Annotated in this window: 39 protein-coding genes, 2 pseudogenes and 1 riboswitch; of the genes and pseudogenes, 18 read left to right on the top strand and 23 right to left on the bottom strand. The window is 70.5% G+C overall.

What is annotated here, in order from left to right; translation table 11 throughout:
* Positions 1 to 15: 15 nt before the first annotated feature.
* Both ABZS54_RS23060 and ABZS54_RS23055 read right to left on the bottom strand, forming a co-directional pair.
* Positions 16 to 1,083 carry a CNNM domain-containing protein gene (locus ABZS54_RS23060; protein WP_355539085.1) on the bottom strand — a complete coding sequence of 356 codons (1,068 nt, stop codon included), beginning with the start codon at positions 1,081 to 1,083 and terminating at the stop codon, positions 16 to 18.
* Positions 1,080 to 2,507: a hemolysin family protein gene (locus ABZS54_RS23055; protein ID WP_355539082.1), complete on the bottom strand. Its 1,428-nt coding sequence runs from the start codon at positions 2,505 to 2,507 to the stop codon at positions 1,080 to 1,082. The genes ABZS54_RS23060 and ABZS54_RS23055 overlap by 4 nt, the downstream gene beginning before the upstream one ends.
* A 556-nt stretch (positions 2,508 to 3,063) precedes the next feature.
* On the opposite strand from ABZS54_RS23055, the gene ABZS54_RS23050 reads away from it, so the two are divergent.
* Complete coding sequence (locus ABZS54_RS23050) at positions 3,064 to 3,267, top strand: hypothetical protein (RefSeq protein WP_158695784.1); 204 nt, start codon at positions 3,064 to 3,066, stop codon at positions 3,265 to 3,267.
* 129 nt (positions 3,268 to 3,396) lie between these two features.
* Here the strand turns inward: ABZS54_RS23050 and ABZS54_RS23045 are convergent, their stop codons facing one another.
* The 6 genes from ABZS54_RS23045 to ABZS54_RS23020 form a co-directional block, all read right to left on the bottom strand.
* On the bottom strand, positions 3,397 to 4,047 hold the full coding sequence (locus tag ABZS54_RS23045) for a response regulator transcription factor (protein ID WP_355539079.1): 651 nt from the start codon (positions 4,045 to 4,047) through the stop codon (positions 3,397 to 3,399).
* The gene (locus ABZS54_RS23040; protein WP_355539077.1) at positions 4,011 to 5,324 is read right to left on the bottom strand and encodes a sensor domain-containing protein; all 1,314 of its coding nucleotides are present in this window, start codon (positions 5,322 to 5,324) and stop codon (positions 4,011 to 4,013) included. Before ABZS54_RS23040 ends, ABZS54_RS23045 begins: the two co-directional genes overlap by 37 nt.
* 144 nt (positions 5,325 to 5,468) lie before the next feature.
* Entirely contained in the window at positions 5,469 to 6,209 is a 741-nt protein-coding gene (locus ABZS54_RS23035; protein WP_355539074.1) for an alpha/beta hydrolase, read from the bottom strand.
* A gap of 103 nt (positions 6,210 to 6,312) precedes the next feature.
* Positions 6,313 to 7,452, bottom strand: coding sequence for a magnesium and cobalt transport protein CorA (locus tag ABZS54_RS23030; protein WP_355539071.1), 1,140 nt, complete (start codon positions 7,450 to 7,452; stop codon positions 6,313 to 6,315).
* 237 nt (positions 7,453 to 7,689) lie between these two features.
* A complete protein-coding gene (locus ABZS54_RS23025) occupies positions 7,690 to 8,604 on the bottom strand; it encodes an SDR family oxidoreductase (protein ID WP_355539068.1) in 915 nt (304 codons plus the stop codon).
* A gap of 5 nt (positions 8,605 to 8,609) precedes the next feature.
* Positions 8,610 to 9,389 carry an enoyl-CoA hydratase/isomerase family protein gene (locus tag ABZS54_RS23020; protein WP_355539066.1) on the bottom strand — a complete coding sequence of 260 codons (780 nt, stop codon included), beginning with the start codon at positions 9,387 to 9,389 and terminating at the stop codon, positions 8,610 to 8,612.
* A 533-nt stretch (positions 9,390 to 9,922) separates the two neighbouring features.
* Here ABZS54_RS23020 and ABZS54_RS23015 point away from each other — a divergent pair.
* The 3 genes from ABZS54_RS23015 (at position 9,923) to ABZS54_RS23005 (ending at position 12,039) form a co-directional block, all read left to right on the top strand.
* Entirely contained in the window at positions 9,923 to 10,237 is a 315-nt protein-coding gene (locus ABZS54_RS23015) for a hypothetical protein (protein ID WP_355539063.1), read from the top strand.
* A 381-nt stretch (positions 10,238 to 10,618) separates the two neighbouring features.
* The gene (locus ABZS54_RS23010; RefSeq protein WP_355539060.1) at positions 10,619 to 11,587 is read left to right on the top strand and encodes a helix-turn-helix domain-containing protein; all 969 of its coding nucleotides are present in this window, start codon (positions 10,619 to 10,621) and stop codon (positions 11,585 to 11,587) included.
* Complete coding sequence (locus ABZS54_RS23005; protein WP_355539057.1) at positions 11,584 to 12,039, top strand: GNAT family N-acetyltransferase; 456 nt, start codon at positions 11,584 to 11,586, stop codon at positions 12,037 to 12,039. The genes ABZS54_RS23010 and ABZS54_RS23005 overlap by 4 nt, the downstream gene beginning before the upstream one ends.
* Positions 12,040 to 12,176: 137 nt before the next feature.
* Here the strand turns inward: ABZS54_RS23005 and ABZS54_RS23000 are convergent, their stop codons facing one another.
* A complete protein-coding gene (locus ABZS54_RS23000) occupies positions 12,177 to 12,431 on the bottom strand; it encodes a hypothetical protein (protein WP_158695782.1) in 255 nt (84 codons plus the stop codon).
* A 49-nt stretch (positions 12,432 to 12,480) separates the two neighbouring features.
* Positions 12,481 to 13,722 carry an MFS transporter gene (locus tag ABZS54_RS22995; RefSeq protein WP_355539053.1) on the bottom strand — a complete coding sequence of 414 codons (1,242 nt, stop codon included), beginning with the start codon at positions 13,720 to 13,722 and terminating at the stop codon, positions 12,481 to 12,483.
* A 57-nt stretch (positions 13,723 to 13,779) separates the two neighbouring features.
* On the opposite strand from ABZS54_RS22995, the gene ABZS54_RS22990 reads away from it, so the two are divergent.
* Together ABZS54_RS22990 and ABZS54_RS22985 are read left to right on the top strand one after the other, a co-directional pair.
* Complete coding sequence (locus tag ABZS54_RS22990) at positions 13,780 to 14,655, top strand: acyl-CoA thioesterase domain-containing protein (RefSeq protein WP_355539050.1); 876 nt, start codon at positions 13,780 to 13,782, stop codon at positions 14,653 to 14,655.
* A 39-nt stretch (positions 14,656 to 14,694) separates the two neighbouring features.
* Complete coding sequence (locus ABZS54_RS22985; protein WP_355539047.1) at positions 14,695 to 15,069, top strand: VOC family protein; 375 nt, start codon at positions 14,695 to 14,697, stop codon at positions 15,067 to 15,069.
* Positions 15,070 to 15,182: 113 nt separating this feature from the next.
* Here ABZS54_RS22985 and hpnH read toward each other — a convergent pair whose 3' ends face one another.
* The gene (gene hpnH, locus ABZS54_RS22980; protein ID WP_355539044.1) at positions 15,183 to 16,187 is read right to left on the bottom strand and encodes an adenosyl-hopene transferase HpnH; all 1,005 of its coding nucleotides are present in this window, start codon (positions 16,185 to 16,187) and stop codon (positions 15,183 to 15,185) included.
* 140 nt (positions 16,188 to 16,327) lie between these two features.
* On the opposite strand from hpnH, the gene ABZS54_RS22975 reads away from it, so the two are divergent.
* Positions 16,328 to 16,936: a TetR/AcrR family transcriptional regulator gene (locus tag ABZS54_RS22975; protein ID WP_355539041.1), complete on the top strand. Its 609-nt coding sequence runs from the start codon at positions 16,328 to 16,330 to the stop codon at positions 16,934 to 16,936.
* Positions 16,937 to 16,979: 43 nt separating this feature from the next.
* Here the strand turns inward: ABZS54_RS22975 and ABZS54_RS22970 are convergent, their stop codons facing one another.
* From ABZS54_RS22970 to ABZS54_RS22955, 4 genes are read right to left on the bottom strand one after another with little or no spacing between them, the layout of a single operon-like run.
* Positions 16,980 to 18,452, bottom strand: coding sequence for a penicillin-binding transpeptidase domain-containing protein (locus tag ABZS54_RS22970; protein WP_355539038.1), 1,473 nt, complete (start codon positions 18,450 to 18,452; stop codon positions 16,980 to 16,982).
* Positions 18,449 to 19,825 carry an FtsW/RodA/SpoVE family cell cycle protein gene (locus ABZS54_RS22965; RefSeq protein WP_355539035.1) on the bottom strand — a complete coding sequence of 459 codons (1,377 nt, stop codon included), beginning with the start codon at positions 19,823 to 19,825 and terminating at the stop codon, positions 18,449 to 18,451. Before ABZS54_RS22965 ends, ABZS54_RS22970 begins: the two co-directional genes overlap by 4 nt.
* A gap of 53 nt (positions 19,826 to 19,878) precedes the next feature.
* Complete coding sequence (locus tag ABZS54_RS22960) at positions 19,879 to 20,661, bottom strand: ABC transporter permease (RefSeq protein WP_355539032.1); 783 nt, start codon at positions 20,659 to 20,661, stop codon at positions 19,879 to 19,881.
* Entirely contained in the window at positions 20,658 to 21,383 is a 726-nt protein-coding gene (locus tag ABZS54_RS22955; RefSeq protein WP_355539029.1) for an ABC transporter ATP-binding protein, read from the bottom strand. The genes ABZS54_RS22960 and ABZS54_RS22955 overlap by 4 nt, the downstream gene beginning before the upstream one ends.
* A gap of 159 nt (positions 21,384 to 21,542) precedes the next feature.
* Here ABZS54_RS22955 and ABZS54_RS22950 point away from each other — a divergent pair, with 159 nt between their 5' ends.
* The 7 genes and pseudogenes from ABZS54_RS22950 to ABZS54_RS22920 all read left to right on the top strand — a co-directional run bounded on the left by ABZS54_RS22950 (position 21,543) and on the right by ABZS54_RS22920 (position 27,184).
* Positions 21,543 to 22,796 (top strand): histidine kinase, encoded by a 1,254-nt coding sequence (locus ABZS54_RS22950; RefSeq protein WP_355539026.1) that lies wholly within the window; start codon positions 21,543 to 21,545, stop codon positions 22,794 to 22,796.
* Positions 22,793 to 23,443, top strand: coding sequence for a response regulator transcription factor (locus ABZS54_RS22945; RefSeq protein WP_355539023.1), 651 nt, complete (start codon positions 22,793 to 22,795; stop codon positions 23,441 to 23,443). The genes ABZS54_RS22950 and ABZS54_RS22945 overlap by 4 nt, the downstream gene beginning before the upstream one ends.
* A 281-nt stretch (positions 23,444 to 23,724) precedes the next feature.
* Entirely contained in the window at positions 23,725 to 23,982 is a 258-nt protein-coding gene (locus ABZS54_RS22940) for a hypothetical protein (protein WP_355539020.1), read from the top strand.
* A 52-nt stretch (positions 23,983 to 24,034) separates the two neighbouring features.
* A complete protein-coding gene (locus ABZS54_RS22935) occupies positions 24,035 to 24,958 on the top strand; it encodes an SPFH domain-containing protein (RefSeq protein ID WP_355539017.1) in 924 nt (307 codons plus the stop codon).
* 9 nt (positions 24,959 to 24,967) lie between these two features.
* Positions 24,968 to 25,156: pseudogene (locus ABZS54_RS22930) on the top strand (hypothetical protein); the annotation flags it as partial.
* 314 nt (positions 25,157 to 25,470) lie between these two features.
* Positions 25,471 to 26,118, top strand: a complete 648-nt coding sequence (locus ABZS54_RS22925; RefSeq protein ID WP_355539014.1) for a GPP34 family phosphoprotein — start codon at positions 25,471 to 25,473, stop codon at positions 26,116 to 26,118.
* 31 nt (positions 26,119 to 26,149) lie between these two features.
* Complete coding sequence (locus ABZS54_RS22920) at positions 26,150 to 27,184, top strand: DMT family transporter (RefSeq protein ID WP_355539011.1); 1,035 nt, start codon at positions 26,150 to 26,152, stop codon at positions 27,182 to 27,184.
* A 19-nt stretch (positions 27,185 to 27,203) separates the two neighbouring features.
* Here ABZS54_RS22920 and ABZS54_RS22915 read toward each other — a convergent pair.
* The 3 genes and pseudogenes from ABZS54_RS22915 to ABZS54_RS22905 all read right to left on the bottom strand — a co-directional run.
* Positions 27,204 to 27,602 (bottom strand): annotated as a pseudogene (locus tag ABZS54_RS22915) (class I SAM-dependent methyltransferase); the annotation flags it as partial.
* Positions 27,603 to 27,614: 12 nt separating this feature from the next.
* The gene (locus ABZS54_RS22910; protein WP_355539009.1) at positions 27,615 to 28,883 is read right to left on the bottom strand and encodes a YihY/virulence factor BrkB family protein; all 1,269 of its coding nucleotides are present in this window, start codon (positions 28,881 to 28,883) and stop codon (positions 27,615 to 27,617) included.
* Between the two features lie 90 nt (positions 28,884 to 28,973).
* Positions 28,974 to 29,306 carry a YnfA family protein gene (locus ABZS54_RS22905; protein WP_355539006.1) on the bottom strand — a complete coding sequence of 111 codons (333 nt, stop codon included), beginning with the start codon at positions 29,304 to 29,306 and terminating at the stop codon, positions 28,974 to 28,976.
* 141 nt (positions 29,307 to 29,447) lie between these two features.
* Here ABZS54_RS22905 and purB point away from each other — a divergent pair, with 141 nt between their 5' ends.
* Both purB and ABZS54_RS22895 read left to right on the top strand, forming a co-directional pair.
* The gene (purB, locus tag ABZS54_RS22900; protein WP_355538999.1) at positions 29,448 to 30,890 is read left to right on the top strand and encodes an adenylosuccinate lyase; all 1,443 of its coding nucleotides are present in this window, start codon (positions 29,448 to 29,450) and stop codon (positions 30,888 to 30,890) included.
* A 609-nt stretch (positions 30,891 to 31,499) separates the two neighbouring features.
* Complete coding sequence (locus tag ABZS54_RS22895; RefSeq protein WP_355539094.1) at positions 31,500 to 33,041, top strand: ATP-dependent DNA ligase; 1,542 nt, start codon at positions 31,500 to 31,502, stop codon at positions 33,039 to 33,041.
* Positions 33,042 to 33,109: 68 nt separating this feature from the next.
* Here ABZS54_RS22895 and ABZS54_RS22890 read toward each other — a convergent pair whose 3' ends face one another.
* Positions 33,110 to 33,889 carry an amidohydrolase family protein gene (locus ABZS54_RS22890; protein ID WP_355538996.1) on the bottom strand — a complete coding sequence of 260 codons (780 nt, stop codon included), beginning with the start codon at positions 33,887 to 33,889 and terminating at the stop codon, positions 33,110 to 33,112.
* A 283-nt stretch (positions 33,890 to 34,172) separates the two neighbouring features.
* On the opposite strand from ABZS54_RS22890, the gene ABZS54_RS22885 reads away from it, so the two are divergent.
* Entirely contained in the window at positions 34,173 to 35,885 is a 1,713-nt protein-coding gene (locus tag ABZS54_RS22885) for an alkaline phosphatase D family protein (RefSeq protein ID WP_355538993.1), read from the top strand.
* Between the two features lie 78 nt (positions 35,886 to 35,963).
* Here ABZS54_RS22885 and ABZS54_RS22880 read toward each other — a convergent pair whose 3' ends face one another.
* The gene (locus tag ABZS54_RS22880) at positions 35,964 to 36,977 is read right to left on the bottom strand and encodes an NAD(P)-dependent alcohol dehydrogenase (RefSeq protein WP_355538990.1); all 1,014 of its coding nucleotides are present in this window, start codon (positions 36,975 to 36,977) and stop codon (positions 35,964 to 35,966) included.
* 132 nt (positions 36,978 to 37,109) lie between these two features.
* Between ABZS54_RS22880 and ABZS54_RS22875 the strand changes: the two genes are divergently transcribed.
* On the top strand, positions 37,110 to 37,919 hold the full coding sequence (locus ABZS54_RS22875; protein WP_355538987.1) for a helix-turn-helix transcriptional regulator: 810 nt from the start codon (positions 37,110 to 37,112) through the stop codon (positions 37,917 to 37,919).
* A 111-nt stretch (positions 37,920 to 38,030) separates the two neighbouring features.
* Here ABZS54_RS22875 and ABZS54_RS22870 read toward each other — a convergent pair whose 3' ends face one another.
* The 3 genes from ABZS54_RS22870 to ABZS54_RS22860 form a co-directional block, all read right to left on the bottom strand.
* On the bottom strand, positions 38,031 to 39,008 hold the full coding sequence (locus tag ABZS54_RS22870) for a ribonucleotide-diphosphate reductase subunit beta (RefSeq protein ID WP_355539091.1): 978 nt from the start codon (positions 39,006 to 39,008) through the stop codon (positions 38,031 to 38,033).
* 17 nt (positions 39,009 to 39,025) lie between these two features.
* Positions 39,026 to 41,359 (bottom strand): ribonucleoside-diphosphate reductase subunit alpha, encoded by a 2,334-nt coding sequence (locus ABZS54_RS22865; RefSeq protein WP_355539088.1) that lies wholly within the window; start codon positions 41,357 to 41,359, stop codon positions 39,026 to 39,028.
* Between the two features lie 76 nt (positions 41,360 to 41,435).
* A riboswitch (cobalamin riboswitch) is annotated at positions 41,436 to 41,687 on the bottom strand.
* Positions 41,688 to 41,811: 124 nt separating this feature from the next.
* Entirely contained in the window at positions 41,812 to 42,000 is a 189-nt protein-coding gene (locus ABZS54_RS22860; RefSeq protein WP_355538984.1) for a hypothetical protein, read from the bottom strand.
* Between the last annotated feature and the right edge of the window lie 232 nt (positions 42,001 to 42,232).

Raw genomic sequence — 42,232 nt, 5'->3', positions numbered from 1 at the left:
CTCGCGCCTCATGCGTTACGCCGCACTCGCGCCCAGGACGCTGCCGAGGAGGTCGTCGAGGCCGACCAGCCCCAGCAGGCTGCCGTCGGCGGCGTGCACCAGGGCCAGCGACGCGCGGCGTTCCTGGAGGGCGGCCACGGCGCGCTGGATCGGGGTGTCCACACCCAGGGTGAGTACCGAGGTGGCCAGCTCGCCGGCGGTGTTGCCGGAGCTCTGGGTGCGCGACGTAAGCACCTTGCGGATGTGCACGACGCCGAACAGCGTGCCGTCCTCGCTCCGCACCAGCAGCCGGTTGCGGCCGTTGCGCCGGGACATCGCGACGATCTCGTCCGGCCCCGCGTCGGCCGGCACCGAGTCGATCTCGGCGGTCGGCACGACCAGTCGGGCCAGCGCTTCGGTGTGCGTGCGCAGCGTGCCGGAGAGCACGTCGTGCGACGAGCCGTCGATCAGGCCGAGCCGGCGGGACTCACCGACCAGGCGGCGCAACCCCTCGGCGTCCTTGGGGTGGGACAACTCGTCCTTGGGGTCGACCCCGGCCAGTCGCAGGATCGCGTTGCTGACCCCGTTCATCGCCAGCAGCAGCGGCCGCACCACCCGGGTGTAGCCGCGGAAGGACGGCGCGAGCACGAGCGCGACCTTCTCGGGGCCGGCGATCGCCCACGACTTGGGCGCCATCTCGCCCAGCACCATGTGCAGGATCACCACGACCACCAGCGCGATCGTGAACGCCACCGCGTGCCCCGCCGCGGCCGGCATGCCGACCGCGTCGAACAGCGGGTTGAGCATGGTCGCGATGGCCGGCTCGGAGACGATGCCCAGGCCCAGCGAACACATGGTGATGCCGAGTTGGGCACCGGCCAGCATCAGCGACAGCTCACGCACGCCGGCCAGTGCCGACTTCGCGCCACGCTTGCGCTCGGCGACCAGCGCCTCCAGGCGGTGGCGGCGCGCGGCCACCATCGCGAACTCGGCGGCGACGAAGAACGCGTTGCCCACGAGCAGCGCGATCGTGACGGCCAGCGCCGGCCACAGGCCGAGGTCCAGCGAGCCCAGGCCACCACCGGAGGCCAGGGACGGGGTCATGCGGTCACCTCTGTGTTGCGTTTGGAGCGCCCCTCGGCACTCCATTCGGAAGCGTTCCGGGGGAACGCGGGAGCCGAGGTCAGCACCCGGATCCGGACCAGCGCCGGCACGTGCCGCTCGACCTCGAGCACCTCGATCTCGGTGTAGCGGATCGGCTCGTCGTCCTCGTCGGCCGCGCGCCCGGCACGCACCTCGTCGGGGTCGGGCACCCTGATCCGGTCGCCCACCTCGGGCAGTCGGCCCAGGTGCGCGATGACCAGGCCACCGAGCGTGTCGTACGGGCCGTCCGGCAGCTCCGCGCCGACGATCCGCTCGGTCTCGTCCACGCGCAGCCCCGCGTCCAGCCGCCACCAGCCGTCCTCGGGCTCGGTGTCGACGGGGTCCTCGTCGTCGCTCTCGTCGGCGATCTCGCCGACCAGCTCCTCGGCCACGTCCTCGTAGGTGACGATTCCAGCCAGGCCGCCGTGCTCGTCCAGCACGACCGCGAACTCCTCGTGGGCGGCCCGCAGCTGTTCGAGCAGCGAGGCCAGCCCGGCGGTGTCCGGGACGAGCAGCGCCGGGCGCGCGATCGACCCGGCGGTCACGTGCGCGGCGTCCTCGGGCGCCACCTCCAAGAGGCAGGCCACGCCGACCACGCCCAGCACGTCGTCCACCCGCTCACCGACCACCGGATAGTGCGAGTGGCCGCACTCGGCGACCAACTCGATCAACTCGGCGGCGGTGGTCTCGGCCCGCACCCGGACCACGTCCGGGCGCGGAACCATCACCTGGTCCACGGTCAGGTCGCCGAAGGCGATCGCGCGGCGCAGGATCCCGGACAGGGCGGGGTCGAGGTCGCCGTCCCGGCCGGCCTCGTCGACGATGTGCGCGAGTTCCTCGGTGGTGGCTCCGCCGTGCAGCTCCTCGACCGGCTCGATGCCGATCGCTCGCACGATGCGGTTGGCCAGCGTGTCGAAGAGGCGGATCAGCGGGCCGGCGACCTTGAGGTAGACCAGCGTGGGTCGGCCGAGCAGGATCGCCACCCGCTCGGGTTCGGCGATGCCCCAGTTCTTGGGGACCAGCTCTCCGAGCACCATCTGGATCGCGGTGGCGACCGCGAAGCCGAGGATCAGCGAGATCACCGGGACCACGCCGTCGGGGACGGCGATCAGGTCCAGGAGGGGGGAGATCACCGCCGCGAGCGCGGGTTCGGCGATGAAGCCGACCAGCAGGGCCGTCACGGTGATGCCCAGCTGGGCGCCGGACAGCATGAACGAAAGTCGCCCCATCACGGTCATCGCCCGCGCAGCGGCCTTGTCGCCGGATTCGGCACGGCGGCGCAGCAGGCTCCGATCGGCCGCCACGTAGGCGAACTCCTGGGCGACGAAGAAACCGGTACCGAGGGTCAGCACGACGATCGCGGCTATGCCCAGAGCCGCGGTCATGAGACCGCCTCCCGGACGTCGCGGCTTCGATCACAGTCTCGGGAGGGACCGGTACTAGGGGGGTCCGTCTCTTGGGCGGACACGCACGCTCCTTGCTCGACTTGCTCAACGGGTAATTCAGGGTCAAAACACTTACCACGCCGAACGTATCATCGCGCGCGCTTGTTCCCCGGGCCCGGGCGCGGAAGCGTGCGAAAGGCGTCGGATTCGAACCGGTAGCAAAAGATGCTTGGCTTTGTGCCCCGCGTCATGACAATCTGTGCTTCCTCGAACACCGTGTGGTGATCAGCCTCCGTCGAGTGCGTGCGACCCGTGCGCTGCGGCGAGGGGAGTACACAAGTGCAACGCCTCCTGCGGAAGGCGTCGCGAAGTTCATCCGTACGGGGGAGCGACCCACGCCTTCCCGTCCGGAAGATTGGTACCGGGAACCTGCACCGCCGCAATGACGTTGACAACATCAGACGGGGGCAGCGTGTACGACAGCAGCCCTGATCCGGCCGACGCCGGCTCGCCCGAGGTGCCCGCATCGCACCTCCCAGCGCGCGAGAAGGAGACCATGCCTCGCACACTCGACGACTACGCCGTGTCGCTCGCCGCGTTGAAGGCCTACGACATCACCGGCGTTCGTCCACGCGACCTCCGCCGCTTCCGCGATTTCGGAGAACTGCCGGACGGCGTGCCCGAGGCCGTCGTGCTGCGCGCCCAGCGCATCGTGGAGGAGGAACGGGATCGGTTGTTGCGGCTGACCACCGGTTCGTGAGCATCCGCGCGGTGGCCCAACCCGGCCGTCCGCGGTGAGAGCGATCCCACCCGACCGCCGTGTGGTCGACGGCTTCACCCGGTCGCATTCGTCCGGAATTTCCCTGATCGAGGCTCCGTCGCCTCCGTGTCAGTTGCTCCCGTTGAGATAGGCCAGCACCGCGAGCACGCGCCGATTCGTCTCGTCCGACGTGTTGATCGACAACTTCGCGAAGATGTTCGTGGTGTGCTTGCTCACCGCACCCTCCGAGACGAACAGCCGCCCCGCGATGGCCGCGTTCGAACAACCCTCGGCCATCAACTCCAGCACCTCGCGCTCCCGCGGCGTCAGCTGCGCCAACGGTTTGTCCCGCACGTTGCGGGCGAGCAGTTTCGAGATCACCTCGGGGTCCATCGCGGTGCCCCCCGACGCGACCCGGCGGACCGCGTCCACGAACTCGTCCGTGTCGAACACCCGGTCCTTGAGCAGGTAGCCGACCGCACCGGTGCCGTCCGCGAGCAACTCGCGGGCGTACAACTGCTCCACGTACTGCGACAGCACCAGGATCGGCAGCCCCGGAACACGCCGACGGGCCTCCAGGGCGGCTTGGAGGCCCTCGTCGGTGAAGGTCGGCGGAAGCCGGACGTCGACGACCGCGACGTCCGGCTTGTGTTCCACCAGGGCCCGGAGCAATTCCGGGCCGTTGTCCACGGCGGCGACGATCTCGAAGCCGTGGGCCTGGAGCAGGCGGACGAGCCCGTCCCTCAGGAGGGCGAGGTCTTCCGCGAGGACAAGTCGCACGGCAACTCCATGATCACAGTCGTCGGGCCGCCCTCGGGGGAGTGCAGGGCGAGCGTTCCGTCGAATGTATCGAGTCGCCGTTCGATGCCGCGCAGACCGGTGCCCTTCATCAGGTCGGCACCGCCGACGCCGTCGTCGGTGACGGTGATCCGCAACTTGCCGTCCACGTAGGTCAGATCGATCTCGACGTGCTGTCCGCCGGAGTGCTTGGCCGCGTTGGTGAGCACCTCGGTGACCGCGAAGTAGGCGGCGGATTCCAGCGGGAGTTCGGGCCGGGCGGGCAGCGTGACGTTGACGTTGACGTCGAGCGGGCTCTCCAGGGCCACCGCGCGCACCGCGTCGCCCAGACCGCGGTCGGAGAGCACCGGCGGGTGGATGCCCCGGACCAGGTCGCGCAGTTCGTGCAGGGCCTTGGCGGAGGCGGCGCGGGTCTCGGCGAGCAGCGTGCGGGCCGCCTCCGGGTCGGTGCTCAGCAGCGCCTCCGCGGCGCCCAGGTTCATGCCCATCGCGACCAGGCGGGCCTGCGCGCCGTCGTGCAGGTCGCGCTCGATCCGGCGCAGTTCGGCCGCCGAGGCGTCCACGGCGTCGGTCCGGCTCTCGGTCAGGTGCTGGACCCGCAGCGCCAACTCGGCCTCCTTGGTGGGGGCGAGCAGGGATCGGTTCCACAGCGCGTTGACCCGGGCGAACCAGGGGGCCATGGCCAGGCCGGCGATCATCTGGAACAGGCCCCACGGCATCGCGAGACCGGCCCGTTGCGAGCTGTCCACCTTGATGAACGTGTACCACTGCGGGTCGACGTGTCGGTAGGCCACCTCCCACAGGAAGGGCATCAGCACGCCGTGCAGGCCGTTCATGATCAGCATCATCGGGAAGCACGCGAGCAGCAGGCTCGACGGCAGGTACAACAGTGCCCACAGCAGGTCCCGCCAGGTGGCCCCCTCGGTGACGGTCTGCCGGGTGCGCTGCCACAACCCGGTTATGCCCTTGCCCTGCGGCAGCCGCCGGTAGGGGATCGCGATCGGGACGCCGGACCACGAGTCCATCGCGGTGCGGGTCAGGTTGGCGGTGGCGCGCAGCAGCAGTACCAGCGGAAAGAAGAACAGCAGGCCGACGCCGAGCGGTACGAGTGCCATGAACACGATGCAGGTGATGAACAGCGCGAGGGTCGGTACGGAGAGGAAGACCAGCACGAAGCCACGCCAGGCGGACAACAGCGCCCGACCGAACCGCCAACCCCTCGCCGGCGGATCGGCGCTTTGCGGCGTGAGCGTGCTCATAGGGGTCCTCCCGTGGATGTGCCGTGCACTGCTGGTGGCACCAGTGTGTCGGGCAGCGACCGAGCAGGTCACTGGGGAGGCACCCCACGCGGGGGTGGGGCTGGGCCCACCCCCGCATACCGGTCGGCCGGCTTCGCGTATGAATCAAGCAGCGATGTCCGACAACAACCGGGCCAGTTCCTCGGGGCGGGAGAACATCGGCCAGTGGCCGGTCGGCAGGCCGTGCACGCTCCTGTCCTCGGCCAGCGCGAACTCGGCCATGAACGGGTGTTTCTGCGCGATCATGGCCTCGACCTGCTCGGCCGGGAACAGGCACGTGATCATGTGCGCGGGCACCTTGAGCCGGGCCGGGTCGCCGACCTGCTCGCCACTGGCCGCCACCGCGTACGGCTGCGCCACCGCGCGGGTGCGCAGCGTCTCGAGATCGGCGGGGGTGAGTCCGTCGAGCATCTCGGCCGCCAGTGTCGGATCCCACGGGTAGGTGTATCGGCCGTCGCCGCGCTCGGCCACCTCGGCCTCGATCCGGGCCCGCTCGGCGGGCTCGGTCAGGTCCAGGAGCGAGACCCCCTCGGACACCGGGCCGGAGTCCACATAGACGATCCGGGCGATTCGGTCCGGGATCCGACCCAGTGCCTCGTAGGCGGTGAACGCGCCGCCGGAGTGGGCGGCCAGGACCACGTCGGTGAGGCCGCGCGAGGTGATCTCCTCGACCAGGGCGTCGGTCTGCGCCGCGAGGTCGATTCCGGTGACGTCGGCGGCCTCGTCCGCCAGGCCCGGCAGCGTCACCGCGAGCACGTCGTGGCCGGCGGCCCGCAGCGGTTCGGCGACCCGGTCCCACGCCCATGCGCCGAGCCAATAGCCGGGAATGAGAACAATGTGCGCCATGGTGGTGCTCCTCCGGTGCTGATTCGGGTGCGTCTTCCTGCGAAAACGATCCTGGACCGGATACCTGACAGAACACGACAGGTACCTGGCTCCGGCGTTTTGCTCAGAGCCAGTTCCGGCGTTTGAAGATGAGATAGAGGACCACGCAGACCAAAACCATCAGGCCGACCGCGAAGGGGTAGCCGAGTGTCCAGTGCAGTTCGGGCATGTCGTCGAAATTCATCCCGTACACGGTGCCGATCAGGGTCGGTGCGAACAGGATGGCGGCGTACGCGGAGATCTTCTTGACCTCCTCGTTCTGCGCGTTGCTGGCGGCGGTGAGCTGCTTCATCTCCTCGTTCTGGGCCTGGGTCACCACGATCGCGTTGACGCGCATGATGCCTTCGAGCAATTGTCGGAAGCCGGCCACGCGTTCCACGGCGATCGTCGCGTGGTCTTGGACGTCGCGCAGGTAGCGGCGCAGCTCCTGGTCCACGTGGTACTTGTCGAAGCCGGTGGACAGGTCGGTGAGCATGAGCAGGAGCGGCCGGGTCGCGCGCTGGAACTCGATGACTTCGCGGGAAAGTTCGTAGATCCGCCGGGACACGTTCGGGGCGCCGAGGAATGCCTCCGCCTCGATCTCGTCGATGTCGTTCTGCAGGCCGCCGACGACCGGGGCGTAGGCGTCCACGACGCTGTCCAGGATCGCGTACAGCACCGCTTCCGGACCCTGGCGCAGGAGTTCGGGCCGGTCCTCGGCCCAGCGGCGGACGGCGCGCAGGTCGGGCGACTCGGAGTGGCGGACGGTGACCACGAAGTTGGCGCCGAGGAAGACGTGCAGCTCGCCGAAGTCGACCTCCTCGAGGTCGTCGAGGTAGCGGGCCGCGCGCAGCACCACGAACAACGTCTCCCCGTAGCGTTCGAGCTTGGGCCGCTGGTGGGCCACGATCGCGTCCTCGATGGCGAGCGCGTGCAGGTCGAACTCCTCGGCGGCGGAAAGGAGTTGGCTCTCGGATGGGCGGTAGAGCCCGATCCAGGCCATCGCGCCGGGTCGGGCGTGCAGTTCGCGGTAGGTCTCGGCGAGCGTGCTCGGCGAGGCGACCCGTGCCCCGTCCACGTAGATTGCCGCGTCGATCAGGCTGTGCTCGACCGGCGGCGGTTCCGGGGAGTCCGCCGCACGCGGGTCCATCGAGCGCTCGGGCGGCTCGGGCGGTTCGCTCACACCGTGTCTGCGGGCGCGGAAGGGCAGACGCCGATCGGACATGCGGGGCTCCGAGACACTGGGCGGCGAAGAGCACGGACGTGACATCGGGCCGGACGCGTCAGGAAATCGCGACCGACCCGACCGTCGTATTGCCCCTTTTTTCGCACAGATATTACGGATTTATGCCATATGGCGATTTGCCTGCCGGAAGCGCCGGAAGCGCCGGAAGCGCCGGAAGCGCCGGAAGCGCCGGAAGCCGGAGCGCCGGGGTTTGCCCGCGCGCCGACCAGGGCGGGCCTACGGCAGCTCGAACGGGCCCTTGCCCATTTGCTGCCGCACGGTGACCACCGGCGGGTTGACCAGGCCGCGGCGCTGCCAGTTGGCGCCGTCCACGACCAGGGTGTGGCCGGAGATGAAACGCGCATAGGGCGAGGCCAGGAAGGTCGCGGCCCAACCCAGTTCGCGCGGTCGGCCGACGCGCATCGCGGGCTGGCAGGGGTCCTTGTCGTGGATGCCGGCCGGGTTGTCCTTGCCGGCCAGGTTTTCTTTGATGGCGGCGGTCATGTCCTCGTGCGGGAACAGACCCGGGACCAGGCCGTTGACCTGGATCCCGTACGGGCCCCACTCGACGGCCAGGGTCTCGACCATGTTCTTCACGCCCGCCTTGGCCGCCGCGCTGTGGGCGAAGCCGGGGCCGCCGGTCCAGGCGTAGGACGCGCCGATGTTGACGATCGAACCGGGCGTGCCGGCCGCCAGGTGTCGGCGGGCGAACTCGCGCGCGCAGAAATAGGTGCCGTTGAGGGTGATGTCCACGACGGTGCGCCACGCGTTGGGGGACATCTCCTCGGCCGGCACCGGGAAGTTGGCCGCCGCGTTGTTGATCAGCACGTCCGGGAGCCCGAACGCGTCGACGGCCGCGTCGAAGGCCGCCGCGATCTCGGCGGGCTCGCGGATGTCGCAGGCCACGGTGAACACCTTCGCGCCCACCTCGGTCAGCGCTTCGCGGGCCGCGTCCAGGTGGTCCTCCTTGCGGCTGGCCACCACCAGGTTCGCGCCCAGTCGGGCGAACTCGGTCGCGATCGCCTTGCCCAGGCCGGTGCCGCCGCCGGTGACGAACACCGTACGGTCCGCGTAGGTCCCGGCCGGCAGCGCGCCGGCGCCCAGGGCGGGCGGTTCGGGCAGGCCGATGATGCCGTCGGATGCCTCGGTCATGGGGGTCAGCTCCCGGTGTAGTGGGCGGGCCGCTGTTCGGCGCGGGCGGCGCGGAACTCGGCGTAGTCGTCCGACTTGTTGACGAAGGTCTGGGCGATCAGTTCCTCGGCCATCGAGGTGCGCACGGCGGGTTCGGCGAGGTGGCCGAGTACACGCCGGGCCATCTTGACGGTCACCGCCGGCGCGGCGGCGATCCGCTCGGCCATCTCGCGCACCGTGGCGTCCAGTTCGGCGGTGGGCACCACGCGCGAGACGATGCCGTGCGCGTACGCCTCGGCGGCGTGCATCGGGCGGCCGGTGAGCACCATGTCGGCGGCCACCCCGGGCCCGCAGATCTGGTACAGCCGAGCCACGCCGCCGGTGTCCGGGATCACCCCGTGCGTGGTCTCCGGCAACATGAACCGAGCGCCCTCGGCGGCTACCCGAATGTCGCACAACAGCGCGCGCTGGAAGGACGCGCCGATCGACCAGCCCTGGCAGGCCACCAGCACCGGCGCGTCCAACTCGAACAACTGCTGGACACCGCGATGCCCGCGCGTCATCAACTGATGGTGCGTCAGCTCGATCCGGTGGCCCCCGATCGAGGACACGTCACGCCCGGAGGAGAAGGACTTGCCCTCCGCACGCCAGATCACCGCCCGAACCTCGGGCCGCTGCCGCAACTCGCCAAGGATCTGCCACAGCAGCTGATCCATGTCGTCGTCGAACGCGTTGTGCTTGTCCGGGTTGTTGTTGGTGATCGTCGCGATGGGTCCGTCGTAGTCGAGAAGCACCTTGTCTGCCATGACACCCTGGGATATCCCAACGCCGCACAGGAATCGAGGCCCACGACGGCCGTAACGACGCCAAGCGGGCAAGATCACAACCGGGGCGGGTCCTGCGGTTTACGGCACGGCGGCCCACCCGACGCGCGGCCGGACGCGGGTGCGTCGAAGGGGCCCGGATGGTGACGGCAAACGTGCACGGAGCCTTCTCGGCGCGCTTGGGGGCAGCCGAGGGCCGGCAAGCGGGAGCGGCTACTCGGGGCGCAACGATTGGGAAGCCCGGTCACCCCTCACCGGCAACCGGGCTGCCACAACCTGATGAATCGTCAGCGTACCGGAATGGTCGTTGACACGTGTCGCATGGGTCGGCTCGGTACCAAATCTTGACCGTTTCCGGCGCGTGGTCCCTGGCGTGTCGGGTAGATTCGCGCGCCTATTGGCCCACCACGGGGCCATGGCGATACCGCGAGGCGTGCGTTCCGCGGGTTGAAATGGGGGCTTGTCAGATGGTTCATCGTCTTCTCCGGCGTCTCGCCGGTCCGATCCTGCTCGCGGTGTTCGCGGCCGTGCTGACCGCTGTGCCCGCGCAGGCCGCGTCCGCGCCGGCTCAGGCGCAGGTGCGCCAGGTCTCGTCCGCTGCGGGGTCGACCGCGCTCACCTCGACCGGCGTGCAGACGGTCGCGGACACCTCGGCTCAAACCGCGTCGCACCGGGCCGCGGCGCAGCAGAGCCACCCGACCAAGAAGGCCAAGAAAAAGAAGAAGGGCTTCTTCAAGAAGGCCGGCAAGTTCATATTCGGGATCATCGGCATCATCGTCGTCGCGATCATCATCTTCTTCGTCTGGCGGGCACTCAAGCGCCGCAACTGATCGAGCGCTCCGCCCGATCGCCGCTCCGCGAAAGAGCGCTCCGCCCGTTCCGCACTCCCGTGCGATCCGGAACACACCGCGCGCCCGGCCCATGTCCCTGGGTCGGGCGCGCGGTCGTTCACCCGAAGCGTGCTCTGCCCCAAGCGCCTTCGGGCCTGCGTGCCGGTCAGTGGTGCCACGACCGGGTCTTGTTCCGATCGCGCGTGTCGGTCGATCGGCCCAGGGCCGACAGGCCACCGAGAATCATCGTGATCACCAGGAAAACCGCCAGAACTGTCATGCCTCAAGACTGCCAAATGCTTGCGCATACATCGAGTGGCAGGACTGCCTGATGTGCGCAATATCCTGCCATCTCGGCCGGCCTGCCGGCATGCTGGACGCATGCTGCGCAATGTGGTCGTGATCGTTCAGGACGGGGTCGCGCCTTTCGAACTCGGGGTGCTGTGCGAGGTGTTCGGCATCGACCGGAGCGAGGAGGGTTGCCCGGTCTACGACTTCGCCGTGTGCGCGGTCACCCCCGGCCGGGTCCGCGCCAAGGCCGGCTACGACCTGTACGCAGAGCACGGCCTCGACCGGGTCGCGCACGCGGACCTGGTCGCGATTCCCGCGTCCGCCGAGCACGACGAGAACGTGGCGCCCGATCCGCTGCTGCTGGACGCGCTGCGGGCGGCCGAGGCCAGGGGCGCGTGGATCATGAGCGTGTGCACGGGCGCCTTCACGCTGGCCCGGGCAGGCCTGCTCGACGGCCGGCGCTGCACGTCGCACTGGAAGTACACGGACCGCCTCGCCCGCCTGTATCCGAAGGCCGTCGTCGAACCGGACGTGCTCTACGTCGAGGACCGGCGGGTGATCACCAGCGCCGGTACCGCAGCCGGCATCGACGCGTGCCTGCACCTGGTGCGACTGGAGGACGGCACCCGGGTGGCCAACGCGATCGCCCGCCGCATGGTCGTGCCGCCGCACCGCGAGGGCGGCCAGGCGCAATACATCGCCCGGCCGCTGCCCGAGCGCTCCGGCAGCCCGCTCCGGGCCACCCTCCTGTGGATGGAGGAGCGCCTGGCCCGGGAGGTGACGGTCGATCAGATGGCCGAACACGCGCTGATGTCGCCGCGTACCTTCGCCCGCCGGTTCCAGCAGGAGACCGGCACCACACCCTACGAATGGCTCACCGCGCAGCGCGTGTTGCTCGCCCAGGAACTGCTGGAGCAGACCGACCTGCCGATCGACACCGTCGCCGAGCGCTCGGGCTTCGGTAGCGCGGCGACGCTGCGGCACCACTTCCTGCGCCGTCGCGGCACCACGCCGCAGAACTACCGTCGGACCTTCTGCCCCGGGAGTGCCACCGCATGACCGCACCGCCGATCCGCACCGCCCGTGCCGACGACTACGACGCCATCGTCGCGGTCCTGGACGCCTGGTGGGGCCGGCCGATGACCGGCAAGCTGCCCCGCCTGTTCCTCGACCACTTCCATCCGACCAGCCTGGTCGCCGAGGACGACGCCGGGCTCGGCGGCTTCCTGATCGGGCTGCTCTCGCCCGCGCACCCGGACCAGGCGTACATCCACTTCGCCGGCGTCCGGCCCGACCTGCGTCGATCCGGGACGGCGCGGGAGTTGTACGAGCGCTTCTTCGCCCTCGCACGTGCGGACGGGCGCACGCTGGTGCGCGCGATCACCGGCCCGGTCAACAGCGGTTCGATCCGCTATCACACGGCGATGGGCTTCACCGTGCACGGCCCGGTCGCGGATCTGGACGGTCCCGGCGCGGACCGCATGCGGTTCGAGCGAAGCCTGTCGGTGTGAGCACGAACACCCGACGCCGGCAGCCGAACGCGGACCGGTCCGCGGTGCCCGCGCCGGTTGTTGGTGTGGCCGCGTAACCCACGTCCTTCGATGGTCCGGTCCGACGCTCTCTTGCCCCTGTTCGGACCGGGCCGTCGTCAGGTCAGCTTGGCGGCGGCGCGCAGTGCGCGCATGATCTTGAACCGGTTAGGTCCGAGCACCATCATCGGATGCGCGTGCAGTGCGTGTATGGCGTTGCGTTCCGCTCGCACCGCCGCCGACCACTGACGGGTCAGTTCGGCGTCCAGCCGCCCGGGGTTCTCGCGCGCGAACGTCGTGACGACGTCGGCCGCGTGGTCGCGGTCCCGCTGAAGGGCAACCAGCTCAGCCGGGATTTCCGCCGGTTCATACATGCGGATCATCGTAGGTGGCAAGCCGCCTTCGACCTAGGACATGCGTGCGTCACACGTGCCGCGAATCCTGCGCACCCTGCGCCGGAGTCGGCTCCCGGTCCGGCCCGCGCTCGCCGCGACCCGCCGCGCAGTACAGCGCGACCGCGCCGCCCAGAGCCGCGGTGCCGAGCAGGATGATCCGGTAGTCGAGCACCGTCAACAGACCCGCGACGCCGAGGATGGCGAACGCTGTCGGTGCGAACATGATCGTCCCCGCGGTCGCCGCGACCCGGCCCACCAGGTGCCCAGGCGTCTCCCGCTGCAACACGGTCATCGTCGCCACGTGCACCGCCGGCAGCCCGAAGCCGATCGCCACGCTGCCGGCCACGACCACCGGCAGCCACTCGACCACCCGAAGCCCCACCCCGATCGCGAACAGCGCCAGGCCCGACACCGCGAACCCGCGCGAGCCGAGCCGGCGGATCAGGGTGCCCGCGCACAGCCCGACCGCCACGGACCCGGCGCCCTGCGCGGTGTACAGCACGCCCACGAACGCCGGCGGGCGTCCGAGTCCCTGGTCCACCACGGCGTAGATCGCACCGCCGCTGATCCCGGACACCAGCATCGCCAGGCCGCCGGAGAGCACCAGGCGGCGCAGGGGACGATGCGCCCACAGATAGCCCATGCCGGCCGTGGCCTGCCCCCACCACCCGGTCTCGGCCTTTGCCCGGACCGGCTGATCGAAGCGCATCAGCGCGAAGACACCGGCGGCGAGGACGAACGTTCCCGCGTCCAACAGCGCGACGGTGTGCCCGCCGGACCACGCGAACAGGCCCGCGCCCGCCAGGGGGGCAATCAGCTTCATTCCCTCGGCTGCGCTGAGCCGCATCCCATTCAGGTCGCCCAGGATGCCCGGCGCGACGCCGGCCGTGAGCGCGGTCGACTCGGCGGCGTCCAGGAGCACGAAGCCGATGCCGTAGCCGAACATCACCACGAACAGGATCCACACCTGATCGTCCGAGCGCACGGTCAGGGTGAGGGTCAACAGCGCGGCGAGCACCAGGTTGACGGCCAGGAGCAGTCGTTTCGCGGGCCATCGGTCCGCGGCCGCGCCGAGCAACGGGCCGAACAGGGTCGGTGCGAACACCCCGAGCGCCATCAACGCCGCCACGCTGTCCGACCCGGTCAGCGTCTTGGCCCAAACCCCGGCCACGAGAGACATCGCGCTGCTGCCGAAGCTGGAGATCACCACTCCGCTCAGATACAGCCCCGCGTTGCGATCCCTCAGCACCTTTACCGCGCCCCACGCCACGTGCCCACCGTGCCCCTCGTTGTCGATGTCGCGGCTCTCCTTGCTGTACTAGCAGTCATGAGCAGCGCCGTCACCCAATTTGTCGATGAAGTTGAGCCGACTCGACTCAAGTCCGATCTATACGAGGGGAAAAGCCCTGATCCGGACGCCTTTCGAGTCTTCGGCGGCTGGTTGGTCGCGCAGGCGCTTGCCGCCGCCGGGGCCACCGTCGACGGCGACCGGGTACCCCATTCGCTGCACGCGTCGTTCCTGCGGCCGGCCGATTCCACGCTGCCGCTGATCCACCGGGTCACCCGGACCCTTCAGGGCCGGACGCTGAGCCACCGTCAGGTCGACGTGCTCCAGGCGGACAAGGTCGTCGTACACCTGGTCGCGTCCTTCCGGGTGACCCGCGCCGAGTCGCCGTTCGACCACGCGCCGAGCGCACCCGCCGTGCCCGACCCGACGACGCTGCCCACGCTCGCGCAGCGGCTGGATGCGCTGAACGGCCCGCTGCGCCGGCCGCAGTTGGTCCGGCGCAACCCGGTGGACCTGCGCTTCGTCGAGCCGCCCACGTGGGCCGACGAGACGTCCACCGCGCGACCACCACACAACGCGCTGTGGTGCCGCGCCGACGGCGAACTGCCGGATCGCCCGCTGCTGCACGCGTGCGCCGTCGCCTACGCGACCGACCTGAGCATCCTGGACACGCTGGTATTGCCGCACGCCGCGGCCCTGGGCCGGCGCTGGATTCCCCGGGCCAGCCTGGATCACTCGATTCGGTTCCATCGCCCGTTCCGCGCGGACCGGTGGTGGCTCTACGACCAGGAGGGCACCACGCTGCACGCCGCACACGGCACGGTGCACGGCCGGATCTTCGACGCTGCGGGCACGCTGTTTGCGACGGTGAGTCAGGAGGCACTGTTCGGCGAGCCGGTCGAACACCGGTCGTGATGCCGCCGAGGGCCGGTGGCGCCTGCCGAGGGAGTGCGCATGTTGCAGGTCGGAAAGGTCTCACTGAACGTCAGCGACCAGGACGCGGCGAAGCGCTTCTGGGTCGACAAGATGGGCTTCGAGGAGGTCATGGACACGCCGATGGGCGAAGCCGGCAGCCCGCGCTGGATCGAGGTCCGCGCCCCGGGCGACAGCATCACGCTGATCCTGTTCAGTCACCGCTTCGACATGGAGAAGGTCGGCTCGCTCAACAACGTGTTGTTCACGTGCGACGACCTCCAGAGCACCTATCGGGAACTGGTCGCCAGGGGCATCGACTTCCCGGACAAGCCCGCTCAGCAGGAATGGGGCTGGTGGGCCACCTTCCGCGACAACGAGGGCAACTTCTACGGATTGACCCAGCGCAACCCGTGACCGCGTTCCGCCGACGCCACTGCGCCGTCGCGGTTTTGTCGGGCCGGTGATCCGGCTGCGGCGGGATCGGGACGTGGGGGTCGACGGAGCATCGTCCGTCGACCCCGGGGCGGTCAGCCCGCGACGACCGCGCGGAGGCTTTCCTTGAGGGAGCCCATGGTGGCCAGGACGGCGGTGGGTTCGTAGCCGCAGTGCGCCATGCAGTTGTCGCAGCGCGGGTCCTTGTCGCGCCCGTAGTTCTCCCACTCGGTGTCGGTGAGCAACTCCTGGTAGCTCTGCACGTAGCCGTCGCCCATCAGGTAGCAGGGCTGTTGCCAGCCGAGCAGCGAGTAGGACGGGATGGCCCACGGCGTGCACTCGAAGTCGCGCTTGCCCTCCAGGAAGTCGAGGAAGAGCGCGGAGTGGTTGAGCCGCCACTTCTTGCGGTTGCCGCCGGCGAAGGCGGAGGCGAACAGCTTCCGGGTCTGCTCGACGCCCAGGAACCGGCTCTGCACCGGGGCCTTTTCGTAGGCGTAGGCGGGGGAGATCTGGATCCGGTCGACCTTGAGGTCGTCGTTGAGGAAGTTGAGCACGTCGACGATGTTCTCGGGGGAGTCCGTGTTGAAGAACGTGCTGTTCGTGTAGACCTGGAATCCGGCCGCCTTGGCCATCTTGACCGCGGCCACGGCCTCGTCGAAGACGCCTTCCTTGTCCACCGCCTGGTCGTGCTTCTCGCGCAGACCGTCGATGTGCACCATCCACGCGAAGTTCTTGTTCGGCTTGAACTTGTGCAGGTGCTTGGGCAGCAGCACGGCGTTGGTGCAGATGATCACGAACTTCTTGCGCTTGAGCAGTTCCTCGACGATCCGGTCGATCTGCTTGTGCATCAACGGCTCGCCGCCGGCCAGCGACACCATCGGCGCGCCGCATTCCTCCACGGCTGCGACGGCCTGCTCGACCGACATGCGCTTGCGCAACACATCGTGCGGCTGCTGGATCTTGCCGCACCCGCCGCACTTGAGGTTGCAAGCGAAAAGCGGCTCGACCTCCACGATCATCGCGAACTTGTCGACCCGCTTGATCTTCTGCTTGACCAGGTGAGTGCCGATTTTCACAGCCAGGTTCAGCGGCAGGCCCATGACCGTCGCATCCTCTCTATCCCCGAACCCGGGGGCGTCGGCGTCCGCAGAAACTCGACTCGGCGTGGCGTCGTTGCCCGGGTGTGCCCGATGATGACAACATCTTCAAACATACAGGCTGTACGTCACGTGGGGGTTGTATGGCGGTCACGCGTCGGGCACAACATGTCGCGGACACGCGTGCGGCTCTGCTGGCCGCGGCGCGCGAGCTGTTCGCGACCCAGGGTTATGCGCAGACCGGCACCGAGGAGATCGTGGCCCGGGCCCGGGTGACCCGGGGTGCGCTGTATCACCACTTCAAGGACAAGGCCGATCTGTTTCGCGCGGTCATGCAGAACGTCGCGGCGGAGGCGGCCGAAGTGCTGGTCGCCCACGAGATGCGTCATGCCCAGGACCACCCCAGCGAACCGTGGGATCAGCTGCGGCACGGATTCCAGTCGTTTCTGGACGTGTGCACGACCGGGGACTTTCAGCGGATCGTGCTGGTGGACGGGCCGGCGGTGCTCGGGCCCGGGTCGTGGGACGCGCTCGTGGACGAGCACGGACACGGGCTGTTGGCCGCCTGGTTGCGGCAGGCGATGGACAACGGCGAGATCGACGAGTTGCCGGTGCCGCCGCTGGCCCGGCTGCTTGCTTCGCTGATCTCGGAGGCGAGCATGTACACCGCGCGTGCCGCCGACCCCGCGAACGCGCGGCGTGAGGTGGGTCAGGTCATCGACCGGGTGCTGGCCGGGCTGCGCAAGGGCTGACCGGGGCGCGCGAGCCGGCGGCGAGGCGGCCCCGGCGGGGTGCTCATCGAGTGGCCAACACCGCGGACATCACGGCCTTGGCGATCGGGGCGGCGAGGCCGCCGCCGGTGATGTCGGCGCGGTCGGCCGAGCCGTCCTCGACCACGACGGCGACCGCCACGGCAGGTTTGGCGTCGGCGCCGGCCTTCGCGTAGGCGATGAACCAGGCGTAGGGCACGGCCCGGTTGTTCTCGCCGTGCTGGGCGGTGCCGGTCTTGCCGCCGACGACGGCGCCGTCGATCCGCCCGTTGCCGCCGGTGCCGGTGGTGACCACGTCCTCCATCATCTTCTGCAATCGGCGTGCCACCGGCGGGGAGACCGCGCGGGCCAGGGTCTCGTGGTCGGTGGTGTGCACGGTGCTGCCGTCGCTGCGGGTGAGCCGCTCGACCAGGTACGGCCGCATCACCTCGCCGTCGTTGGCGACGCCTGCGGCGACCATCGCCATCTGGAGCGGGGTGGCCCGGGTGTCGAACTGGCCGATCGAGGACAGTGCGGTCTGCGGGCGATCCGGATGTCTCGGAAACACGCTCTCGGTGACCGCGATCGGGATCCGCAGCTTCGGATCGTCGAAGCCGAACGCTTTGGCCTGCCGGCGCATCACCTCGGCGCCCATGTCGACCCCGAGCTTGGCGAACACAGTGTTGCAGGACATAGCCAGCGCGTAGCGCAGCGACGCGTCGCGGCAGCCGGAGACCTCGTTGCCGAGTCGGGTGCGCGACTCGGGCAGCGGATAGGGATCGGGCGAAGCGGTCGGCTTGTCCGGATCGGCGACCATGCCCGAGGCGAGCGCCGCCGCGGCCGTGACCACCTTGAAAGTGGAGCCCGGGGGATAGGTCTCGCGCAGCGCGCGATTGAGCATCGGCCGGTCGGGGTCGGCGTCCAGCGTGGTCCATGCGGTCCGGGTCGCCTTGTTGGCACCGGCCAGCCTGCCCGGGTCGTAGGACGGCGTGCTCACCAGGGCCAGGATCGCGCCGGTGGCGGGGTCGAGCGCGGCCACCGCGCCCTTGTTGCCGGTGCTCGCGAGGCCGGCGAACGCGGCCTGTTGGGCGGCGGGCAGGATCGTGGTGGCCACGTTGCCGGCGGGACTGCGCCTGCGGGTGATCGCGGTGATTACCGGCCATGCGCCCAGCCGCGGATCGGTGCCCGCCAGGAGGTCGTCCTCGACGCCTTCGAGCAGCGAGGCGCCGTAGAGCTGGGATGCGTAGCCGGTGACCGGGGCGTAGAGCGGGCCGTCGGTGTAGCTGCGGCCGTAGGCCAGGTCGGAGGATGTGGCGGTGTGCGGCGAACCGGTGATCGGCCGGTCGGCCACCAGGATGTCGCCGCGTGCCTGCTGGTAACGCACGATCTGCGGACGGCGGTTGCCCGTCATGTGGTCGTAGGCGTCGGCCTTGTGCGCCATGAGCCAGGTGCCGTTGCCGAGCAGCGCCAAAAGCAGCAGCAGACAGAATCCGGCCGCTCGCCGGGCGGTGATGATCACGCGTGCACCTCCTCGGGCAGCGGGCTGGGTTCCTCGATCGGCGCGGGTGGTCGGCGGCCCCGGTCGCTGACCTTCATCAGCAGTGCGATCAGTGCCCAGTTGGTGACCACGGACGAGCCGCCCTGAGCGAGGAAGGGCATGGTCATGCCGGTGAGCGGGATCAGCGCGGTCACTCCGCCCGCGACCACGAACACCTGGATGGCCAGCACGGCGGAGAGGCCGTAGGCGAGCAGCGAGCCGAACGCGTCCGGCGCGGTCAAGCCGGCCCGGAAGCCGCGCGCGACCAGCAGCGCGTAGAGCACGAACAGCGCGGCGATGCCGGTCAGTCCGAGCTCCTCGCCGACGGTGGCCAGGATGAAGTCGCTCTTGGCGGCGAAGCCGACCAGGATCGAGTGCCCCAAACCGAGGCCGGCGCCGAGCAGGCCGCCGGCCGCGAAACAGAACAGGGACTGGGCCAGTTGGCCCGGGCCGAGCCCCGCGTGGATGCTCGCGAACGGATCCAGCCAGTTCTGCACGCGGCTGTGCACGTGGGGTTCGGCGGAGCCGACCACGAACGCGCCGAGTGCGATTAGGATGAGGCCGACCAGAATCCAGCTGATGCGTGCGGTTGCGACGTAGAGCATCACCACGAATGCGCCGAAGTAGAGCAGGGACGTGCCCAGATCGCGCTCCAGGATCAGGATGCCGACCGAGGCCAACCAGACCGCGACGACCGGCCCGAGGTCGCGGCCGCGCGGCAGGTTCACGCCGCAGAACCGACGGCCGATCATCATCAGCGTCTCGCGCGTGGTGGCGAGGTAGGACGCGAAGAAGACGACCAGGATGATTTTGGCGAACTCGCCGGGCTGTAGCGAGAAGGGGCCCAGTCGGATCCACACCTTGGCGCCGTTGATGGCCGGGAAGAAGACGGGGACGATCATCAGGAACAGGGCCACGGCAGCCGCGAGGTATGCGTACTTGCCCAGGGTGCGGTGATCGCGCACGGCGATCATCACCACCGCGAACAGGATCACTCCAATGGCCGACCACATCAGTTGCGAGGGCGCGGCCTGCACCTTCGGCGTTTCCAGGTCGAGTCGGTAGATCAGCACCAGCCCCAGGCCGTTGAGCAGTGCGGCGATCGGCAGCAGCACCGGGTCGGCATACGGTGCGAAGCGGCGCACCAGAATGTGGGCGATCAGCACGAGAAAGCCGAGCCCGAGTCCGTATTTTGCGGTATCCGGTGGAACCGAGCCGTCCTTGGTCAGGCCGACGTTCGCGTAGGCGAAGACGGGGACCAGGACCGCGAAGACGAGCAGCAGGAACTCGGTGTTGCGCCGGGTGGGCGGCAGGGGCTTCCCTGCCGCCGTCTCGCGCCGCCGCCATCTGGACATGCGCCCTGGAATGCCCACAAGTGACCCTGGGTAACCGGAGGATCGCGTCGGTGTCAGGCGTCGCGCCGGCGTACCACCATCAGCGCGGTGGCCGCTGCGGCGATCGCCCACACCACCATCACCGCCAGGCCCGCCCACGGATCGAGTTCGTTGGCGTTGAAGTCGTGCAGCCGCATGATGCGTTGCCCGGCCCGGTCCGGCAGGAACCTGGCCACTTTGCGCACGCCCGGTATCGCGGTGAGCGCGGTGGTGCCCAGCAGGATCAGCGGTATCAGCAGGCCCATCGAGGCCATCGGCGTGCGCAGCACGAAGGTGACGCCGGCGCAGATCACCGCCAACAGCAGCAGGTAGGCCGCTTGACCGAAGGCCGTACGCCAGGTCTCCGTGGTGGTCAGCGAGATGTCGCCGTCGGGCATGAACACCCGGGCCGACAACGTGCAGGCCAGACTCGAGACGATGCCGGTGACCAGCGCCACCGCGGTGATCACGGTCAACTTCGCGGCCGCGAACACACGGCGGTCGGGCACCGCCGCGAGCGAGGCCTGGATGGTGCCGCTGCCGTACTCGCCCGCCACGGCCAACACGGCGAAGGCCACCAGCGCTATCTGGCCGACGTTGATGCCGTAGTGCACGAGGGTGAAGGGGTCGTATTCCGCGCCGTCCTCGCGGCGTTGGCCCTCGGCGACGAACGCGTCGACCAATATGCCGACGCCCACGGTCAGCGCCACCGCGACCACCGGCAACCATCGGGTCGAGGGCACCGAGCGGAGCTTGGTCCATTCGGCATGCAGCGCCGCCGGGAACGTGCCGCGCATCTGTGTCGTTGCCGTGCTCATGCGCGGCCACCTCCCACGAACTGCTCGTGTCCGGCGGTCAGCCGGAGATAGACGTCTTCCAAGGACTCGCCCTCGCCGACGAACTCGGCCAGCGAGGTGTCGGCCAACAGGCGCCCGCCGGCGATCACCACGAGGTGGTCGGCGGTCAGCGCCATCTCGCTCATGAGATGACTGGACAGGAACACCGTGCGGCCCTCGGCGGCCAGCGACCGGATCAGGTCGCGGATCCACCGGATGCCCTCCGGATCGAGGCCGTTGACCGGTTCGTCGAAGATCAGCACTCCCGGATCGCCCAACAACGCGGCGGCGATGCCCAGACGCTGGCGCATCCCGAGCGAGTAGGTGCCGGCCCGACGACGAGCCGCGTTGGTCAGGCCGACCCGGTCGAGCACCTCGTCCACCCGGGGGTCCGGTATGCGGTTGGACCGCGCGAGGTAGAGCAGATGGTCGCGGCCCCGGCGCCGCCGGTGCACAGCCCCCGCATCCAGCAGCGCTCCCACATGACGCAGCGGCTCGTGCAGTTCGCCGTAGACCCGGCCGTCGATCGTCGCGGCCCCGGCGGTGGGCCGGTCCAGACCGAGCACCATCCGCAGGGTCGTCGACTTGCCCGCGCCGTTGGGCCCGAGGAAGCCCGTCACCGTGCCGGCGGCGACCTCGAAGTCGAGGTCGTCGACCGCGAGAACGTCGCCATAACGCTTCGTCAGGTTGCGGATGCGGATCATCTGCTGTGCTCCCTCGGCTGCTTCGGAGTGGGCGCCGCCCGGTTGCTGCGGTGCCTCAAGACTGCGATTTCGGGACCCTCCGCCGGATCCCCCAACCGTGGGGATGGTCTCCCCCGGGCGGGGGAGGTCGCGCGCACGACGACCAGGCAGGATGGCGGCATGTCCCGCATCGCGCCACTTCGCACCACGCTCACCCGCCTCACCCGGCCGCTCGTCACGGCCTCCACCTACACGCGGGCCTTCCACCTGTTCACGGCCTTGGCACTGGGCGTCGCGGTCGCTCTGGTGTACCCGGGCCTGGAGGAGGAGGGCGGGGTCGCCAACGGGATCGCGTTGTTGGTCGTACCGATTCCGATCCTGGTCGCGTTCGGGCTGCTCGCCGAGGCGCGCCGGTTTGAGGGGTTCCTGGCCCGGCTGCTGCTGCGTCCCGGCGACGAGAGCGACATCGTGGTCACCCGGTCCCAGGGGTGGGCGGACCGATGGCGTACCGCGCTGTGGCTCGTGTTGCGGGTCGACCTGGCCTGGGTCGGCCTCGCGCTCACGGGCCAGTCGGTGTTCGTGGGGATCGCGATGATCGTGTCGCCGGCCACGGATATGGGTGTGACGTTCAACGGGCTCACCTTCGCGGGCGGTGTCGGGCATTGGTGGCTGATCCCGCTGGGCGTGCTCGTCATCGTCGGGGCGCTCTACTACCTGGCCGGCGTGGGTTGGGTGCTCACCCGGCTTGGCGCCAGGCTGCTCGGGCCGTCCGCGAACGAGCGCCTCGCGATAGCCGAGCGGCGGACCGAGCAACTGCTCGAACACAATCGGCTCGCCCGCGAATTGCACGACTCGATCGGCCATGCCCTGTCGGTGACGGTGCTTCAGGCCGGCGCCGCCCGGCAATTGCTGGACACCGATCCCGCCTTCGCGGACCGGGCGCTCGAAGCGATCGAGGAGACCGGCCGGCAAGCTCTGGAAGACCTGGAACGCATGTTGCTGCTGTTGCGTGACGCCCCGGAGCCGGCCGCACCTCGCCCCGGCCTGCCCGAGCTCAAGGTGCTGGTCGATGGCACACGCGGCGCGGGGGCCTCGGTCGCACTGCGGGTGTCGGGCGCCGTCGACGCGGTGCCGGCGGTGATCTCGCGCGAGGGCTATCGGATCGTGCAGGAGTCGCTCACCAACGTGCTGCGGCACGCGGGCCCGGTGCCAGTCGATGTGACCGTGGCGGTGGACGACCACGACGTCGAGCTGACCGTGCTGAGCAGCGCGCCCGCAGCGGGAGCGGAGCGGCGGGTGGTCGGCGCCGGCAGCGGCAGCGGACTGCGGGGCATACGCGAGCGGGCCGCGCTGCTTGGCGGCGAGGCCACCGCCGGTGTGCACGACGGCTACTGGCGGGTGCACGTGCGTTTGCCTCTACGGTGGGCGTCGTGACGATCAGGATCCTGCTGGTAGACGACGACGAACTGGTCCGGGCGGGCCTGCGGGCCATCCTGGGCGCACAGCCCGACTTGGAGGTCGTGGGCGAGGCCGACGACGGCGCAGGCGTGCTCTCGCTGGTCCGCTCGCTGCGCCCGGACGTGGTCGCGATGGACGTGCGCATGCCGCGCGTGGACGGGATCCAGGCCACCCGGGACCTGCTCGCGCACCTCGATCAGCCGCCCAAGATTTTGATCATCACCACCTTCGAGAACGACGAATACGTCTACGAGGCGCTGCGGGTCGGGGCACACGGCTTCCTGCTCAAGCGAGCCCGCCCCGCCGAGATCACCGGAGCGGTGCGAGCGCTGGCCACCGGAGATTCCCTGCTGTTCCCGGCCAAGTTGCGGGCGTTGGTCGAACGCCACGGGAAGGCGGCCCACGGTGACGCGGTGGCCCGGGCCAATCTGACCGACCGCGAGGCCGACGTGCTGCGGGCGATGGCCCGAGGGCTGAACAACGCCGAGATCGCCGCCGAACTGTTCCTGGGCACCGAGACGGTCAAGAGCCATGTGAGCGCACTGCTGGGCAAGTTGGGCGCCCGCGACCGCACCCAGGCGGTGATCGCCGCCTACGAGTCGGGTTTCGCCGGAGCCGGCTGACGGTCGGATCGGGTGCTGCGGGGTCGGTGGCGCGACTCGGGGCGCGGCCCCGGCCTCGTAAGCATCAGCGATGCCGACCGCGTCCCGCTGCGCATCGTGCGCGGCGCGATGCGCCTGAACCGATCGGCGCGACGTCGGGTGCTTGCTTCCGTGGGTCTGGGTCCTGCGGCTGTTCCCACGGCCGGCGGCGCGATCGAGCAGGCGCTCGGTCGGCTGTCCGGCCCGACCCGGCCCGCGCGTTCTTCGTACTGCGCGTTCTGGAGGCCCCGGACCCGGTCGAGGTGAACGAGTTCCTGCTCGCCGCCGGGGTCGAGTACGTCCTGGCCATAGAGACCGAGGCGGATGCCGGCACGACCGTGCCCGTGCCCGCGCCCGCGCTCCGCCCGGCCGGACGTCCGGCCCGCCCGCGCCACTCGCGCCACTCGCGCCCGCGCCGCGTGTGCCCCTCGGGTCGGCCGCTCACGCGCCCGCGCCTCCCGCCGGTCGGCGCCCGGCTGGGCGGCGTGTGGGAGAGAGGGTTGTCCCTTGGCATAAAGTGATATCACTTTGCTATGATGGTGATGGCAAGCCAAATCGAGCAGGAGTGACCACATGAGCGACCTCGGTCCCGAGTCCATCGTGGAAATGCCGGCCCCTCAGGTCCGGGAAAAGGTGGTGACCGGCGTCTCCGGTCTGCCCGCACTCACGGTCGGCGTGCTCTTCGTCGCCGGCGGCGTCGGGCTCACCGTCTTCGGCGCTCTGCTGCACGACGGTCAAAAGGTCGCGGCCGTCACCGCCGGCATCGTGATCATCGTCGCGGCGCTGTTCGCGCTCTGCGGTCTGACCACGGTGGCCCCCGGTGAAGCCCGAGTGCTCCAGCTCTTCGGGCACTACAAGGGCACGCTGCGCCGCGACGGCCTGCGCTGGGTGAACCCGTTCACCGACCGCACCAAGGTTTCCACGCGCATCCGCAACCACGAGACGCAGACCGCCAAGGTCAACGACAACGACGGCAACCCGATCGAGATCGCCGCGGTCGTGGTGTGGCAGGTCGAGGACACCGCACAGGCCAAGTTCGAGGTGGACGACTTCGAGGAGTTCGTCGCGATACAGACCGAGACCGCGGTGCGGCACATCGCCAACAGCTACCCGTACGACGACCACGGCAACGGCGGCATGTCCCTGCGTGACAACGCCGACGAGATCACCGGCAAGCTCTCCGCGGAGATCGGTGCGCGGGTCGCCTCGGCCGGGGTCAGCGTGGTCGAGTCGCGGATCACCCGGCTGGCCTACGCGCCGGAGATCGCCCAGGCGATGTTGCGCCGCCAGCAGGCGGGCGCGGTGGTCGCGGCCCGGCAGCGGATCGTCGAGGGCGCGGTGGGCATGGTCGAACTCGCGTTGAACCGGCTGGAGGAGGGCGACCTGGTCGAGCTGGACGACGACCGCCGCGCGGCGATGGTCAGCAACCTGCTCGTGGTGCTGTGCAGCGACCAGGCCACCCAGCCGGTGGTCAACACCGGTTCCCTCTACGCATAGTCGGTCTTCGTGACCGAGCGCAAGAAGATCCTGCTTCGCCTGGACCCGGCGGTGCACGACGCGATCGCCAAGTGGGCCGCCGACGAACTGCGCAGCACCAACGCGCAGATCGAGTTCCTGTTGCGGCGCTCCCTGGGCGACGCGGGCCGGATGCCGGGCAACGCCGGCCGTCCGGCCCGCCGGGGCCGACCCCCCAAGGCCGCCCCCGCCCGTCAGGCGACCCCCGGAGCCGAGTCCGTGTCCGGCGGGTCCGGCGGGCCCGCGTCCGACGAGTCCCACAAGTCCGAATCCGATACCGAATCCGATACCGAATCCGATACCGATACCGAGTCCGAGTCCGAGTCCGATACCGAGTCCGATACCGAGCCCGGCGGAGGCGACGGTGGCGATCGAGACGATCCTGGCGGTGCCGGCAATCGTGGCCGCGGCCACGGCGACGCCGGCGACATCGGTACCGCGCCGTGACGACAAGCCCGAAGACGACGCGACGCCCTGGCGCCGAGGAGGTCGACGTGAACGTGTCCCTGGCCCGGCGAGTGTTTCTGCTCGCCTACAGTCCCGAGCGGCAACGACTGCTGAGCCGAAGCAACCTGGGGGCAACGCTCCAGGCCGCGGCCCTGTACGACCTGTACGAGCAGGGCCTCATCCGTGACGACGCAGGCAAGGTTACGGCGATCGCCCGTCGGGGTGTCGCCGCTCCGGACTGCGACCTGGCGGCCGAGCTGCTGGGCAGGATCACCGCGAGCGAACGGCCCCACCGATGGCGCCACTGGATCAAGAAGGGCGACCGGCAGGCCATCGGGCGGGTCGGCGCCGGGCTCGAACGCGAGCGGGTGATCAGATTCGAGTCGCACCGGTTCCTGGGCATCATCCCGGGCCGGCGGATGCTCCTGCGCCAACCGCAACTGCGCGCCGCCGCGACCAAGGCGATGTGGGACGCGGTCAAGCCGGGCCGGCCAGTCGCACGCGTCCCGGCGACGGACGCGGCGCTGGCCGCGCTGGCCTACGAGGGCGAACTGCGTGTCGTGCTCGGCGGTCGGGAACGCCGAGCCGCCAAGGGCCGTATCCGGGAGCTGGAGGCCGGCCTGGGCCCGGTGCCCGAGGCCCTGCGCAAGGTGGTCCGGGATCGCAAATCCGCGACGTCCGGGGCCGGTGTCTGAACCGGCTTGACGATGTCCGTAGTGTCGAGGAATGACCTCCCGCGCCACCCCCGATGCGACCTCGCGTGCGCTGCCCGCATTCGTCGACCGGCTGCTGCCGGGCGCACAGGGGCGCTCGGTGTTGCTGGTGTTGGCGAGCGCGTGCTCGATCCAGTTCGGCGCGGCGTTCGCGGCCCGGCTGTTCCCGTCCGTGGGACCCGCCGGCGCGGTCACGCTGCGGCTGGTGCTGGCCGCGAGCATCCTGCTCGCCTTCGCCCGGCCGCGGCTGCGCGGGCGCACCCGTGCGGACTGGCTCGTGGTGGTCGGCCTGGGCGTGATGTTCGCGGGCATGAACATGTTCTTCTACGAAGCGATAGAACGGCTGCCGCTGGGCCCGGCGGTCACGCTGGAGTTTCTCGGGCCGCTCGGTCTGGCCGTGGTGTTGTCGCGCCGGTTGCGCGACATGACATGGATCGTGCTCGCGGCCGTCGGTGTGCTGCTCCTGGGTCGCGGCGGCTTCAGCGGTCTGGACCCGGTCGGCGTCGCCTTCGTCATGGCGGCGGCGGCCTGCTGGGCGGGCTACATCGTGGTCGCCTCGAAGATCTCCAAGCGCTTCGACGGCGTCGAGGGCCTGGCCCTCGGCTTCGCGGTGGCCGCGGTGCTGGTCACCCCGTTCGGCGTGGCCACGGCCGGAAGCGCGCTCCTGGAGCCCAAGGTGCTCGGCTTGGGCGCGTGCGTCGCGCTGCTGTCCTCGGCGTTGCCGTACAGCTTCGAGATGCTCGCGATGAAGCATCTGACGCCCGCGATGTTCGGGCTGCTGGCCAGCCTCGAACCGGCCGTGGCCGCGATCGCCGGATTCCTCGTGCTGCATCAGTCGCTCGTGCCGATCCAGATCGCGGGTATCGCGCTGGTGGTGATCGCCAGCGCCGGCGTCACCGTGGCCCAGTCGCCTCGACGGGCTCGGGCGAAGTCCGATACAGCCGGGCCCGAGCCCGATCCACGACCAGTTCCCGCCGCAGGTGCCACCCCCACTCCGGCCGCAACACCGGACGCTTGTGCGGAGTCACCACCACGAACGCGGACGTGACCTCAGTCAGCGCGTAGGCCAGCGCGGGCAGTCGGGACTCGGCGAGCAGGTGCAGTGCGTACGTGCACACCACGAGCGAGTACGTGCGGCCCGCCAACGCGCCCGCCGCGATCTCCTCGAAGCGCAACGCCTCGGCGTCGGTCCCGGTCCGCTCGCGATAGGCGACGCCCGTGTACGGATCGATGCCCGAGATCTCGCGCGCACCGAGTTCACGCAGCGCGAGAGTGGCCTCGCCGCTGCCGCAGGCCAGGTCGAGCACACTGTCGAGGAGCTTCGGCTCGGCGGCCACCGGCTCCGCCAACGCCTGGGCCAGTACCGCCCGCACACGCGGCTCGTGCGGGTTGCGGTACTGCGCCCCGTGGGTGGCATAGAAGCCCTCGGCGCCCAGTTCCTCGTACGCGGGCCGGATCTTGTCCATGACCTCGATTGTCTACTCCTCGGTTGCCCGCTCCGCCTCGGGTGTGCGACCGAACCGGAACCATCGTTTCCAGGCACCCTTGGGTTTGGGTGCGTTGCGCATCCGGACGTACGGCTCCAGGGTCGGCGGGTGGCCGCCGGCGATCGCCCGGGCCCGCTCGATCTCGGCGTTGTACTCGGCGCCGAGCAGGATCGCCATGTTGGTCAACCACAGCCAGATCAGGAACACGATCACCGCGGCGAGCGTGCCGTAGGTCTTGTTGTAGGTGCCGAAGTTGGCCACGTAGTAGGCGAAAGCGGCGGAGAAGAAGGCCCACAGCAGCACCGCGAGGATGCCGCCGGGAGTGATCCAGCGAAAGCCCTGTTTGGCGTTCGGCGCGGCCCAGTACAGCAGCGCGAACAGGAAGTTGACCACCACGATCAGCACCGGCCACTTCGCGTAGTCCCACAGCAGCACGCCCGCCTCGCCCACCCCCAGCGCGTGTCCGGCCTGTTTGGCCAGCGAGCCGGTGAACACCACCGCGATCGCGCAGATCGACAGCAGGAGCAGGGTCACCACGGTGACCGCGATCCGGGTCGGCACCGTCTTCCACAGCGGCCGGCCCTCGGGCACGTCGTAGATCGTGTTGCACGCGCGCATGAAGGCGGCGACATAGCCCGAGGCCGACCACAGCGCCAGACCCAGGCCGGCCAGCGCGAGCGGGCCGGCGGTGCCCCGGCTGTGTTCGAGGTTTTGAATCGCGTTGATCACGATCTGATGCGTCTCGGTGGGCGCCACGCTCTGCACGTTCTCGGTCAGTGCGTCGGTGGCGGAGCGACCGGCCAGGCCGACCAGCGAGACCACGACCAGCAGTGCCGGGAAGATCGACAGCACGCTCTGATAGGTGAGCGCGGCGGCCCAGATGTTGAGGTCGTCCTCCTTGAACTCCCGGATCGTGCGCCACGCGGCCTTGAACCACGACGACTTGGGCAGGTCGCCGGGGCGTTCGGGGAGATTCTCGGGGGCCGGCGCCCGCTCGGCGGTGCCCTCGGCGGTGTCCTCGGTGCCGTGCTCGGGCTTGGCGAGGTCCACCGCCCCGGTGGGTGGATGCTCGGATCTCGGGCGGTCGGTCTCGCGCGGGCCCGGGACCTTACCGGTTCGCTCCTCGGCCACGTCGGGTCTACCGGGCCGCTCGGTGTCCGCTGCCGTGCGACTGCCGTCGCCGCGCAGTGCACGGGCAGTCCGCTCCTCGCGCTCGGCTCGTGCCCTGCGCGCGTTTCGTGCGTCCTGCCACCTGCCCATGTGCCCGCCCCCAACGTCGTCCCGCGATGGCCGGCGTCTACCCGGCGGCGGTCGGCACATGCGGTGCGGGACACGGGTTGTGACGCGGCGTCAACGCCGCGGCGCGTACATGATCAGGGCGACGCCGGCCAGGCAGACGGTTGCCCCGGCGAGGTCCCAGGGGTCCGGGCGGAAACCGTCCACGACCATCCCCCACGCGAGTGAACCCGCGACGAAGACACCGCCGTACGCGGCCAGGATCCGGCCGAAGTTCGCGTCCGGCTGGAGGGTGGCCACGAAGCCGTACACGCCCAGCGCGATCACCCCGAGGCCGGCCACCCACCACGGCCGATGCTCGCGTACGGACTGCCAGACCAGCCACGCGCCGCCGATCTCGGCGAGGGCGGCGAGTACGAACAGGACCAGCGAGCGCGCGACGAACATGGACGTACGTTAAGGGCCGCATCGGGGACGGGGCGAAAGCACGCTCGCGGACGGGTCCACGCCCCCGCGTGCGGGCGCCGCGAGGCGCGAACGTGGACGTACGTCGTGGGCGGCTGCCACGGCTCGGTAAACTCGCCGCTCGTGACGTCCCAGCCTGTGCGCAAGCCCCGCATTCCGAACGTTTTGGCCAACCGCTACGCCTCCCCGGCACTGGCCACGCTGTGGTCCCCCGAGCACAAGGTGGTGCTGGAGCGCCGACTGTGGCTCGCGGTCCTGCGTGCCCAGGCCGACCTGGGCATCGAGGTGCCCGAGGGTGCGGTCGCCGACTACGAGCGGGTGATCGACCAGGTCGACCTGGCCTCGATCGCCGAGCGCGAGCGGGTCACCCGGCACGACGTCAAGGCCCGGATCGAGGAGTTCAACGCCCTCGCCGGCCACGAGCACGTGCACAAGGGCATGACCTCGCGCGACCTGACCGAGAACGTCGAGCAGCTGCAGATTCGATCGTCGCTGGAACTGGTCCGCGATCGGGTGGTGGCCCTGCTGGTGCGGCTGGCCGAGCTGTCCGCGCAACACGCCGAGCTGGTCATGGCGGGCCGTTCGCACAACGTCGCCGCGCAGGCCACCACGCTGGGCAAGCGGTTCGCCTCGGCGACCGACGAGCTGCTGGTCGCCTACAGCCGCCTCGACGACCTGATCACCCGTTACCCGCTGCGCGGGATCAAGGGTCCGGTGGGCACCGCACAGGACATGCTCGACCTGCTCGGTGGCGACGAGGACAAGCTGGCCGAGCTGGAGGGGCGCGTCGCGGCGCACCTGGGCTTCGAGCACGCGTTCGTCTCGGTCGGCCAGGTCTACCCGCGCTCGCTCGACTACGACGTGGTCACCGCGCTGGTGCAGCTGGCCGGTGCGCCGTCGTCGCTGGCCAAGACGATCCGGCTGATGGCCGGGCACGAGCTGGTCACCGAGGGCTTCCAACCCGGCCAGGTCGGCTCGTCCGCGATGCCGCACAAGATGAACACACGCTCGTGCGAGCGGGTGAACGGCTTCACGGTGATCCTGCGCGGCTACGCCTCGATGGTCGGCGAGCTCGCGGGCGATCAGTGGAACGAGGGCGATGTGTCCTGCTCGGTGGTGCGTCGGGTCGCGCTGCCGGACGCGTTCTTCGCGTTCGACGGCCTGATCGAGACGTTCCTGACCGTGCTGGAGGAGTTCGGCGCGTTCCCGGCCGTGGTCGCCCGCGAGCTGGACCGTTACCTGCCGTTCCTGGCCACGACCAAGGTGCTGATGGCCGCGATCCGCGGCGGTGTGGGGCGCGAGGCCGCGCACGAGGTGATCAAGGAGCACGCGGTCGCCTCCGCGCTGGCGCTGCGCGAGGGCGTCGAGCGCAACGAACTGCTCGACCGGCTCGCCGCCGACGAGCGGCTGCCGCTGGACCGTGCGGCGCTGGACACGCTGCTCGCCGACCGGCTGTCCTTCACCGGCGCGGCGGCGGCCCAGGTGGCCGAGGTGGTCCGGCGGGTGGAGACGGTGGCCGCGAAGCATCCGGAGGCGGCGAAGTACCGCCCGGGCGCGATCCTGTAGCCGAACCGATCGCGGCTTGCCGCATCGATCGCCGTGCTGGGCCGGGACCCGGGGGCTTGCCCCGCGCCCCGGCCCATCGGCGCTTCGGAGCCGAGATCCCGAGCTCCGTCAAGACCCCGACCCACGCGAGCTGCGGCGGTATGCGCGAGTTGGGGCCCGGCAACGTGCTGTGTCCGCATGCGCGAGCTGAGGATCGGCAACGTGTTGTGGCGGCATGCGCGAGCTGCGCTTGGCAACGTGCTGCGCGTCCCGCGTGTGGGCAGCCGGGAGATCCGCCACCGGTCGCTGCCTGCCTGCCTGCCCGCGCTGCGCCGCCCCGCCCACCGCGCCGCGCTCCACCCGCGTCGCCGTGCCGTGCTCTGTTCGCTCAGTCCCGCCGTGCCCGCCGTGCCCGCCGTGTCGGCCTGCTCCGCCGGCCTCGCCGTGCCCGCCGTGCCCGCCCCGACCCGCTCTGCCCCGTTCGCCCCGTTGCTCCGGCCCCGCCCGTGTTGCCCGGTGTGCTTTTGCTTCGGGGTGGCTCGGCTGGATGGGGGTTGGGGGCATGAGTTGGGGTGGGTGGGGCGATGGTTGGGGGAGGTGTTCGGCGTGAGGAGTCGTGGCGTGGGGTCGCTGATGTTTCATGAGGTGGCTGTCGTGTCGCGGGAGATCGCGAGTGAGGATGGACGGACCGCGAAGGCGGAGTTGGTGGCCGGGTGTCTGCGGCGCGCGGATCCGGCGGAGGCGACCGTGCTGGTGGCCTATCTGGCGGGCGCGCTCACCCAGCGGCAGATCGGGGTCGGGCCCGCCGCGTTGCGCGCGTTGCCGGAGCCGGCCGGTACGCCGTCGCTGACCCTGCTGGAGGTCGACACCGCGCTGGAAGCGGTCGGCACCACCACCGGCGCCGGGTCGCAGGCTGCTCGACGGGCGCTGATCGAGGCCCTGTTCGCCCGGGCCACCGCGGTCGAGCAGCGGTTCCTGATCGGGTTGTTGGTCGGCGAGGTGCGGCAGGGCGCGCTGGACGGGGTGATGGCGGACGCCGTCGCGAGGGCCGCCGAGGTACCGGTGACGGCGGTGCGGCGGGCACTGATGTTGCGCGGCGCCGCCGGCCCGGTGGCCGCCGCGGCGCTCGCCGGCGGCGAGGCCGCGCTCGCCGCCTTCACCCTGGAGGTGGGCCACCCGGTGCGCCCGATGCTGGCCGCCTCCGCGCCGGACGTGCCCGCCGCGCTGACCAAGCTGCGGGCCAAGGACCCGGATGCCAGGGTCGCGCTGGAGTGGAAGATCGACGGCATCCGGGTGCAGATCCACCGCGACGGCGACCACGTCGCGGTGTTCACCCGCAGCCTGGACGACATCACCACGCGCGTCCCGGAGTTGGTCGAGGCGGTGCGCGTGCTACCGGTGCGCGCCGTGGTGCTCGACGGCGAGGCGATCGCGCTGCGCCCGGACGGCCGGCCGCATCCGTTCCAGATCACCGCGTCCCGGACCGGCACCCACGACGCCGCGCGGCTGCGGGCCGACACGCCGTTGACGGTGTACCTGTTCGACGCGTTGCACGTGGACGGTGCGGACCTGATCGACCGGCCGGGCGCCGAGCGCTGGGCCGCGCTCGAAGCGCTCGCACCGGCCGAACTGTTGGTGCCTCGTTTGGTCACCGGGGACGACGCGGCAGCCGACGCGTTCTTCGCCGACGCGGTCGCGCATGGGCACGAGGGTGTGGTGGTCAAGTCGTCGGACACCCCCTATACGGCGGGTCGGCGCGGCGCCGGGTGGGTCAAGGTCAAACCGCGGCACACCCTCGACCTGGTGGTGCTGGCCGCCGAGTGGGGCCACGGGCGCCGCCGCGGGACGCTGAGCAACCTGCACCTGGGCGCGCGGGATCCGGGCGGGCACGGGTTCGTGATGCTCGGCAAGACGTTCAAGGGGCTCACCGACGAGCTGCTCGCGTGGCAGACCGAGCGATTGCAGGAGTTGGCCGTTCGCCGGGACGACTGGACCGTGTGGGTGCGGCCCGAACTCGTGGTCGAGATCGCCTTCGACGGATTGCAGACCAGTACCCGCTATCCGGGCGGGCTGGCGCTGCGATTCGCCCGGGTGCTGCGCTACCGCGAGGACAAGACGGCGGCGGAGGCGGACGACATGGACACGGTCCGGGCGTTGGCCGCCGGCGACTGAGCCCGACCACGACCGAGCCCGGCGACCGATCGCACCCGACGAGCGACCGAGACGGCGGGTCGCTCGGGTCAGTCGGACGCCGGTGCCGCGTCCCGGCGCGGGCCGTACAGGGCCCGCGCGTTGTCGTGCAGTACGGCGCCGGCCAGCTCCGGGCCGGCCGCCTCGGCGATCACGTCGAGGTCGGCGTCGCGAAACGGCCTGGGCGCGCGGGTGGAGGGCAGGTCGGTGCCGGCCACGAGCGCGTGCGGGGCGACGGCGAGCACGGCCCGCAGCGCGGCGGGGACGTCCAGGTCGACTCGGCCGAAACCCGTGGCCTTGACATAGACCCCGCGCTCGACCAGTCGCAGCAGGTGCGGCAAGCCCTCCCGGGACAGACCCAGGTGATCGATGCTCAGCTTCGGGAGCGTGGCCGGCGAGGGCACCAGGTCGGGCAGGTCGCGGGCGTCGACGTACAGCTCGGCATGCCATTCGGCCAGGTCGTGTACGCGTCGGGCGAGCCGATCCCACTGCCCGATCCGCGCGGAGCCGCCTCGACGGATGTTGAACCGGACCGCGCGCACGCCCGCGGCGTCCAGCTCGAGGATCGTGCGGTCCGCGACATCGGCCGGGAGTTGGGTCACGCCGACGAAGCCCGGACCGAGCCGGCGCAGCGCGTCGAGCAGATACGTCCGGTCGAAGCCCTGGAACGAGCCGGACACCACGGCACCACCGGTCACGCCTAGGGGGGCGGTCCGGGCGAGGTAGTCGGCGACGGTGAAGGTCGGCGGCAGGTAGCCGTGGTTGGCGACGAGCGGGAAGCGCGGGTCGACGATGTGCAGGTGCGCATCGAACACCGGGCGATCGAACACCGGGCGATCGAACACCGGCCGGGCGCTCGGGTTCGGCGACGCACTGGGCGGATCGGGCACGACACGGCCTCCGGTACGGCTCGAGAACGGCTCGGCACGCCGCATACCGTAACGGCTCGGGCACGTCGCGATCCGTAACGGCTCGCGGACGCCGCGCACCGCACGGGCCGCGAAGCCGCATACGGTATCCGCGAGTCCGCAGGCGGGGCGAGTATTGGGGCCCGCGGTGCCGGGCAGGCACCTGCCACGGAGTGCGTCGACGAGGGTGGGAGGGCCGAGGAAGATGGCCGAATTGCTGCTCGGTCCCGTGCTGCGGCACGTGGATCGTACGAGTGCCACTGTGTGGGTGGAGACCGACGCGCCGTGTGTGGTGACCGTGGCGTGTGAGGACGGCGTGGCCGAGGCCGCCACCTGGAACGTGTTCGGGCATCACTACGTGCTGGTGGTGCTCGAAGGGCTCACCCCGGGCAGGTCGCGGGAGTACCGGGTGTTGTTGGACGAGCGGGTGTGCTGGCCGGAGGAACACTCGAACCGGCCGCCGAGTGTGCTGCGCACCGCCTCGGACGAGGAGGAACGAGACCTGCGCGTGGTGTTCGGGTCCTGTCGGTGGTCGAGTCCGCCGGCCACCGAGGCGGGCGAGGAGCGCCGGATGGACCCGGACGCGCTGGACACGCTCGCCCGTCGGCTGATGCGCTCGCCCGACGAACCGCTGCCGGACGCGCTGCTGTTGCTCGGCGATCAGGTGTACGCGGACGAGACCTCACGCGCGATGCAGAACCGGCTCGCCCGCCGGCGTGACCTGACCAAGGCGCCGGGTCCGCAGATCGCCGACTTCGAGGAGTACACGCTGCTCTATCACGAGTCGTGGTCCGATCCGCAGATCCGCTGGTTGTTGTCCACCGTGCCGAGCGCGATGATCTTCGACGACCACGACGTGATCGACGACTGGAACACCTCGCATGCGTGGCGTACCGAGATGGCGGCGACCGAGTGGTGGTCGGAGCGGATCGCGGGCGCGCTCGCGTCGTACTGGATCTACCAGCACGTGGGCAACCTCGACCCGGCCGCGCTGGCACGCGACGAACTGCTCGCGGCCGTCCGGGCGGCGCCGCCGGGTGAGGACGTCGGGCCGCTGCTGCACGAGTTCGCACTGCGCGCGGACGCTGAGGCGGACGGCAAGGCGACCACGCGGTGGAGTTTCCGACGTGACTTCGGCCGAACCAGACTGCTGATGATCGACTCGCGCGCCGGCCGGGTGCTGACCGGCGACGGCCGGGCGATGATCGGCGCGGACGAGTTGGCCTGGATCACCGAGCAGGCGGACGAGGGTGGATACGACCACCTGCTGATCGGTACCTCGCTGCCCTGGCTGCTGCCGCACGGCATTCACGACCTGGAGTCGTGGAACGAGGCGCTGTGCGCGGGCGCCCGGGGGCCTCGGGCCGCGGGGTGGAGCGAGTGGCTGCGGCGGGCGGGCGACTTGGAGCACTGGGCCGCGTTTCGCCACTCGTTCGAGGCGTTGTCCGCGCTGCTCGGCCGAATCGCGCTGCACGGACCCCGCGCGGGTGGGCCGGTGCCGGCGACCGTGTGCGTGTTGTCGGGCGACGTGCACCACGTGTACGCGGCCGAGGCGCATTGGCTCGTCCCGGGGGAGGGGCCGCGGGCAGGGGACGATCCGGACGAGTCGGCCCGGGTCTACCAGCTGACCTGCTCGCCGGTGCACAATTCGGTCCCGCCGGCGATCCGGATCGGCTTCCGCTTCGGCTGGGGCCGCGTCGCGACCCGACTGGGTCGCGCCCTGGCGTGGCACGCGCGGCTGAACCCGCTGCCGGTCGAGTGGACGAAACTGGGTGGTCCGTGGTTCGGCAACCACCTGATGACGCTCACGCTGCGGGGCCGCCGGGCCGAGCTGACGCTGGAGCGCGCGGAGGGAGGCCGGCGAAACCGCGCCGCGCACCTGCGCCAGGTGGGCCGAGCGGCACTGCGGGAGCAGTGAGCGCACGGCCGTCCCGGCACAGGTGGACGGGGCGACGGGTGTCCGGCCGGGTGGCTCCCGGGCGGTGCAGGTACGTGCTCAGGGGTGGCCGATCACGACATTGCCCATGAAGCCGCCCTTGCGGTAGTAGCGCAGCGCCTCCGGAACCTCGTCGAAGGAGAACTCGCGGTGGATCAGCGGGCGCAGCCGTGCGGCCTCCACCGCGCGGTTCAGCGCCTCGAACTGCGCGCGACTGCCCACCGCGAGCGGACGCAGCACGGCGCCCGCGTTGAACAGCGCCGACGCGGAGGGCGACGCGTCGGGGGCGTCCGCACCCAGCCAGTGCCCGACGAAGGCGATCTCGCCGCCGAGCGCGGTCGCCGCGAGCGACTGGGTCAGGTTGCCCGCGACGTCGACGACCCGGTCGACCCCGCGTCCGCCGGTCACGCGGCGTACCTCCTCGCCCCAGCGCGGGTGCTCGCGGTAGTCGACCACCTCGTCCGCGCCCAGCGCACGCAGCCGCGCCGCCTTGTCCGGGCTCGACGTGGTGGTGATTACCCGCGCACCGAACATCTTGGCGAACTGCACCGCGAACAGCGACACCGCACCGGTACCGAGCGTCAGCACCGTCTCGCCGGGCAGCGGCGCCCGACCCCCGGTCAGCGCGTTCCACGCCGTCACCGCGGTCAGCGGGAAAGCGGCGGCCTCCTCGTACGACAGGTGCTCGGGAATGTGTACGAGCGCCTGCTCGCCGACCACCGCGAACTCGGTCAGCACGCCGTCGCGTGAGCTGCCCAACTGCGCGGCGTAGTCCAGCGCGAACGGCCCATCGATCCAGTCCGGGAACACGGTCGCGGCCACCCGGTCGCCCGGCCGGAACCGAGTGACGTCCGCCCCGATCGCGACCACCTCGCCGACCCCGGCGCAGCCCGGGATCGTGTCGGGCAGCACCGGCAGCGGATAGCCGCCGTCCAGGACCAGTAGTTCGCGCAGACTCAGCGAGGTCGCCCGGACCCGGACCAGCACCCGACCGGCACCCGGCTCCGGCTGCTCGTGCTCACGGACCGTGATGCCGTCGATGCCGGCGCCGGGCCGCAGGTGGTAGCTCTTCATGGGATTGCCTTCCGCGACTGGTCGGCCCGTCCGTTCGGCGGGCCGTGGGAACGATCATGCGACCGGCGTCCGGGGCGGACAATTCCCGCGAGGGAATTGCCGGCGATACCCTCGATTGCCTAGAACTGCCTCATGAGCACGATGACGACCCGGACCCATGTCCCGGACTTCCCCGCCGAGTTGCGGCGCTGGCGCACCGCCCGACGGCTGAGCCAACTCGAACTCGCCGCCCGTGCGGAGACCTCCCAACGGCATCTCAGCTTCATCGAGAGCGGCCGATCCCGTCCCGGACGGACCATGATCATCCGACTCGCCGAGTCGCTCGGCCTGTCCCTGCGCGAGCGCAACGCGCTGCTGCACACCGCCGGATTCGCGCCGGTCTTCCCCGAATCGGCCCTGGACGCACCGATGTTGCGGCCGGTACACGACGCACTGCGTGCGGTGCTCGAAGGCCACCTGCCCTACCCGGCGATGGTGCTGCGCCCGTACGGGCAGATCGTCGCCGCGAACGCGGCGATCGACGTGCTGACCGAAGGAGCGTCCCCGGAACTGCTCCGGGCCCCGATGAACATGCTGCGGCTGATGCTGCATCCCGAGGGCATGGCGCCGCGCGTGCAGAACCTGAACGCGTGGGGCCACCACGTGCTGGAGAACATGCGCGCCCAGGCGCTGCGCAGCCCGGACCCGCTGCTGGATGCCTTCATCGAGGAACTGCGCGGCTACGTCCCGGACGCCGAACTCGGCCCCGACCACCTGGGCTTCGCCGTCCCGCTGCGCCTTCGCGACCCGGACGGCTCGGGCGAGCTGCGCCTGCTGACCACGCTGACGTCCTTCGCGACGGCCACCGACGTCACCCTGGCCGAACTGCACCTGGAGGCGTTCCTCCCCGCCGACGAGGCGACCGCGACGGCATTGCGCCGCCGGGCGGCCGAACGCTCGTGAGCCGATCCGCGCACCGCCGCGGATCAGGCCGCACCGCGCGAGAACGCGAAACCGCCGTGCCGTCCCGGAAAGGGGATGGCACGGCGGTTCGACGAGCGCGACGCCGCAGGCTCAGAAGTCCTCGTCGAAGGACACCGAGCCGGTGACCGCGACCTGGTAGGCGGAGACCCGCCGCTCGAAGAAGTTGGAGAGCTCCTGCACGTCCTGGAGCTCCATGAAGCCGAACGGGTTCGCCGAGCCGTAGACCGGCGCCATGCCCAGCTGGGCCAGCCGGCGGTCGGCCACGTGCTCCAGGTAGGAGCGCATGTCCGCGACCGTCATCCCGGACACGCCGCCCTGGAGCAGGTCCTCGGCGAACGCCGTCTCCGCCTCGACCGCCTCGGCCAGCATGCGCCGGACGTCCGCGGCGAGTTCGTCGTCGAACAGGTCGGGCTCCTCGGCCCGCACCGTCTCGACCACCGAGAACGCGAAGTCCATGTGCGCGGACTCGTCGCGGAAGACCCAGTTGGTTCCCGAGGCGAGGCCGTTGAGCAGACCGCGCGAGCGCAGGAAGTACACGTACGCGAAGGCGCCGTAGAAGAACAGGCCCTCGATGCACGCCGCGAAGCAGATCAGGTTGAGCAGGAACTGCCGCCGGTCGTCCCGCGATTCGAGCCGGTCCAGGCCCATCGCCGAGTCGATCCAGCGGAAGCAGAACTCCGCCTTGCGCCGGATCGAGGGGATGTGCTCGACCGCGGCGAACGCCTGCTCGCGCTCCTCGTGGTCGGGCATGTAGGTGTCGAGCAGGGTCAGGTAGAACTGCACATGGACGGCCTCTTCGAAGAGTTGCCGCGACAGGTACAACCGGCCCTCGGGCGAGTTGATGTGCCGGTACAGGTTCAGCACCAGGTTGTTCGCCACGATCGTGTCACCGGTCGCGAAGAACGCGACCAGGCGCTGCACGAGGTGGCGCTCCGCCGGGCTGAGCTTGTCCAGGTCGGCGAGGTCGCTGTGCAGGTCGACCTCTTCGACCGTCCAGGTGTTGCGGATCGCCGCGCGGTACTTCTCGTAGAAGTCCGGATACTGCATCGGGCGCAGCGTGAGGTTCATTCCGGGATCGAGCAGGCTCACGTGCACGCCTCACATGCTTCGGGGTTCTCCAGCGAGCAGGCAATGATGTCGACATCAGAGGCGGCGACGTCCGAGATCTCCTCGACCGGCGCGGCAGACGCCTGCGCGGGCACGGTCGCCTGCTGGATCCGCGTCGCGGGGCGCGAGCGCAGGTAGTACGTGGTCTTCAGGCCGGTGGACCACGCGTAGCGGTACATCGAGGACAGCTTGCCGATGGTCGGGTCGGCCATGAACAGGTTCAGTGACTGCGACTGGTCGATGTACGGCGAGCGGGCCGCCGCCAGGTCGATCAGCGCGCGCTGCGGCAGTTCCCACGCGGTGCGGTACAACTCGCGCACGTCCTCGGGGAGTTCGGCGATGCCCTGGACCGAGCCCTCGGCGCGCTTGATCCGGTCGCGGACCTGGGGGGTCCACAGGCCGCGGGCCTTGAGCTCGCGCACCAGGTACGCGTTGATCTGGAGGAACTCGCCGGACAACGTCTCGCGCTTGAACAGGTTCGACACCTGCGGCTCGATGCACTCGTAGGCGCCCGCGATCGAGGCGATGGTCGCGGTCGGCGCGATCGCCACGAGCAGCGAGTTGCGCAGGCCGTGCTCGGCCACCCGCGTGCGCAGCGCGTCCCAGCGCTTGGTCTGGGACGGGTACACGCCCTCCCACAGGTCCGGCTGGAGCCGGCCGCGCGCGGCATGCGTCTCGGCGTACGCCGGGTGCGGGCCGTGCACTTCGGCGAGCGCCGAGGAGGTCTCCAGCGCGGTGAGGTAGATCTCCTCGGAGATCAGCGTGGACAACTCGCGTGCCTCGATCGAGTCGAACGGCAAGCCGAGCGTGAAGAACACGTCCTGCAGGCCCATCAGACCCAGGCCCACCGGGCGCCAGCGCGGGTTGGACGCGGCGGCCTGCTCGGTCGGGTAGTAGTTGATGTCGATCACCCGGTCCAGGAAGACCACTGCGGTGCGTACCGTCGCGCGCAGCTTGTCCCAGTCCATGCCCTCTCCGGCGATCACGTGCGCGCCGAGGTTGACCGAGCCGAGGTTGCACACGGCGGTCTCGCCGTCGCTGGTGACCTCGAGGATCTCGGTGCACAGGTTGGACAGGTGCACCACGTTGCCCGGCTCCGCGGCCTGGTTGCAGGTGCGGTTGGCGGCGTCCTTGAAGGTCATCCAGCCGTTGCCGGTCTGCGCGAGCGTGCGCATCATCCGGGCGTACAGGTCGCGCGCGGGCAACTGCCGGACGAACCGGCCGTCCCGCTCGGCGGCTTCGTAGACCCGCTCGAACTCGGCGCCCCACAGGTCGGGCAGTTCGGGCAGCTCGTTCGGGTCGAACAGCGACCAGACGCCGTCCTCCTGGACCCGGCGCATGAACAGGTCCGGCACCCAGTTGGCCAGGTTGAGGTTGTGCGCGCGACGCGCGTCCTCACCGGTGTTCTCGCGCAGTTCGAGGAACTCCAGGATGTCCGGGTGCCAGGTCTCCAGGTACACGCAGGCCGCGCCCTTGCGCCGACCGCCCTGGTTGACCGCGGCCACGGACGAGTCGAGAGTCTTGAGCCACGGCACGATGCCGTTGGAGTGCCCGTTGGTGCCCCGGATCAGCGAGCCGCGCGAACGCACCCGCGACCACGCCACGCCGATGCCGCCGGCGAACTTCGACAGCCGGGCGATCCGCCCGTACATGTCGTAGATCGACTCCAGCTCGTCCTTGGGCGAGTCGAGCAGGTAGCACGAGGACATCTGGGTGTGCACCGTGCCGGAGTTGAACAGCGTCGGTGAACTGGGCAGGTAGGCGAGCGAGGACATCAGCCGGTAGAAGCCGATCGCCTCGCCGGGCTCCTGGGCCAGGCCGCACGCGACCCGCAGCAGGAAGTGCTGCGGCGTCTCGACCACCTTGCGCGAGACCGGATGGCGCAGCAGGTAGCGGTCGTACACCGTGCGCAGGCCGAAGTACTCGAACCGGCGGTCGCCTTCGACGTCCACGGCGGCGTCCAACTCGGCGGCGTGCTTCGCGACGAACGCCGCGGTCTCCGCGCCGATGACGCCCTCCCGGCGACCGAGCGCGATGCCGGCGCTGAACGAGGTGACGCCGGCCTCCGAGGCCTCGTCCGCGATCCGGCCGGCGAGCAGGCGCGCGGCGAGCCGCGAATAGGCGGGCTCCTCGGCGATCAGCTCGGCGGCGGTACGCACCGCCAGGTCGGCGGCCGCGCCCTTGTCCGCGCCCTCGTTCAGGCCCGCGACGACCCGGCGGACGACCCGATCCGGATCGACCTCCGGCAGATCGCGCGCCTGGATGCGCACCAGGGTCGCCAGTTGGTCCTCGGGGCTTTCGTCGATCCGCATCCGGGTCGTGCCCACGCTGTCCACAACGGTCACGTGCTCTCTCCTCGCGAGCTCGTACGTACAAGTGACCCCGTGCCCGAGGGCACGGGCAGCCGGCAGGTATTCGGACTCGCGGGCATGCCGGGGCACCGCCGGGCACGGTGTGCTCGGCGGACCGCGGAGTTCCCAGTGGTCGTCGCTTCCCGAATACCTCTCGGCGTTCGGCACTCCATGACGACGTTCGTTCCCGCTCACCGCTGCGGGGGCAGTCCCGGCTTCACACCGGATTCCCTCTTGCTTCGCCTTTCCGCTGAACTCGGAACGGCGAACCAGCTGCGTCGCAGAGCATATATGTAGTGGCGGGGTGCTCGTTGCACCACCAGGTGTTGTGTCGTGTCGCGGATCTCGACGTACCACAGATCGCCGCCAGGCGCACTCGTGCGGTCCGCCGCGAAGCGGGTGGGCCCGTGGGATCAGGGGCGGCCGGACCGGGGCCCGGGGCGGGACGGGCGCGCGTGCCGGGCCCGGCGGTCGTGCGGTCGGTCCACGAGTTGCGGCACCTCCCGGCCCGAGTCGCGCCACTCCGCGACCAACGCCTCGTAGACGGGGGTCTCGAACGTCTCGGTGGGCCACGGCCCGAACGGGGCCCGCAGGATCTTCATGCCGACCCAACCGCGCGAGAGGGCGTGAAGTAACCACCAACCGGGTGATGCCACTCGGTCGATTGACGTATCGACTCGGCGACAGGTAGCCGAAACGGGCCCGACTCGCCCGGGGCACGCGGACTTCGGGCGTCGGTGGACGGCATGCGGTCGGCCGCGGGCGGGGTCGCCGGGCCGGGTTGCGTCACGCGGGCGGTGCGACGCCTTGTCCGTCCGGGGCGGCCGAGGCCGC

This window comes from Embleya sp. NPDC005575 (assembly GCF_040605455.1).
In the GTDB taxonomy this organism is placed as follows: Bacteria; Actinomycetota; Actinomycetes; order Streptomycetales; family Streptomycetaceae; genus Embleya.
Note: the sequence above shows the minus strand (reverse complement) of the source record. Positions and strands in the feature narration are given on the sequence as shown.

Excerpts from the sequence above, each read along its gene's own strand:
- ABZS54_RS22875 (WP_355538987.1), top strand. The coding sequence starts at position 37,110 with ATGAGCACGATGACGACCCGGACCCATGTCCCGGACTTCCCCGCCGAG.
- hpnH (WP_355539044.1), bottom strand. The coding sequence starts at position 16,187 with ATGGGCCTGCCGCTGAACCTGGCTGTGAAAATCGGCACTCACCTGGTC.
- ABZS54_RS22935 (WP_355539017.1), top strand. The coding sequence starts at position 24,035 with ATGAGCGACCTCGGTCCCGAGTCCATCGTGGAAATGCCGGCCCCTCAG.
- ABZS54_RS22870 (WP_355539091.1), bottom strand. The coding sequence starts at position 39,008 with ATGAACCTCACGCTGCGCCCGATGCAGTATCCGGACTTCTACGAGAAG.
- ABZS54_RS22860 (WP_355538984.1), bottom strand. The coding sequence starts at position 42,000 with ATGAAGATCCTGCGGGCCCCGTTCGGGCCGTGGCCCACCGAGACGTTC.
- ABZS54_RS22975 (WP_355539041.1), top strand. The coding sequence starts at position 16,328 with ATGGCGGTCACGCGTCGGGCACAACATGTCGCGGACACGCGTGCGGCT.
- ABZS54_RS22965 (WP_355539035.1), bottom strand. The coding sequence starts at position 19,825 with ATGTCCAGATGGCGGCGGCGCGAGACGGCGGCAGGGAAGCCCCTGCCG.
- ABZS54_RS22960 (WP_355539032.1), bottom strand. The coding sequence starts at position 20,661 with ATGAGCACGGCAACGACACAGATGCGCGGCACGTTCCCGGCGGCGCTG.
- ABZS54_RS22880 (WP_355538990.1), bottom strand. The coding sequence starts at position 36,977 with ATGAAGAGCTACCACCTGCGGCCCGGCGCCGGCATCGACGGCATCACG.
- ABZS54_RS22955 (WP_355539029.1), bottom strand. The coding sequence starts at position 21,383 with ATGATCCGCATCCGCAACCTGACGAAGCGTTATGGCGACGTTCTCGCG.
- ABZS54_RS23025 (WP_355539068.1), bottom strand. The coding sequence starts at position 8,604 with ATGACCGAGGCATCCGACGGCATCATCGGCCTGCCCGAACCGCCCGCC.
- ABZS54_RS23060 (WP_355539085.1), bottom strand. The coding sequence starts at position 1,083 with ATGACCCCGTCCCTGGCCTCCGGTGGTGGCCTGGGCTCGCTGGACCTC.
- ABZS54_RS23055 (WP_355539082.1), bottom strand. The coding sequence starts at position 2,507 with ATGACCGCGGCTCTGGGCATAGCCGCGATCGTCGTGCTGACCCTCGGT.
- ABZS54_RS22950 (WP_355539026.1), top strand. The coding sequence starts at position 21,543 with ATGTCCCGCATCGCGCCACTTCGCACCACGCTCACCCGCCTCACCCGG.
- ABZS54_RS23050 (WP_158695784.1), top strand. The coding sequence starts at position 3,064 with ATGCCTCGCACACTCGACGACTACGCCGTGTCGCTCGCCGCGTTGAAG.
- ABZS54_RS23020 (WP_355539066.1), bottom strand. The coding sequence starts at position 9,389 with ATGGCAGACAAGGTGCTTCTCGACTACGACGGACCCATCGCGACGATC.
- ABZS54_RS22985 (WP_355539047.1), top strand. The coding sequence starts at position 14,695 with ATGTTGCAGGTCGGAAAGGTCTCACTGAACGTCAGCGACCAGGACGCG.
- ABZS54_RS22905 (WP_355539006.1), bottom strand. The coding sequence starts at position 29,306 with ATGTTCGTCGCGCGCTCGCTGGTCCTGTTCGTACTCGCCGCCCTCGCC.
- ABZS54_RS23035 (WP_355539074.1), bottom strand. The coding sequence starts at position 6,209 with ATGGCGCACATTGTTCTCATTCCCGGCTATTGGCTCGGCGCATGGGCG.
- ABZS54_RS23010 (WP_355539060.1), top strand. The coding sequence starts at position 10,619 with ATGCTGCGCAATGTGGTCGTGATCGTTCAGGACGGGGTCGCGCCTTTC.
- ABZS54_RS22920 (WP_355539011.1), top strand. The coding sequence starts at position 26,150 with ATGACCTCCCGCGCCACCCCCGATGCGACCTCGCGTGCGCTGCCCGCA.
- ABZS54_RS23030 (WP_355539071.1), bottom strand. The coding sequence starts at position 7,452 with ATGTCCGATCGGCGTCTGCCCTTCCGCGCCCGCAGACACGGTGTGAGC.
- ABZS54_RS22910 (WP_355539009.1), bottom strand. The coding sequence starts at position 28,883 with ATGGGCAGGTGGCAGGACGCACGAAACGCGCGCAGGGCACGAGCCGAG.
- ABZS54_RS23005 (WP_355539057.1), top strand. The coding sequence starts at position 11,584 with ATGACCGCACCGCCGATCCGCACCGCCCGTGCCGACGACTACGACGCC.
- ABZS54_RS22865 (WP_355539088.1), bottom strand. The coding sequence starts at position 41,359 with ATGCGGATCGACGAAAGCCCCGAGGACCAACTGGCGACCCTGGTGCGC.
- ABZS54_RS23000 (WP_158695782.1), bottom strand. The coding sequence starts at position 12,431 with ATGTATGAACCGGCGGAAATCCCGGCTGAGCTGGTTGCCCTTCAGCGG.
- ABZS54_RS23040 (WP_355539077.1), bottom strand. The coding sequence starts at position 5,324 with ATGAGCACGCTCACGCCGCAAAGCGCCGATCCGCCGGCGAGGGGTTGG.
- ABZS54_RS22885 (WP_355538993.1), top strand. The coding sequence starts at position 34,173 with ATGGCCGAATTGCTGCTCGGTCCCGTGCTGCGGCACGTGGATCGTACG.
- ABZS54_RS22990 (WP_355539050.1), top strand. The coding sequence starts at position 13,780 with ATGAGCAGCGCCGTCACCCAATTTGTCGATGAAGTTGAGCCGACTCGA.